At 64.6% G+C, this 57165-nt stretch carries 51 protein-coding genes, 1 tRNA gene and 1 pseudogene (2 of these 53 only partly in view); 22 read left to right on the top strand and 31 right to left on the bottom strand.

All coding sequences use genetic code 11. The features are described 5' to 3' along the window. The 3 genes in view from pqqC to pqqE are tightly spaced (each overlapping or abutting the next) and all read left to right on the top strand, a layout consistent with a single transcriptional unit that may run on beyond the window. Positions 1-649, top strand: the 3' portion of a protein-coding gene (pqqC, locus tag PI87_RS07590; RefSeq protein WP_039597095.1) for a pyrroloquinoline-quinone synthase PqqC. 62 nt of this gene lie to the left of the window's left edge; only the last 649 of its 711 coding nucleotides appear in the window; the start codon falls outside the window, past its left edge; its stop codon occupies positions 647-649. Continuing rightward, positions 630-902: a pyrroloquinoline quinone biosynthesis peptide chaperone PqqD gene (gene pqqD, locus PI87_RS07585; protein WP_039597130.1), complete on the top strand. Its 273-nt coding sequence runs from the start codon at positions 630-632 to the stop codon at positions 900-902. The genes pqqC and pqqD overlap by 20 nt, the downstream gene beginning before the upstream one ends. After that, positions 874-2058: a pyrroloquinoline quinone biosynthesis protein PqqE gene (gene pqqE / locus PI87_RS07580; protein WP_039597094.1), complete on the top strand. Its 1185-nt coding sequence runs from the start codon at positions 874-876 to the stop codon at positions 2056-2058. The genes pqqD and pqqE overlap by 29 nt, the downstream gene beginning before the upstream one ends. Before the next feature lie 66 nt (positions 2059-2124). Here pqqE and PI87_RS07575 read toward each other — a convergent pair whose 3' ends face one another. The 6 genes from PI87_RS07575 to exaC all read right to left on the bottom strand — a co-directional run bounded on the left by PI87_RS07575 (position 2125) and on the right by exaC (position 10536). Continuing rightward, positions 2125-2457, bottom strand: coding sequence for a c-type cytochrome (locus PI87_RS07575; RefSeq protein ID WP_039597129.1), 333 nt, complete (start codon positions 2455-2457; stop codon positions 2125-2127). 80 nt (positions 2458-2537) lie between these two features. Then, positions 2538-4292: a PQQ-dependent methanol/ethanol family dehydrogenase gene (locus PI87_RS07570; RefSeq protein WP_039597093.1), complete on the bottom strand. Its 1755-nt coding sequence runs from the start codon at positions 4290-4292 to the stop codon at positions 2538-2540. A gap of 226 nt (positions 4293-4518) precedes the next feature. Continuing rightward, a complete protein-coding gene (locus tag PI87_RS07565; protein ID WP_039597092.1) occupies positions 4519-5106 on the bottom strand; it encodes a cytochrome b in 588 nt (195 codons plus the stop codon). Further along, entirely contained in the window at positions 5093-6151 is a 1059-nt protein-coding gene (locus PI87_RS07560; protein WP_039597091.1) for a beta-propeller fold lactonase family protein, read from the bottom strand. Before PI87_RS07560 ends, PI87_RS07565 begins: the two co-directional genes overlap by 14 nt. Positions 6152-6173: 22 nt before the next feature. Further along, complete coding sequence (locus PI87_RS07555; RefSeq protein ID WP_039597090.1) at positions 6174-8768, bottom strand: TonB-dependent receptor domain-containing protein; 2595 nt, start codon at positions 8766-8768, stop codon at positions 6174-6176. A 247-nt stretch (positions 8769-9015) separates the two neighbouring features. Next, positions 9016-10536: an acetaldehyde dehydrogenase ExaC gene (exaC, locus tag PI87_RS07550; protein WP_039597089.1), complete on the bottom strand. Its 1521-nt coding sequence runs from the start codon at positions 10534-10536 to the stop codon at positions 9016-9018. 286 nt (positions 10537-10822) lie between these two features. On the opposite strand from exaC, the gene PI87_RS07545 reads away from it, so the two are divergent. The 5 genes and pseudogenes from PI87_RS07545 to PI87_RS07525 all read left to right on the top strand — a co-directional run bounded on the left by PI87_RS07545 (position 10823) and on the right by PI87_RS07525 (position 16089). Further along, a complete protein-coding gene (locus PI87_RS07545; RefSeq protein ID WP_039597128.1) occupies positions 10823-11599 on the top strand; it encodes a quinoprotein dehydrogenase-associated SoxYZ-like carrier in 777 nt (258 codons plus the stop codon). Further along, complete coding sequence (locus PI87_RS07540; protein WP_039597088.1) at positions 11596-12543, top strand: quinoprotein relay system zinc metallohydrolase 1; 948 nt, start codon at positions 11596-11598, stop codon at positions 12541-12543. Before PI87_RS07545 ends, PI87_RS07540 begins: the two co-directional genes overlap by 4 nt. 40 nt (positions 12544-12583) lie before the next feature. After that, entirely contained in the window at positions 12584-13513 is a 930-nt protein-coding gene (locus PI87_RS07535) for an MBL fold metallo-hydrolase (RefSeq protein WP_039597127.1), read from the top strand. A 278-nt stretch (positions 13514-13791) separates the two neighbouring features. Beyond that, on the top strand, positions 13792-14922 hold the full coding sequence (locus PI87_RS07530; protein ID WP_039597087.1) for a porin: 1131 nt from the start codon (positions 13792-13794) through the stop codon (positions 14920-14922). A gap of 248 nt (positions 14923-15170) precedes the next feature. Then, positions 15171-16089: pseudogene (locus tag PI87_RS07525) on the top strand (acyltransferase). A gap of 107 nt (positions 16090-16196) precedes the next feature. Here PI87_RS07525 and PI87_RS07520 read toward each other — a convergent pair. The 7 genes from PI87_RS07520 to PI87_RS07490 all read right to left on the bottom strand — a co-directional run bounded on the left by PI87_RS07520 (position 16197) and on the right by PI87_RS07490 (position 24452). Further along, complete coding sequence (locus PI87_RS07520; protein ID WP_039597086.1) at positions 16197-17561, bottom strand: MFS transporter; 1365 nt, start codon at positions 17559-17561, stop codon at positions 16197-16199. 373 nt (positions 17562-17934) lie between these two features. Further along, positions 17935-18024: transfer RNA gene (locus tag PI87_RS07515), tRNA-Ser, on the bottom strand. Positions 18025-18104: 80 nt separating this feature from the next. Continuing rightward, positions 18105-19421, bottom strand: coding sequence for a serine--tRNA ligase (gene serS / locus PI87_RS07510; protein ID WP_039597085.1), 1317 nt, complete (start codon positions 19419-19421; stop codon positions 18105-18107). 89 nt (positions 19422-19510) lie between these two features. Beyond that, a complete protein-coding gene (locus PI87_RS07505; protein WP_039597084.1) occupies positions 19511-20818 on the bottom strand; it encodes a replication-associated recombination protein A in 1308 nt (435 codons plus the stop codon). Between the two features lie 94 nt (positions 20819-20912). Then, complete coding sequence (locus PI87_RS07500; protein ID WP_039597083.1) at positions 20913-21329, bottom strand: hypothetical protein; 417 nt, start codon at positions 21327-21329, stop codon at positions 20913-20915. 40 nt (positions 21330-21369) lie between these two features. Further along, positions 21370-22017 (bottom strand): outer membrane lipoprotein chaperone LolA, encoded by a 648-nt coding sequence (gene lolA / locus PI87_RS07495; RefSeq protein ID WP_039597082.1) that lies wholly within the window; start codon positions 22015-22017, stop codon positions 21370-21372. 89 nt (positions 22018-22106) lie between these two features. Next, a complete protein-coding gene (locus PI87_RS07490; RefSeq protein WP_039597081.1) occupies positions 22107-24452 on the bottom strand; it encodes a DNA translocase FtsK in 2346 nt (781 codons plus the stop codon). 209 nt (positions 24453-24661) lie between these two features. Here PI87_RS07490 and trxB point away from each other — a divergent pair, with 209 nt between their 5' ends. From trxB to PI87_RS07475, 3 genes are all read left to right on the top strand, one after another. Next, entirely contained in the window at positions 24662-25618 is a 957-nt protein-coding gene (gene trxB, locus PI87_RS07485) for a thioredoxin-disulfide reductase (protein ID WP_039597080.1), read from the top strand. Between the two features lie 128 nt (positions 25619-25746). After that, positions 25747-26412 (top strand): Smr/MutS family protein, encoded by a 666-nt coding sequence (locus PI87_RS07480; RefSeq protein ID WP_039597079.1) that lies wholly within the window; start codon positions 25747-25749, stop codon positions 26410-26412. Positions 26413-26447: 35 nt separating this feature from the next. Next, on the top strand, positions 26448-27071 hold the full coding sequence (locus tag PI87_RS07475; protein ID WP_039597078.1) for a trimeric intracellular cation channel family protein: 624 nt from the start codon (positions 26448-26450) through the stop codon (positions 27069-27071). Positions 27072-27112: 41 nt separating this feature from the next. On the opposite strand, the gene glnK is transcribed toward PI87_RS07475, so the two are convergent. Genes glnK through PI87_RS07460 form a run of 3 tightly spaced genes read right to left on the bottom strand, consistent with a single transcriptional unit; the run spans position 27113 to position 29749 of the window. Continuing rightward, a complete protein-coding gene (glnK, locus tag PI87_RS07470; protein ID WP_039597077.1) occupies positions 27113-27451 on the bottom strand; it encodes a P-II family nitrogen regulator in 339 nt (112 codons plus the stop codon). A gap of 14 nt (positions 27452-27465) precedes the next feature. Further along, positions 27466-28092 (bottom strand): class I SAM-dependent methyltransferase, encoded by a 627-nt coding sequence (locus PI87_RS07465; RefSeq protein WP_039597076.1) that lies wholly within the window; start codon positions 28090-28092, stop codon positions 27466-27468. A 19-nt stretch (positions 28093-28111) separates the two neighbouring features. Continuing rightward, the gene (locus PI87_RS07460) at positions 28112-29749 is read right to left on the bottom strand and encodes an NAD+ synthase (RefSeq protein WP_039597075.1); all 1638 of its coding nucleotides are present in this window, start codon (positions 29747-29749) and stop codon (positions 28112-28114) included. A 55-nt stretch (positions 29750-29804) separates the two neighbouring features. Here PI87_RS07460 and PI87_RS07455 point away from each other — a divergent pair, with 55 nt between their 5' ends. After that, positions 29805-31019: a GNAT family N-acetyltransferase gene (locus tag PI87_RS07455; RefSeq protein ID WP_039597074.1), complete on the top strand. Its 1215-nt coding sequence runs from the start codon at positions 29805-29807 to the stop codon at positions 31017-31019. A gap of 70 nt (positions 31020-31089) precedes the next feature. Here the strand turns inward: PI87_RS07455 and PI87_RS28450 are convergent, their stop codons facing one another. Next, on the bottom strand, positions 31090-31287 hold the full coding sequence (locus PI87_RS28450) for a hypothetical protein (protein ID WP_084209909.1): 198 nt from the start codon (positions 31285-31287) through the stop codon (positions 31090-31092). Between the two features lie 303 nt (positions 31288-31590). After that, a complete protein-coding gene (gene ppa / locus PI87_RS07450) occupies positions 31591-32118 on the bottom strand; it encodes an inorganic diphosphatase (protein WP_021195606.1) in 528 nt (175 codons plus the stop codon). Between the two features lie 146 nt (positions 32119-32264). Between ppa and PI87_RS07445 the strand changes: the two genes are divergently transcribed. The 5 genes from PI87_RS07445 to PI87_RS07425 all read left to right on the top strand — a co-directional run bounded on the left by PI87_RS07445 (position 32265) and on the right by PI87_RS07425 (position 36938). Next, positions 32265-33701 carry an aldehyde dehydrogenase family protein gene (locus tag PI87_RS07445; protein ID WP_039597073.1) on the top strand — a complete coding sequence of 479 codons (1437 nt, stop codon included), beginning with the start codon at positions 32265-32267 and terminating at the stop codon, positions 33699-33701. A 37-nt stretch (positions 33702-33738) separates the two neighbouring features. Beyond that, positions 33739-34497, top strand: a complete 759-nt coding sequence (locus PI87_RS07440; RefSeq protein WP_039597072.1) for an SDR family oxidoreductase — start codon at positions 33739-33741, stop codon at positions 34495-34497. Between the two features lie 134 nt (positions 34498-34631). Continuing rightward, positions 34632-35954, top strand: coding sequence for an MFS transporter (locus PI87_RS07435; protein ID WP_039597071.1), 1323 nt, complete (start codon positions 34632-34634; stop codon positions 35952-35954). Positions 35955-36130: 176 nt separating this feature from the next. Further along, positions 36131-36397 (top strand): PepSY domain-containing protein, encoded by a 267-nt coding sequence (locus tag PI87_RS07430; RefSeq protein WP_039597070.1) that lies wholly within the window; start codon positions 36131-36133, stop codon positions 36395-36397. Positions 36398-36401: 4 nt separating this feature from the next. Next, the gene (locus PI87_RS07425) at positions 36402-36938 is read left to right on the top strand and encodes a cytochrome b/b6 domain-containing protein (RefSeq protein WP_232313954.1); all 537 of its coding nucleotides are present in this window, start codon (positions 36402-36404) and stop codon (positions 36936-36938) included. A 20-nt stretch (positions 36939-36958) separates the two neighbouring features. Here PI87_RS07425 and PI87_RS07420 read toward each other — a convergent pair whose 3' ends face one another. Genes PI87_RS07420 through hemC form a run of 3 tightly spaced genes read right to left on the bottom strand, consistent with a single transcriptional unit; the run spans position 36959 to position 41295 of the window. Beyond that, positions 36959-38152 carry a heme biosynthesis protein HemY gene (locus tag PI87_RS07420; RefSeq protein WP_039597069.1) on the bottom strand — a complete coding sequence of 398 codons (1194 nt, stop codon included), beginning with the start codon at positions 38150-38152 and terminating at the stop codon, positions 36959-36961. Between the two features lie 2 nt (positions 38153-38154). Continuing rightward, the gene (hemDX, locus tag PI87_RS07415; protein ID WP_039597068.1) at positions 38155-40263 is read right to left on the bottom strand and encodes a fused uroporphyrinogen-III synthase HemD/membrane protein HemX; all 2109 of its coding nucleotides are present in this window, start codon (positions 40261-40263) and stop codon (positions 38155-38157) included. Positions 40264-40278: 15 nt separating this feature from the next. Next, positions 40279-41295: a hydroxymethylbilane synthase gene (hemC, locus tag PI87_RS07410; protein WP_039597067.1), complete on the bottom strand. Its 1017-nt coding sequence runs from the start codon at positions 41293-41295 to the stop codon at positions 40279-40281. 108 nt (positions 41296-41403) lie between these two features. Here hemC and ppc point away from each other — a divergent pair, with 108 nt between their 5' ends. Beyond that, positions 41404-44412: a phosphoenolpyruvate carboxylase gene (gene ppc / locus PI87_RS07405; protein ID WP_039597066.1), complete on the top strand. Its 3009-nt coding sequence runs from the start codon at positions 41404-41406 to the stop codon at positions 44410-44412. Here ppc and PI87_RS07400 read toward each other — a convergent pair whose 3' ends face one another. Beyond that, complete coding sequence (locus tag PI87_RS07400; RefSeq protein ID WP_039597065.1) at positions 44413-45840, bottom strand: MFS transporter; 1428 nt, start codon at positions 45838-45840, stop codon at positions 44413-44415. A gap of 125 nt (positions 45841-45965) precedes the next feature. On the opposite strand from PI87_RS07400, the gene PI87_RS07395 reads away from it, so the two are divergent. Beyond that, positions 45966-46850, top strand: coding sequence for a LysR family transcriptional regulator (locus PI87_RS07395; RefSeq protein WP_039597064.1), 885 nt, complete (start codon positions 45966-45968; stop codon positions 46848-46850). Between the two features lie 44 nt (positions 46851-46894). Here the strand turns inward: PI87_RS07395 and PI87_RS07390 are convergent, their stop codons facing one another. Continuing rightward, positions 46895-47500 (bottom strand): ferritin-like domain-containing protein, encoded by a 606-nt coding sequence (locus tag PI87_RS07390; protein WP_039597063.1) that lies wholly within the window; start codon positions 47498-47500, stop codon positions 46895-46897. A 201-nt stretch (positions 47501-47701) separates the two neighbouring features. On the opposite strand from PI87_RS07390, the gene PI87_RS07385 reads away from it, so the two are divergent. From PI87_RS07385 to argH, 3 genes are all read left to right on the top strand, one after another. Further along, entirely contained in the window at positions 47702-48349 is a 648-nt protein-coding gene (locus PI87_RS07385) for an RNA polymerase sigma factor (protein WP_039597062.1), read from the top strand. Then, positions 48349-49068, top strand: coding sequence for an anti-sigma factor (locus PI87_RS07380; protein WP_039597060.1), 720 nt, complete (start codon positions 48349-48351; stop codon positions 49066-49068). The genes PI87_RS07385 and PI87_RS07380 overlap by 1 nt, the downstream gene beginning before the upstream one ends. A 95-nt stretch (positions 49069-49163) precedes the next feature. Then, positions 49164-50579 (top strand): argininosuccinate lyase, encoded by a 1416-nt coding sequence (gene argH / locus PI87_RS07375; protein WP_039597059.1) that lies wholly within the window; start codon positions 49164-49166, stop codon positions 50577-50579. Positions 50580-50649: 70 nt separating this feature from the next. On the opposite strand, the gene PI87_RS07370 is transcribed toward argH, so the two are convergent. The 8 genes from PI87_RS07370 to fdh3B form a co-directional block, all read right to left on the bottom strand. Next, entirely contained in the window at positions 50650-52941 is a 2292-nt protein-coding gene (locus PI87_RS07370) for an arginine/lysine/ornithine decarboxylase (protein WP_039597058.1), read from the bottom strand. A 73-nt stretch (positions 52942-53014) separates the two neighbouring features. Further along, positions 53015-53581, bottom strand: a complete 567-nt coding sequence (gene dcd, locus PI87_RS07365) for a dCTP deaminase (protein ID WP_012762552.1) — start codon at positions 53579-53581, stop codon at positions 53015-53017. Between the two features lie 189 nt (positions 53582-53770). Beyond that, positions 53771-54646 (bottom strand): formate dehydrogenase accessory sulfurtransferase FdhD, encoded by an 876-nt coding sequence (locus PI87_RS07360; RefSeq protein ID WP_039597057.1) that lies wholly within the window; start codon positions 54644-54646, stop codon positions 53771-53773. Positions 54647-54741: 95 nt separating this feature from the next. After that, entirely contained in the window at positions 54742-55284 is a 543-nt protein-coding gene (locus tag PI87_RS07355; protein ID WP_039597056.1) for a superoxide dismutase family protein, read from the bottom strand. A gap of 79 nt (positions 55285-55363) precedes the next feature. Then, a complete protein-coding gene (locus tag PI87_RS07350; RefSeq protein WP_039597055.1) occupies positions 55364-55696 on the bottom strand; it encodes a hypothetical protein in 333 nt (110 codons plus the stop codon). Between the two features lie 24 nt (positions 55697-55720). After that, positions 55721-56881 carry a formate dehydrogenase subunit gamma gene (locus tag PI87_RS07345; protein ID WP_039597054.1) on the bottom strand — a complete coding sequence of 387 codons (1161 nt, stop codon included), beginning with the start codon at positions 56879-56881 and terminating at the stop codon, positions 55721-55723. Between the two features lie 31 nt (positions 56882-56912). Then, the gene (locus PI87_RS07340; protein WP_039597053.1) at positions 56913-57149 is read right to left on the bottom strand and encodes a hypothetical protein; all 237 of its coding nucleotides are present in this window, start codon (positions 57147-57149) and stop codon (positions 56913-56915) included. Positions 57150-57151: 2 nt separating this feature from the next. Further along, positions 57152-57165 carry the final stretch of a formate dehydrogenase FDH3 subunit beta gene (fdh3B, locus tag PI87_RS07335; protein WP_039597052.1) on the bottom strand. 658 nt of this gene lie beyond the right edge of the window, so 14 of the gene's 672 nt are visible here — the last part of the coding sequence; the start codon falls outside the window, past its right edge; the stop codon is at positions 57152-57154.

Here is a 57165-nt window from a genome sequence, read left to right as displayed (position 1 = left end):
TGGCTATCACATCCATCACCCATTCAACCTGCGCATGCGCGCGGGGGAATGCACGCCGGAAGAGATTCGCACCTGGGTGGCCAACCGCTTCTATTACCAGGTCAACATCCCGCTCAAGGATGCGGCCATCCTGTCCAATTGCCCGGACCGGGAAACACGCCGCGAGTGGATCGTGCGCATCCATGACCACGATGGCAACGCAGCGCAGCCGGGCGGCATTGAAAGCTGGGTGCGCCTGGGCGAAGCCGTGGGCCTGACGCGCGATGCGCTGTGGTCGCACCAGCACTTGCTGCCGGGCGTGCGCTTTGCCGTGGATGCGTACGTGAACTTTGCGCGCCGCGCACCGTGGCAGGAGGCGGTGTGCTCCTCGCTCACAGAGATGTTTGCGCCGGACATCCACAAGGAGCGGCTGGCCGGCTGGCCCGAGCACTACCCGTGGGTGCAGCCGGACGGGCTGGCGTATTTCCGCTCGCGCATTCCGCTGGCCTCGCGCGATGTCGAGCACGGACTGCGCGTGACGCTCGCGTATTTCCGCACGCCGGAGCAGCAGCAGCGTGCACTGGACATCCTGCAGTTCAAGCTCGACATCCTCTGGTCGATGCTCGATGCCATTCAACAGGCCCATGCCCATGACTGCGTTCCTGCCTGATCCCGGCCGCCCGACACTGCATCGGACCTTCCGCCTGCAGTGGGAAGACGTGCAGCAGAGCTGGGTGCTGCTCTACCCCGAGGGGATGGTCACGCTCAACGACAGCGCCGCCGCAATCCTGCAGCGCTGCGATGGCGCCCATACCCTCGATATGCTGATCGACGACCTGCAGACGGCGTTTGACGTGCAGGGCATCGCTCCGGAGGTCCACGCCTTTGTCAAACATGCATTCGAACGCGGCTGGCTTGTCTGAGGCGCCGCCACCTCTTGTTCCTGGGCCACCGCTCTGGCTGCTGGCGGAGCTGACCTATCGTTGCCCGCTGCATTGCCCGTTCTGCTCCAACCCGGTCGATTACACACAGCACGACCGTGAACTCAGCACCGAGCAGTGGTGCGATGTCTTCACACAGGCACGGGCGCTGGGTGCGGTGCAGCTTGGCCTGTCGGGCGGCGAACCACTGCTGCGCAAGGATCTCGAAACGCTGGTCGCGCACGCGCACGGGCTTGGGTTCTACGTGAACCTGGTGACATCGGGCGTCGGTTTGACCGATGAGCGGCTCGGCGCGTTGCGCGCTGCGGGGCTCGACCATATCCAGTTGTCGTTTCAGGATTCCACACGCGAGCTCAACGACTTTCTGTCAAGCACGCGCACGTTCGACCTGAAACGCCGCGTGGCCGACCTCATCAAGGCGCATGGCTACCCGATGGTGATGAACTGCGTGATGCATCGGCACAACCTGCCGCACGTGGGCGCCATCATCGACATGGCGCTGGAGATCGGTGCCGAATACCTGGAGCTTGCCAACACGCAGTACTACGGCTGGGCCTGGGAGAACCGCCTGGCATTGATGCCGACGCTGGAGCAGCTACGCGACGCTGAAGCCGTGGTGAATGCCTACCGCGCGCGCATCGGCAGCCGATGCCAGTTGCTTTACGTCGTGCCCGACTATTTCGAGCAACGCCCGAAGAAGTGCATGAACGGCTGGGGGACCACCTTCCTGGGCGTGGCGCCCGATGGCGTGGCACTACCCTGCCATTCGGCGCGCATGCTGCCGGGGCTGACGCTGCCCAACGTCCTCCATCAACCACTGCGAGACATCTGGCGCACCAGCGAAGCCTTCCAGCGCTTTCGCGGCACGCATTGGATGCCGGAGCCTTGCCAGTCGTGCGAGTCCCGCGAGGAGGATGCCGGTGGCTGCCGCTGTCAAGCCTATCTGCTGACCGGCGACGCCGCGCGCACAGACCCCGCATGCGGCCTCTCACCCGATCACGGCACACTGCAGACCGTTGTACTGCAGGGCCGCATGGCCGCGATGAACGGGTTCGGGCGGATGCGCGACACCCGCACCGGCGAGGTCCCCATCGTGTTCCGCACCGATGCCAATTCGCGCCGCCTGACACGGCCATAGCACGCTGCCATCAACAAACAGGGCCGGACAATGCCGGCCCTGCTCACCTGCCTGACGCGCGGAACATCAGGCGCCGGTGCTCAATACCCAGTTCACCAGTTGCTTCGCTTCGTCTTCCTTGAGGTTGGGATGCGGGGGCATCGGGATGCGGCCCCAGACACCCTTGCCGCCATCGCGCACCTTCTGCGCCAGGCGTGCGGGCGCTTCTGCGTCGCCCTTGTACTTGGCAGCCACATCGGCAAACGCGGGACCGACGATCTTGTTCTGCACGCTGTGGCATGAGAAGCAACCGTTCTTCTCGGCCAGGGCCTGCATATCGGGCGCGGCGTGGGCGGAGGCCGACGATATTGCTGCCGACACCAGCCCGAACAGCGAGATAACTCCATTGCGCATGATCACTTTCCAATACTCCATGACGCTGCAAATCGGTCGTACGGAGCCGTGCGCCGTTGGGAGCGCACAGCCCGATACGAGGCCGCTCAGTTCTTGTGCAGCTTGAACACCCAGACCGAACCACCCTGCTCCAGGAAGTTCACCCGCTTGGCTACTTCACCGCCCCACAGCGGCACAGCGCCACCCCAGCCCGACACCACGGCCACGAACTGCTCGCCGTTGTCTTCCCAGGTAACGGGCGGCGCCACGATGCCGCTGCCCGTCTGGAATTGCCACAGTTCCTTGCCGGTCTTGGCGTCAGCCGCCTTCAGGTAACCCTCGGGCGTGCCCCAGAACACCAGGCCGCCGGCAGTCGTCATCACACCGCCCCACAACGGCGCGTTGTTCTTGATCTGCCATTCGATCTTGCCCGTCTTCGGGTTGATCGCGCGCAGCGCACCGATGTAGTCCTCATTGAGCGGCTTGATAGTGAAGCCGGCACCCAGGTAGGCCGCGCCCTTCTTGTAGCTGATCGGCTCGTTCCAGATGTCCATGCCCCACTCGTTGGCGGGCACGTAGAACAGACCGGTCTGCGGGCTATACGCCATCGGCATCTGGTTCTTGCCGCCCAGGAAGCCCGGCTCGGCAAACACCGACTTGCCCTTCTTGTCTTCGCCCGTGGCTTCGGCAGGGTCCCCCGGACGATGGTCCGGTGCGTAGTTCGGCCTGCCGGTCTTGAGGTCGATGCTGGTGGCCCAGTTGACCTTCACGAACGGGAACGCGTTGAGCAGTTGGCCCGTCTTGGCGTCGTTCACATAGAAGAAGCCGTTGCGGTCTGCCTTGCCGCCGACGCGCTTGCCGTTCATATCGAAGGTGACGAACTCGTTCACGCCGTCGAAATCCCAGCCGTCATTCGGGGTGTTCTGGTAGTGCCAGATGATCTTCCCGGTGTCCGGGTCGATGGCCAGCGTGGACGACGAATACAGGTTGTCACCCTTGCGGATGTGGCTGTTCCACGGCCCCGGGTTGCCGGTACCGAAGTAGGCCAGACCGGTCTGCGGGTCATACGTGCCGCCCAGCCACGTCGATGCACCGCCGGTCTTCCAGGTCTCGCCGGGCCAGCTCGCGTTGAGCGTGCCGGTCAAGCCGTTCTCGGTCTTGTTGCCATCCTTGTCGTACTTGTAGCCCATGTGGCCTTCGACGGTCGGGCGCGTCCAGACCAGGTTGCCGGTCTTGGCATCGCGCGCTTCCACGCGGCCCACCACGCCGAACTCGCCGCCCGACACGCCGGTCAGCACCATGCCTTTCACGATCAGCGGTGCGGCGGTGCTGGAGTAGCCGGCGGCGTAGTCGTCGATCTTCTCTTTCCAGACGATCTTGCCAGTGTCCTGGTTGAGCGCGATCAGCTGCGCGTCGAGCGTGGAGAAGATGACCAGGTTGTCGTACAGGGCCGCACCGCGGTTGACGACATCGCAACAGGGCATGATGCCTTCAGGCAGGCGCTGCTCGTACTTCCACAGCTTCTTGCCGGTCTTCAGGTCGATCGCGTAGATGCGCGAGTACGACGCGGTCACGAACATCTTGCCGTTGTAGATCAGCGGCTGGGCTTCCTGCCCGCGCTGCTTCTCACCGCCAAACGAGAACGACCATGCCGGCACGAGCTGGCTGACGTTCTTCGTGTTGATCTTGGTGAGCGTCGAGAAGCGCTGCCCCTGCGTGCCCATGCCCCAGGTCAGCACGTCGCCCGACGATTTGGCGTCGTTCTCGATCATGGCATCGGTGACCGGGGGCGTCGCCGCGTGGACGGCAACACTCGCAGCCACCATGGCAGCCGCGAGCGCAATCACTCGTAGTGTCCTCATTGTTATCTCCTCTACCTATCGTTATGGTCCAGTTCCGGCAGTGTGATGTCACACCGGTTGGACCCAGGGCAAATCCCGTGCCATCGGAAAGCGCCGTGAAATCACGGTTTCAGGCGATGCACAGCGTGGTGTTGCGTGCCATACCGGAACACATCGTGTGTTCTGTTGCGAAATGGAACAGCGGGAACAGCGCAGTGCACACAGGTTGAGCGGGCGCCGCGCCGGCCTACATGGCGCGTTCGCGCCGGCCCGGCAGCATGCGCTGCACGCAGCGCTGTGCATCGAACCATTGATGCTTGATCACTCCCGCGACGTGCAGCACAACCAGGCCGAGCAGGAAATAGGCGGTCGTGCTGTGCACCGCGTAGAACATGTGCTGCAACGCGTCGTCGACCCAACCCCAGCGTGGCAGGGGCACACCCCAGAAACGCGTTCCGTACTGGTTGAACGAAGAGCCCAGATAGCCCGACAGCGGCATGACGACCATGCACATGTAGAGCAGACGATGCGTGATGCGCGCCAGCTCCATCTCCCAACAGTCGAGCCCGGGAATCGATGGCGGCGTAGCGCGGCGGATGCGCGTGATCAGGCGCCACGCAATTACCAGTGCCGCCGTGAGCCCGAGCGATTTGTGCAGGTTCACCCACGCTGCCTTGCCCGGTGCCCCCTTCGTCAGGCTGGTCATGTAGTACCCCAGCGAGAACAGGGCACACAGCAGCAACGCACTCACCCAATGCAGTGCGATCTGCAGACGCGTGTAGGTAACGGCAGCGCCCCGCATCAACGCGCCTGCGGGTCGGTTAGCGCGGCGCATCGAGGCTTCCCACCGAGGTTGGATACGTCACCACGCCCCACGGCAGCTTGTAGCCCTGGAGCGTATCGACCACCGCATGCTTCTGCGGGTCGATCACCTGCACGCTGTTCGAGCGGCCACAGGCCAGCAGCAGCTTCTGTGCATCCGGCGTGAAGCTGAAATGCCAGCAACGCTTGCCGACTGGAATGGTGGCCACCGGCGCAAAAGTGCGAGCGTCAAACACCTGCAGTTGATCCGCGCGACTGGCGGCCACCCAGAGGTACCGGCCCTCGCGATCGAACGCCACGCCATAGGGGCCCTGCCCGGTCGGCACCGTCTTGGTCGGCTTGAAGCCGGCATCGAGCAGCAACAGGTTGTTCGAGTTTTCCAGCGTCACGACATAGGTCTTGCCGTCGGGCGCGATCTTGATGCCGCGCGGCCGGTTGCCGAACGGCGACACATCCACCGACTGGATCTGCTTGAGCGTGGACAGGTCGTACACGCCCACCGTGTTGTCGCCCTCATTGGCCACCAGCAGCGTCTTGCCGTCGGGCGAGAACTCGATGGCCTCGGTCTCGCGTGCTGCCTTGATGCGGCCGACGACGGCCCATCGGCTGAGATCGATGATGGCCACCTCGGCTGGAGCATCATCCTTATCACTTTCCTGAGCCCCCTTCTTCGGCGGCCCGCCTGCCGACGAGGGTTCGTAAGTCACAAACGCCCGATGGCCATCCGGCGAGATCCGCATGAACTCGACATTCCTGCCGACTGCAATGCGCCTCACCTCCTTGCGAGTGCCAGTGTCGACCACTGACACGTCTGCGCTGCCCTGGTTGGCCATCAGCAGCCAGCGGCCGTCGGGAGTGACGGCCAGACCGCGCGGGTCCTTGCCGACCGCAATCTCAGCAATGGGCTGGAGCGCGCGCGCATCGAGCACGGTCACGCCACCACCCTGGTTGGTGACATAGGCGAGAGAATCGGGCACCTCGGCAGCCGCCTGGAGGGTGGACACCAAGCCCACGCAGATCAACGTGGCAATCCGGAGGTAGTAGGTCAATGTGTTCATGGTCGTCTCTTCTGCGGTGGGCTCAGTCCATGTCGGGGCTGGAGGCCTTGCCTCCAAACGAATACGTCAGGCCTATCCAGATCGCGCGCGGCGGTGCAGGCGTCATGAACTGCTGCGTCGCCAGGGTGTAGATGCTCCTGGTGCCCGACAGACCGTATGTGGAGTAGCGCCTGTTGAACAGGTTGCTGATGTAGGCCGAAATCTCCAGATGCTTCGTTGGCTTGTAATGCACATTGAGATTGACAACGCCGTATCCGCCCACCACGCCATTCGGGTCGGCATTGCTCTCGTTGCCGTGGGCAATTTGCTTGCTGACCAGGATCACGTTCCCGCCCACCGACAGGTTCGGACTGAATGCGTACGACGCGCCTAGCTTGAGCGTTTTGGCAGGAATGCCGGGGATCTTGTTGCCGCTGACCACGTTCTGCCCACTGGCCGTGGTGAATGCCGACTTGTAGATCGCATCGACATAGCCAAAGTTGGCCGACAGCGACAACTTGTCGATCTTCGTACTCGCGCCCAGTTCGATGCCGCGCCGCTCGGTCTTGCCAACGTTGGCGAAGTAGCCGTACGCGTTGGACGTGGCAATGAACTGAATGTCATTGCTGAGCCGCGAGTCGTAGACCGATGCACTCCAGTAGGTGGACTTGCCCAGCTTTCCACGCCCGCCAAACTCGATGGTCTTGGCAACCACGGCTTTCAGGTCAGGGTCGCCATTGAATCCGGTGGGCAGTGCGCAGGGGCTGTTGGGGTCGGCGCACGACAGTTCGATCGACGTCGGAGCGCGCATGGATTCGCTATAGCTCCCGAAAATGCCTTGGTGGTTTCCCAGGTCGTAGTTGAACCCGAGCGCGGGGTTGAAGCGCTGGTAGTGGTGCGAACCGGCAAGGCTGTTGGTTTCCGGGCCTGCCACGGCCCCTGCAGGAATACCGTTCGGGCTGGATGCGGCACCCGATCCGGAGTTTGCGTACCGATAGGCACCCAGGTAATCGGGGTTGTAGTACGACGTGCCCGATACGTTGTCCGTCCAGGTGTAGCCGCCGTCTTCGTTCAGGTACTGGCGATTGGTGCCACCCTGGTTGAGCGCGGTGTAGTTGAAGCTTCCCGATGCCGTCACACTCAGCTTTTCAGTCACGCTGAACGTATCGGTAAAGTACGCGCTGAAGTTGTTGACGTTGGACGACAGGTTGACCGCCCCGATGACGTTGCTGCCGGTAAACGACACGGGGTTCGATGCCGACGGCGCCAATCCGTTGGCGGTGAATCCATATTCCTGATTGGGGATCACCACCGTCTGGTAGTTGATCAGCCGGGCCAGATAGGTGGTCTGGTCATACGTGATACGGGAATGGTCAAACGCTCCGCCGATCGTGAACGTGTTCTTGTGCCCCGCCAGTTGGTCAAAGTTCGACCACTGCAGAGATGAGCCCACTGTGTCTTCATGCGTGACGGAATCAACAACGCTGGTGTTGATGGCATTGGTCCAGCGGCCGTAGCCCAGCGCCAGCGCGTTGGCACCGGTCACGGCGTTCGCCGCCGTGCCATTCGGTGCCTTGTTCGCGCACTTATAGGCGGCAATGCCACTGGTGGTTGCCAGCGAGCCGTCATCGTTGAAACAACCGTCGTCCAGTTGCGCATTGCTGTTGACGTTGTGCAGGTTGGCCTTGCGGTAATAGACACTACCGGCAAGCTGATTGCTGTCGTTCACCCAATGGCTGCCCTTCAGGTTCAGAAGCGCCATTCGATTCGAGATGGTGTCGGGCCACGTATAGGCGGCGCTGCGGTTGGCCATCATGTCCATCGGCAGCGACTGCGTGCCGCTCAGCGACGTATCTGCGAGTGCCGCGGACAGTTCCAGCTGAGTGGCGCCGTCGTTGCCGTGCCACCGCGCCTTTCCATAGAGCTGCTTCACCTCGGAGCCGGAGTGGTCACGAAAACCATCCTGCTTGTCGAAGTTGCCGGCAACGAAGTAGTCGATGCTGTGCGCCTTGTCGACACCGCCTGTCTCGAAGCTCACGGCCTTGCGGCCGAACGAGCCGCCCAGCGTCTCGATCGACGTGCCGGGGTTGTCCTTGCCGTTCTTGGTGTTGACGACGAGCGCCCCGCCCAGCGTATTGAGTCCGAACATCGGGTTGGAGCCCGGCAGGATGTTGACGCTGGACATCGCGTTCATGGGAATGAGATCCCAGTTCACGATCGAACCGAACGGCTCGTTCATCCGCACGCCGTCAAAGTAGACCGACACCCCGATGGGCACGCCCAGCAGCGAAGACACCTGGAACCCGCGGTAGTTGATGTCGTTCTGGTACGGATTGCCAGACCCGTTGCTGACGCTGACCTGGCCGAGGCTGTCGTTCAGCAGGTCGGCCAGGTTCGAGCTGCGTTGTTCGCGGGCATCCTTTGCGCTGACGCGTTGCGCGTTGGCAGGAAACTGCGATAGCGGAATGCCGATGCTGTCGATCGGTGTCGATCCGACCACCTCGGCGGCGGGCAGCGCCACTGCGATGATCTGGTCCTCGGCAAACGTCGGAGCGTGAAGCCCTGCAGCAACGAGCGCCAACACCCCACCGCTCAGACGAGGTACGGCCTTGCACGGACGGCTGATATTCGAATGCACCGCAGTGTCTCCCAGATGTCTCTCTCTCGCCGCCCGCGGGTATGCAGAGGCGTGGCGATGCTTATTCCTGCTCAGGAATCAGCGGCAATGGGGTAGACACCTGCGCGCATTGCGGCAGTGCGTGTGGTTGGCGCATGGCCATGTCTCCTCTTCTCTTTTTTGTTTGCCTGCGAAGTCATTGCCGCGCAGGTCAGCGGCTGGCGCGCGGGTGTCGATGACCGCGCGCCAGCTGCGTCCAGCTACACCATCAGAAGAAGCCGAGCGGCTTGGTGTCGTAGCTCACCAGCAGGTTCTTGGTCTGCTGGTAGTGGTCGAGCATCATCTTGTGGGTCTCGCGGCCCACGCCCGACTTCTTGTAGCCACCGAAGGCCGCGTGCGCCGGATACAGGTGGTAGCAGTTCGTCCACACACGCCCAGCCTTGATGGCACGGCCCACGCGGTAGGCGCGGTTGATATCACGCGTCCACAGGCCGGCGCCCAGGCCGAACTCGGTGTCGTTGGCGATCTGCACGGCCTGCGCTTCGTCCTTGAAGGTCGTCACGGCAATCACCGGGCCGAAGATCTCTTCCTGGAACACGCGCATGCTGTTGTTGCCCTTGAGCAGCGTCGGCTTGATGTAATAGCCCTTGGAGAGATTGCCGGGCAGCACTTCCACATCGCCGCCCACCAGGCATTCGGCGCCCTCTTCCTGCGCGATTTCCAGGTAGCTGCGGATCTTGTAGAACTGCTGCTCCGAGGCTTGCGCGCCGACCATCGTGTCGGTGTCCAGCGGGTCACCGCGCTTGATGGCGGCCACCTTGGTCATCACCGCATCCATGAAGCGGCTGTAGATGGATTCCTGCACCAGCGCGCGCGACGGGCACGTGCACACTTCGCCCTGGTTGAAGAAGCCCAGCACCAGGCCTTCGGCGGCCTTCTCGATAAAGCTCGGCTCGGCCTGCATGATGTCTTCAAAGTAGATGTTGGGCGACTTGCCTCCCAGCTCCACCGTCGACGGGATGATGTTGTCGGCCGCGCACTTCATGATGTGCGAGCCCACCGGCGTCGAGCCTGTGAACGCAATCTTGGCGATGCGCTTGCTGGTGGCGAGTGCCTCGCCCGCTTCCTTGCCGTAGCCGTGCACGACGTTCAGCACACCGGCCGGCAGCAGGTCGCCAATCAGCTCCAGCAGCACGCAGATGCCCAGCGGCGTCTGCTCGGCGGGCTTGAGCACGACGCAGTTGCCGGCAGCGAGCGCGGGCGCCAGCTTCCAGGCGGCCATCAGCAGCGGGAAGTTCCACGGGATGATCTGTCCGACCACGCCCAGCGGCTCGTGGATGTGATACGCCACCGTGAACTCGTTGATCTCCGCTGCCGAGCCTTCCTGCGCGCGGATGCAACCGGCAAAGTAGCGGAAGTGGTCGGCCGCTAGCGGGATGTCCGCGTTCAGCGTTTCGCGCACGGGCTTGCCGTTGTCCCACGTCTCGGTCACGGCCAGCAGTTCAAGGTTCTGCTCAATGCGGTCGGCAATCTTGAGCAGAATCAGCGAGCGGTCCTGCACCGAGGTGCGGCCCCAGGCATCGGCAGCTGCATGCGCGGCGTCGAGCGCGCGCTCGATGTCTTCAGCCGTCGAGCGCGGGAATTCGGCAATCACTTCGCCCGTGACCGGGGTGGTGTTGGTGAAGTACTGGCCCTTGACCGGCGATACGAATTCGCCGCCAATGAAGTTGCCGTAGCGCGACTTGAACGAAACGATGGCGCCGGGAGTGCCGGGGTGAGCGTAACGCATGGGTTGTCTCCTGATGTTTGCGTGATGACGTCAGCGTCGTGGTCTTGCGCTGTGTCTGCCCGTCATCTGCAAAACCCGGGCCATCCCCTGCGATGGATGTTTCATCCCCTCTGAATCGACTGTTCACCCGAGCCTGCTCGCGGAACTGCTCCAGAATGGAACACCGGGTGTTGCAAAGCTCAACGCCTCATTGCAGGAACACCCGATGCTGTCGCATGCGGACACACTGTGCGCATGGCATGACTTTCGCAACGCCAGCCGTTCATCCGAACCCACAAGGCACCCGATGAGAACGGCCCCACTTCATGCCGCCGCTGCCGCGCTGACCGTTGCGTGCCTGTCCTGGCCAGCACGGGCAGACACGAACACCGACCCCGCAAACTCACCGCTTTGGCCGACGATTCATCAGGAGGTGTTCGGGGCGGCGCACGCCGCCTTTGACAGCAGCATCAAGATCACCGGGCCAGCGTTTGCGGAAGATCCCATGCAGGTGCCGATTGCGTTCGATGCGTCGGCGCTGGGCAAGGTCGAGCGCATCATCGTCGTGGTGGACCGCAACCCGATCCGCAAGGTGCTGGAGTTCGAGCCGATGCGCGCGCGCCCGGCGCTGTCGTTCCGGTTCAAGCTGCAGGAGGCATCGCCGGTGCGCGTGGCGGCGCGCACGCAGGACGGCATCTGGCACGTCGGCACCATGCAGGTGGACGCCACCGGCGGCGGATGCACGCTGCCCGGCGCCACGCGCAAGGACGCCACCTGGAGCACCACGCTGAACCAGGTCGAGTCGCGCGTATTTCCCGGCTTCAATGGCGCGGGCAGCCGCATCCGCCTGCGCGTGATGCATCCGATGGACACGGGCCTGGTGGCGGGCATCCCCGCCTTCCACATCGAACGGCTCGACCTGCTCGACGCCAAACGCCAACCCATGCTGCGGCTGGCGCTGTACGAGCCGGTGGCCGAGAACCCGATCCTCTCCTTCGACCTGGACGGCCCCGTCGATCACGGCATCAGCGTGGCGGGCGTCGACAACAACGGCAACCGCATCCGCGCACAGGTGACACGATGAGCCGACGGAACCGACGGTTTGGCCTCCTGCTGTGCCTGACGATGTTGACCGCCATCGCACAGGCACAGGGGCTCGACTATCACCTCGTGCCGCGCGCCGTCGCACCCGACGTCTGGGTGCTGGAAGGCGCCAATGCGGATTTCTCGGCGCGCAACGGCTGCAACATCATCAACACCGGTTTCATCGATACCGGCAATGGCGTGCTCGTCATCAACACCGGGCCCTCGGCGCTGTACGGTGAGCAGCAACGCCAGGCCATCCGCAAGGTCACGTCGGCACCGGTGCGCTGGGTGTTCAACCTGAACCTGCACCCCGACTACTTCTTCGGCAACCAGGCCTATGCCGATGTTGGCGCGCAGGCACTGCCGGGCACCATTGCCGGTGCGCAGCGCGAAGGTGCGGCCTATGCCGACAACCTCTACCGCATCTGCGGCGACTGGATGCGGAACACGGTATCGACGCCGCCCAGCCAGCCGTTGACGCCCGGAAAACACACCCTGGGGCACCATCGCATCGACCTCATCCGGCTTGATGGGCATACCGACGACGATCTCGTGCTGGTGGATCGAACCAGCGGCGTGGTCTTCGCGGGCGGCATCGTCTTTCGAGATCGGATTCCCACCACGCCGCACGCCAACATCGCGCATTGGCTGACGAGTCTCGACCAGCTTGAGCACATCGTGGCCGAGAGCCAGGCGCGTGTGCTGATCCCCAGCCACGGCCCGGCGCGCGGCAAGGCGGACGCCATCGCCCAGACACGCCAGTACCTGCTCTGGCTCGATGCGCGCATGCGCCGCGCGGCAGAAGCAGGACGCGACCTGGCCGAAGTGCTTGCGATGCCGGTCGACGCGCCTTATGCGCAGTGGGGCGGCATGCCTGCGGAGTACGTGCGCAACGTGACCCGCTTCTATCCACGCTATGAGAACGCCGCGCTGGCGCCCTGACATGGCGCCAGACCTCGCCCGGCGACACTGGATGCGCATGATGCTCGCGACCGCACTCAACCCGGCCCTGACCGCATCCGCTGCGCCCGCGCATGTCACGCTCTTGCGCCTGCAGGATGGCCTGTACGCCGCGCGCGCCGACAACGCTGAGGCCTCGCGCGCCAACGCCGGGGAAGTCGTGCCGACGCTGGTGCACGTCACCGGCAACGGCGTGCTGGTGGTCGACCCAGGCCCGCATGCGCGATGGGGCGATCGGCTGATCGCCGCCATCCGGCACATCACCGCAGAGCCCATCCGCTGGGTGGTCAACACGCACGCCCACCCTGAACACGTGCTGGCCAACGCGGTCTTCGCGCAACTGCAGCCGCACCCTGCCTTCCTGGCGTCGGCTGCCACGGCCAGTCTGATGCGGCAGCGCTGCGAGACCTGCCTGGCCCGGCTGACCGCCATGCTGGGCGAGCCCATCATGCACGAGACGCAGATCGTGATTCCCGAACCCGCATTGCGCGATGGCGATTGGCTGCACACCGGCAAAACCGCATGGCAAGTCCACGTGTACGCCGCAGCGCATAGCGCGTCGGACACGGTGTTGTACGCGCCGCAGCGGCGCGTGCTGTGCGTGGGCGGGCTGGCCTATCGGCAGCGCGTTCCGGACTTGCAGGAAGGCTCGCTGGTTGGATGGCGGCAAGCACTGCGTGCGCTTGCCCAGCTACCGGCCAGCATCGTCGTCGGCACGGCCGTCGGCACGCCCGCGCAGACACTGCATCCGACGCTGTCCTATCTCGACGCGCTCGACAGCGCGATCACCCAAGGCATCGAAGCCGGCGGAGATGCCGCCCGCGCGCTCGACTACGTTCCGGGCGACGCCTATCGCGACTGGCGCAACTTCCACCCTCGCCATGCGCTGAACGTCGGGCGCGCCTGGCGCGAACTGGAAGACCGTTGGATGCAGAACGCGCCGCCCGCTTGACAGCATCACCCCTGCTCCATTGCTGAGCAGACGCCGGACAGGTGTTGCACCGACTGTCCCGTCACGCCACACCGCCCACTCGGGCTTGAGTGCCCGCAAACGTTATTCAACGGCTTGCAACGCCTTGCAATGCACCGCGAACAGCCATCAGCGCCGTGGTACGCATATTGCAAAGTCCCGGCCGGCGTTGAGCGCACCCCCGCGCATTCAGCGCCGACATCAAATGCGTCTGAGCCAGATCCACAGGACGCATCACACAACGACAATACGGAGACAACATGCAGAACACACGCCTTCGACCCTGCGCCCTGGCGGCTCTTGCGGTCACCCTCGGTTGCGCCGCGAGCGGAGCCCTCGCGCAATCGTCCGTCACGATCTACGGCACCGTCGATGCCGGGGTCCAGTATCAGAACAAGAGCGCAGCCGGCGGCAGCATCACGGAGCTGCACTCGGGTGGCATCAGCCCCAGCATCTGGGGCCTCAAGGGTGTGGAAGACCTGGGCAGCGGCCTGAAGGCCAACTTCAACCTCGAAGGCCATTTCAGCAGCGACACGGGCACGATCACGACCGGCCCCGGCTTCAGCTCAGAACTTTTCCGCCGCCAGGCGAATGTCGGCCTCAGCGGCAACTGGGGCGCAATCACGCTGGGCCGTCAATACAGCCCCGCCCTCATCGGCACGATCGGCACCGAGGCGCGCGGCTTCAAGGAGCAGTTCTCGAACCTGTACGGCTGGGCGTATAACCAGCTCCCCGCCCCTGGCAACGCAATGGGCGCCGGCACGAACCCCGGCAACGACGTGGGCGTGTTCATCGGCAACGCGGTGCAGTACGCCAACAACTTCGGCCCGGTTTGGGTGGGCGTTGCGTACTCGCTGGGCGAGTCGGCAGGCAGCTTCAAGCGCGGCAATGAACTCTCGTTGGGAGCCACCTACACGGGCCCGGTGACGGTTGGCCTCGGCTATCAGTCGACGTCCGACAGCGGCTCGGGTGAGACCCTCAGCCGGCTGTGGAGCGCAGGCGTGGCGGTGCCGTTCGGCGCCCTCACAGGCAAGCTGAACTACATCGGCGTCACCAACAACGCGCCATCCGGGGCACGCGTTTCCGACGTCAAATCGATCGGCGTGGGGCTCGACTACAAATGGAGTGCCGCCAATACCGCCACGCTAGCCGGCTACTACAGCAAGTACGAAAGCAGCACGCACGACAGTTCCACCAAGTCGGTCGTGTTGAGCAACGACTACGCGTTCTCCAAACGCACCACGCTGTATGCGCAGCTCGTGTACGTGGATGCGGGCGCCGTTGGCACGGCGGATCCGCTGGAAAGCCTGAAGACCTCGATCGTTGCCGGCGGCACGGCACCAGGCGCGAAGACGATGCTGGTGGGTGTGGGCTTGAAGCATTCGTTCTGAGCAATGCAGAGCCAGGAACGACCCCTGGCTCCATCCTCTTTCCGCTGAGAAAGACGCCTCACCATGCTGCTTGCAGTCCATGGCGAGGCACAAGACAACCATTGTCCGAACGCAGCATCCCTCCCCGCGGACACGAGTCCTGACGCAGCGCATGGTCTGCGCGCACGATACGCGCTACGCTCACGCATCCTCAACGTCACGATTCACGTCTGCCATGGCCACCCGGCAGGCTTTCATTGGAGGTCCCGTTGATACGCGTCCTGCCTGCCGTCGTCCTGGGCACGCTCAGCCTGATCCTGCTGGCGCTGAACACGCTGTTCTGGAGCGTGCCGCTGTTCACGCTGTCCGCACTCAAGCTGCTGGTGCCAGCCACCGCGGTGCGCCGCCGGATCGACCCCATGCTCAATTGGGTCGCCACGCGCTGGATCAGTTGCAACGACGTCTGGATCGGCCTGCTGCAACGCAAGCCGTGGACGGTAGTAGGCGCCGGCGACCTGCGCTACGCGGGCTGGTACCTGGTCAACTGCAACCATCGGTCGTGGGTCGACATCTTCGTGCTGCAGCGGGTGCTGAACCGGCGCATCCCGCTGCTGAAGTTCTTCCTCAAGCAACAGCTGATCTACGTGCCGGTAATCGGCCTGGCCTGGTGGGCGCTGGATTTCCCGTTCATGCGGCGGCATTCCAAGGCGGCTCTACGCAAACACCCCGAGCTGCGCAACCAGGACCGCGAAACCACCCGCCGCGCCTGCGCCAAGTTCGCCCACGTGCCGACCAGCGTCATGAACTTCGCGGAAGGCACGCGCTACACCCCCGCCAAGCACCAGGCGCAAGCCTCGCCCTATCGTCACCTGCTCAAGCCCAAAGCCGGCGCACTGGCGCTGACGCTCAATGCCATGGGCGGGCGGTTCCAGTCGCTGCTCGACATCAGCATCGCGTATCCAGACGGCACACCCAGCTTCTGGCTACTGGCCAGCGGCCAGCGGCCAGGCCGGCCGGGTGATGGTGCATATCCGCGAGTTACCGATCCCGCCGGATTTCTGCACCAGCGACTACAGCACCGATTCCGCCTTCCGCAGCGACTTTCACCGCTGGCTCGCCCAACTCTGGGATGAGAAGGACCGACAGATCGAAAGCATGCTCACGCAGGCGGCAAATCGGGCGGGGTGATGTCCGCATCGGTGCTGTCACGCTGGGCGACCAAAGCGGCAATTCGTCTGTCCTGACTTGGCAGAAACGGAGGGATTGCCAGCTGGGCAAAGGTGGCCGGAGGCGAATCAGTGGCCGATGGCCTCGGCCGAGCTCAGGCGGCCTGCCGATACCTTGGGATGCGTCGCTTGCTTGATGCTCAGCGCAACGCACGAGACCAGGCCCGCGACTGCCACGATGGCGAAGATGCCGCTGAAGCCGACTTGCAGACGGGTCAGTTCCGCAACCAGGAACGAGCCCGCGATGCCACCAAAGCGGCCGATGCCCAGCATCCATGCAACGCCCGTACCCCGCCCCTTCGTGGGATAGAAGGCAGCGGCCAACGCGGGCATCGACGACTGGGCGGTATTCATCAACACGCCCGCGAGAAATACGACCACCACCAGCAACCCCACATTGCCGACCGCTTGCCCAATGCCATAGACAGAAATGGCGGTCAGGGCATAGCAGATGGCGATCACGCGATTGGCGTTGAACTTGTCCATCAACACACCGCAAACCACAGCGCCAATACCACCCAGCGGGAACAGCGCAGAGATGAGCGTTGCCGATTTTGGCGTCAGGCCAGCCTCTTTCAGCAGGATGGGCATCCAGTTGATGGACGCATAGAAGATGACCAGACCCATGAAATAGGCGATCCACAACATGACGGAGCCGACCAGATATTCACGCGAGAGCACCAGGCGAATGCCTTCCTGACCAGAGGCTCCCGCAGGCTCGGTCGCAACAAACTCTGTGGCCTCGATCGGCGACCCGGTGATGCGTGCAAGCGTGCGCCGGATCTTCTCGGGCGACTGCTTCTTCGCAACCATGTAGCGGACAGACTCAGGCAGCAGAACAAAGAGCAGCACAAGCAGAACCAGCGGCGCAACGCCACCAAGGTGGAGCACACTGCGCCAGCCGAAGGTCGGGATCATCCACGCAGCCAGAAAGCCTCCGAATGCTGCCCCCAGCGGAAAGCCGCAGAACATCAGGTTCACGATGGCCGCGCGACGCTTGTCCGGGCAGAACTCACTCATCAGCGTGACGGTGTTGGGCATGGCCGCCCCAAGCCCGAGGCCCGTGACAAACCGAAGCGCAGTCAGTTCCGTGAGCGTCCCTGCGTAGCCCGACGCAAGGCATGCCGCGCCAAAGATGCCCACCGAGATAAGCAACATCACCCGGCGGCCCAGGCGGTCGGAGAGCGGGCCTGCGAGCAGCGCGCCTGCGGCAAGGCCAAACAGCGCGGCGCTCAACACCGGAGCGAGCGCCGGGCGGCTGATCCCCCATTCACCGATCAACGACGGGGCGATGAATCCAATCGCCGCCGTGTCGAAGCCATCGAGCAGCACGATGACAAAGCAGACGGCAAAGATGAACCATTGAAACGGAGAAAACGGGTGGTCGTTGATGACCGCTTGCACGTCTAGGGCGGCGCTTGGGGTCGCTTCCACTGTTGGGGCCACGATGTCTCTCTCCACATAACAAGAAGGAATTCAGCGTGTTCACGCGCCCGGTAAAAAAAGTTCTAATTGCGAACTCGAGTTCTTTACGTGAACCGCCGTTGTGACCGCCATCGTAGTGGCTAGACCTCAGGTTTCAGATTCGGGATAACCCGCAAAAGAGGCAGAGCGGCAACGAATACAGACAGTCCTGTTCTTAAGCCATGCCTTTCGTGTTCTTGCAGGCGTGGCCCCGTAGGTGACAGCGTCAAGGGTTGGGACGTGGAGGCCGCAGAGCGTATCCAGCAAGCGGCGGAGAGAGGAGCGACGCAGTACGAAAACAAAAAGCCCCTTGGTCGTAAAACCAAGGGGCTTTTGCTACTGCTGGCGGAGAGGGTGGGATTCGAACCCACGGTACCGTCGCCGGTACGCCTGATTTCGAGTCAGGTACATTCGACCACTCTGCCACCTCTCCGGTAACTGGGTCGCTGAATCGCGAAACCGCGACTATAACAGACTTTCGCCTTCCGTATCAATAGGGCGATACGCAACCCGTCAAACCACCGGTTTCAGCACTTCCTGGCCGCCCAGGTACGGGCGCAGCGCCGTTGGCACCGTGACCGAGCCATCCGCGTTCTGATAGTTCTCCAACACAGCCACCAGCGTACGGCCCACGGCGAGGCCCGAGCCGTTGAGCGTGTGCACCAGTTCCGGCTTGCCCTGCGCGTTGCGGAACCGCGCCTGCATGCGGCGCGCCTGGAAGTCGCCCATGTTCGAGCACGAGCTGATCTCGCGGTACGTGTTCTGCGCCGGGATCCACACCTCGATGTCGTACGTCTTGGTGCTGCCGAAGCCCATGTCACCCGTGCACAGCACGACGGTGCGGAACGGCAGTTCCAGCTTGCGCAGGATGTTCTCTGCACAGTTGGTCATGGCATCCAGCGCAGCGGCCGACGTGTCGGGCTGCACGATCTGCACCATCTCGACCTTGTCGAACTGGTGCTGGCGAATCATGCCGCGTGTGTCCTTGCCGTACGAGCCGGCTTCGGAACGGAAGCATGGCGAATGCGCGGCAAACATCATCGGCAGCGCGTCTCCTGCGACGATCTCATCGCGCACGAGGTTCGTGAGCGGCACCTCGGCGGTCGGGATCAGATAGAAGTTCTCAACGTGCTCACCAGCCTCGCCTTCGGCGCCGTGCCCCATCTTGCGGGGCACGCGGAACAGGTCTTCCTCGAACTTCGGCAACTGGCCCGTACCGCGCATCGACGCGGCGTTGACGATGTACGGCACGTACGCCTCGGTATAGCCGTGCTCCAGCGTGTGCGTATCGAGCATGAACTGCGCGAGTGCACGATGCAGACGCGCCACCTGCCCCTTGAGGACAGTGAATCGCGCACCTGACAGCTTGGCGCCGGCGTCAAAATCCAGCCCCAGTGCGCTGCCCAGATCCACGTGATCCTTGACCGGGAAATCGAACGCGCGCGGCGTGCCTTCGCGGCGCACTTCCACATTCTGCGTTTCGTCGCGGCCGGTCGGCACGCTTTCGTGCGGCACATTCGGGATCGACAGCATCAGATCCTGCAGCTTGGTCTGCACCACATCCAGCTGTGCGGCCGATGCCTTCAGATCATCACCGATGCCCGACACCTCGGCCATCACTGCCGATGCGTCTTCGCCCTTGCCCTTGAGCATACCGATCTGCTTGGACAGGCTGTTGCGGCGGGCCTGCAGCTCTTCAGTGCGGGTCTGGATGGCCTTGCGTTCGGCTTCGAGCGCGGCAAAACCGGCCACGTCGAGCACGTAGCCGCGGTCTTTGAGGCGCGCGGCGACGGCGTCGATGTCTTTGCGCAGCAGTTGGATATCAAGCATGGTGGGGAAAAGAAACCGAGGATTGCAAACGATCCGGAGGATCGAAAAGGCCGATTTTATCGCACCGGCCTGCTGTGCCTATTTCCGGCTTACTTGTTGCGGGAGGATTTGCCTTGGGCTTCGTGCCACTGCGCATCCAGCTCACGCAGGTGCCGCAGCTTGTCGCCGATCTTGCCTTCCAGGCCGCGCGGCGTCGGCACGTACCAGTTCTGCGCGGGTAGATCATCGGGGAAGTAGGTCTCGCCAGCGGCGTAGGCCTCAGGCTCGTCGTGGGCGTAACGATAGGCGTGGCCGTAACCGAGCTCTTTCATGAGCTTCGTCGGCGCGTTGCGCAGATGCACGGGCACGGTGCGCGACTTGTCCTGGCTGACGAAGGCACGCGCCGCGTTATAGGCGTTGTAGCCCGCGTTGGACTTGGGCGCGATGGCCAAGTAGATCAGCGCCTGGCCCAGCGCCAACTCCCCTTCCGGCGAGCCCAGCCGCTCATACGTCTCAGCAGCATCCAGCGCGATGCGCGCGGCGCGCGGGTCAGCTAGGCCGACGTCTTCCCACGCCATGCGCACGATGCGGCGCGCGAGGTAGCGTGGGTCAGCGCCGCCGTCGAGCATGCGGCAGAACCAATACAGCACCCCATCCGGATCAGAGCCGCGCATGGACTTATGCAGCGCGCTGATCTGGTCGTAGAAAGCGTCGCCGCCCTTGTCGAAGCGGCGCAGGTTTTCCGACAACGCGGAGGCCAACAGCGCCTCGTCGACCGTGGGCGCAGCGTCGCCCTCGGCTTGCGAGCGTGCGGCGCGGGTGACGATCTCGATGTTGTTGAGCAGCTTGCGGCCATCGCCATCGGCAGAGGCGACGATGGCGTCGAGCGCGGTGGACGTCCACTCCAGACCGCCCAGCTCTTGCCGTGCACGTTCGGCCAACTGCTTCAGCTCGTCGTCCGACAGGCTCTTGAGCACGTACACCGCAGCACGCGAAAGCAAAGCGCCGTTCACCTCGAACGACGGATTCTCGGTGGTCGCGCCAATGAACGTGAACAGACCGCTTTCCACATGCGGCAGGAAAGCATCCTGCTGGCTCTTGTTGAAGCGATGCACCTCATCGACGAATACCAGCGTGCGGCGGCCGTTGGCGCGAAACTGCTCGGCGCGCTCAACCGCTTCGCGGATGTCCTTCACGCCCGACAGCACAGCGGACAGCGCAATGAACTCCGCGTCGAAGGCATGGGCCATCAACCGGGCCAGCGTGGTCTTGCCCACACCGGGCGGGCCCCACAGGATCATCGAATGCGGCTCGCCCGAGGCAAACGCCACACGCAGCGGCTTGCCAGCGCCCAGCAGATGCTGCTGACCGATCACCTCGTCGACGGAATGCGGGCGGAGGCGCTCAGCCAGCGGCATATGGGCCGGCGCGTCCGGGAAGAGAGAAGCTGAAGCGTTCATGCGGGGATTGTCGCAGAAACGGCGCTCGGCCCTGGTGCCAGCCCCGCTACGCTCAGTTTGATGCGCGCTGCACCAACCCCATGAACTCCTTGGCGGGCAGCGGGCCGTGGCACGACTGCGCACCGTCCGCGCTGCGCAGCAGCAGCCATACGCTCTCGCTACCCGGCGGCTGGATCACGAACGGCTGACGGGCCGATGCCTGCGGCATGCGCGGATCGGCAGGCGCCTGAACCGGCACGATCTGACCGGCGTGGCCCTTGACCAGGGCGGAACACTCGGCAGTCGGCAACTCGGTCGCGCGCAGGAAATCCTTGTTGACCAGTGCTTCGGCCAACACGGTGTCGGGCGCGGTCAGGAACGAATCAACATCGAAACGAGACACGCCCGTCGAGGCGCATCCCGCAAACACTGCCGCCGTCGCTGCAACGATGGCCGCACGTTGCAGCGATGTAGTGAACGGCAAAGGCATGGTCGGTCTCCTTGTCGAAAAAGAAACCGGCCTGCACGCGTTACTGCTTGATAACGTCTGCCCCCTTGGGTGGCACGAAGCGGAACGCGTTGGCCGGCAGTTGCGGATTCTTCTGAATATTCGAGAACGTCAGCAGCGTGGTGTTCCCAAAGGCATCGCGCAACTCCATACCCTGCAGCTCGCCGCTGCGAAAGCCGATGGCGATGCGCTCGAACTGGGTGTCCTTTGCTTTGGGTGTGAGTTCAACCCAATCGATGCCGTCCTTGGTGCCACCTTCCTTGAGCGTAAAGTTCTTGGCAAGGTCGTTGCTGCCGAACAGGATGGCGGCCGGGCTGGAGCCGAGCGATGCGTCGAGCTTGCGCTCCGTTACCTGGGCAAGATCCTTGTCGTAGATGAACAGCGTCTGGCCATCTGCCGACAGTTGCTGCTCATACGGCTTCACATAGCGCCAGACGAAGCGGCCCGGACGCGAGAAGGTGAAATCCCCGCTCGATGTCCCTGCCACGCGCAATGGGTTGCCATTGCTGCCGCCCTTGACCAAGCGCTGCACGAACTCACCACGCGCGGTGGTGACGTTGCTCACAAAGGCGTTGAGCTGCTCGACGGCACCCGCATAGGCACCGGCCGACCACGCCGCCAGCGACACCAGCCCAGCGGCCATCAGGTGACGTGCTTTCAACACAAACATAGGAATCCCGGTTTTCAGTTGATCTTCTTGTTAGTGGCCGGCCGCGCCGGAACATTCCGTCAACGCGGTAACGCGATGTAACCGCAACGTCATTCCTCTTCGACGACGTTGCCGTTGCGGTTGGGCGCCAGAATTTCGCGGTTGCCGTTGCCGGACATGGCGGACACGAGCCCTGCCTTTTCCATGTCTTCGAGCAGGCGCGCGGCGCGGTTGTAGCCGATGCGCAGGTGGCGCTGTACCAGCGAGATCGACGCGCGGCGGTTCTTGAGCACCACGTCGACGGCCTGGTCGTACAGCGGATCGGCCTCGCCACCGCCAGCGCCGACAAGGCCCGCGCCGCCGCCAAAGCCATCCCCACCGCCTTCGCCGTCCACCACGCCGCCTTCGAGAATGCCCTCGATGTAGTTCGGCTCGCCCTGCGCCTTGAGGTTGTCCACCACGCGGTGGACTTCATCGTCCGACACGAACGCGCCGTGCACGCGCACCGGCAAACCGGTACCGGGCGCGAGGTACAGCATGTCACCCATGCCCAGCAGCGCCTCGGCGCCCTGCTGATCGAGAATCGTGCGCGAGTCGATCTTGCTGCTGACCTGGAAGGCAATCCGCGTCGGCACGTTCGCCTTGATCAGGCCGGTGATCACGTCCACGGACGGACGCTGCGTCGCCAGCACCAGGTGGATGCCGGCTGCACGCGCCTTCTGCGCAATCCGCGCGATCAGCTCTTCGACCTTCTTGCCAACCACCATCATCAGATCGGCCAGCTCGTCGATCACGATGACGATCATCGGCAGCTTGTCGAGCGGTTCCGGCGCGTCGGGCGTCAGGCTGAACGGGTTGGGAATCTTCTCTTCGCGCGCCGCGGCTTCATCGATTTTCTTGTTGAAGCCGGCCAGGTTGCGCACGCCCATCTTGCTCATGAGCTTGTAGCGGCGCTCCATTTCGCCCACGGCCCAGTTCAGGGCGTGGCCGGCCTGGCGCATGTCGGTCACCACCGGGCACAGCAGGTGCGGAATGCCCTCGTAGATGCTCAGTTCGAGCATCTTCGGGTCGATCAGGATCAGGCGCACCGCATCGGCCTTGGCCTTGTACAGCAGCGACAGGATCATCGCGTTGATACCGACCGACTTACCCGAGCCCGTGGTACCGGCCACCATGCAGTGCGGCATCTTGGCCAGATCGGCCACCACCGGCTTGCCGGCGATGTCCTTGCCCAGCGCCATCGTGAGCTGCGAAGCGCTCTCGTTGTAGACCTGCGAGCCGAGAATCTCCGACAGGCGCACCGCCTGACGCTTCGGATTCGGCAACTCCAGGCCCATGAAATTCTTGCCCGGAATCGTCTCTACCACGCGGATCGACACCAGTGACAGCGAGCGCGCCAAGTCCTTGGCCAGGTTGACGATCTGGCTGCCTTTCACACCCGTGGCCGGCTCGATCTCATAGCGCGTAATGACCGGACCCGGGTAGGCCGCCACCACCTGCACTTCCACGCCAAAGTCCTTGAGCTTCTTCTCGATCAGGCGGGAGGTGAATTCCAGCGTCTCCGCACTCACGGTTTCCACGACGGGCGGGATCGGGTCGAGCAGCGCCAGCGGCGGCAGGTCGGAATCTTCGATGTCGACAAACAGCGGCTGCTGCTTCTCGCGCTCCACGCGCTCGCTCTTGACCACGGCGGTCGGGCGCACGATCTGCACCGGCGGCGATTCTTCAATGCGCACGCGGCGGGTTTCGACCACCTCTTCGCGCTCGACCTTGGCCGCCTCGCCAATGGCGCGGTCCTGCTTGCTCTCGCGGCGCGTCTTGAAGCCGACGAACAGCATCTCCACGCCCGCGCCGATCTGCTCGGCCAGATTCAGCCACGAGAAATGGAAGAACAGCGACAGCCCCACCGTGAACATCAGCAACAGCACCAGCGTGCCGCCGGTAAAGCCCAGCGCGTGCTGCATCGCCCCGCCAATCAGGTCGCCCAGCACGCCGCCTGGTGCGCGCGGCAGCCTCATGTGCAGCGTGTACATGCGAATGGCTTCCAGACCCATGCTGGAGGCCAGGATGAGCGCAAAACCGATCCAGGTGACGCTGGCGTCCACACGCGGCATGGCGGCGCGCGGGAGGCGCTCGTCCGACATCAGCTCACGCCAGCCACGCCAGACGCGGCGCACCAGCAGCAAGGCCCACCAGTAGGCCGAGGCGCCAAAAACGAACAGCAACAGGTCTGCCAGCCACGCGCCCACGCGCCCACCCAGGTTGCGAATCTCGTCGACCTGGCTGGCGTGGGTGAAACCGGGGTCGGCCCGGTTGTATGACAGCAGGATGATCAGAAAGGCGATGGTCACCGCCAGCAACAGAAACCAGCGGACCTCGCCCAGCAGCCGCCCAATGCGAGAGGGCAGCGCGGCGGGATCGGTACGGGTCGTCGGAGTGGTGGAAGCTCGGGCCATGCGGGAGACGGGTGCGCCGCACGGCGAAAGGCCGCACGGCTTGGAACAGCACAAATACGATGCCAAGGATTGTAACGCGGCCCTATCACCGCCATTGGAATTTACAACCGGGCGGATGAGGGGGTGCCACTTTATAATGTCGCCCACTACCTCCATCTACCCTCCTCGGCGGCGCCTACCCTGCGCGCTGCGCATCTATCGGACGCATCATGGCAAAACACGCAAAAGTGCTGATTCTTGGCTCCGGCCCCGCCGGCTACACGGCCGCCATCTACGCAGCCCGGGCCAACCTGAACCCAGTGCTGGTCACCGGCCTGGCCCAGGGCGGCCAGCTCATGACCACCACCGACGTGGAAAACTGGCCCGCCGACCGCGAACACCTGCAAGGCCCCGAGCTCATGCAGCGCTTCCTGGAGCACGCCGAGCGCTTCAACACTGAGATCGTGTTCGACCACATCCACACGGCGCACCTGAACGAAAAGCCGATCCGCCTGATTGGCGATTCGGGCGAATACACCGCCGACGCACTGATCATCTCCACCGGCGCCTCGGCCCAATACCTGGGTCTGCCGTCCGAAGAAAAGTTCGCCGGTCGCGGTGTGTCCGCCTGCGCCACCTGCGACGGTTTCTTCTACAAGGGCCAGGAAGTGGCCGTGGTGGGCGGCGGCAACACCGCCGTGGAAGAAGCGCTGTACCTGGCCAATATCGCCAGCAAGGTCACGCTCATCCACCGCCGCGACAAGTTCCGCGCCGAGCCGATCCTGATCGACCGCCTGCATGAGCAGGAGAAGAAAGGCAAGATCGAGATCAAGACCAACATGGTGCTCGACGAGATCCTGGGCGACGATTCCGGCGTGACGGGCGCCCGCCTGAAGGGCGTGAACGACAACGAAGGCAAGACCGAAGAGGTGAAGGTGGCAGGCGTGTTCATTGCCATCGGCCACAAGCCGAACACCGATCTCTTCAAGGGTCAGCTGGAAATGAACGACACCGGCTACATCCGCACGCAGAGCGGCCTGGCCGGCAACGCCACCGCCACCAACATCCAGGGCGTGTTTGCGGCCGGCGACGTGCAAGACCACATCTACCGCCAAGCGATCACCAGCGCCGGCACGGGCTGCATGGCCGCGCTAGACGCCCAGCGCTACCTGGAAGGCCAGGAGTAAATCTCCGGCCCCGGTTTCCGGGTTCAAGCGAAACGGCCGATGGGTAACCATCGGCCGTTTTGTCATGGGCGGCGCATTCGTATAATCGACACACGCTCCATCCTGATTCGCTTGCCCCACCTGCTGCCATGAAACGCGCCCATCCCCCAGCCACCAAGATCAGCCTGACCGACCTGGGCAAGCTGCGCGACCAGCTCAAGCACGAGACCGAGGCGCGCGAGGCCGAACGCCAGCGCGCCGAAGCCGCCGCCCGCAAGGCCGTGGAAGAGGCCAACGTGTTCCGCGCCAACGTCGGCGAGGTGAATGCGCTGCGCCAGAACAAGCGCGTCGAGCATCCGCGCAATCCGCCCGCGCCTGACCCCGTGCACTCGCGCGCCGAGGACAAGCGCGTACTGGACGCTTCGCTGTCGGACGAATTCGACGTCGACAACCTGCTCGAGACCGACGACACCCTCTCCTACCGCCGCCCCGGCATCGGTGAAGACGTGCTCAAAAAGCTGCGCCGCGGTGAATGGGCCACGCAAGATCAGATCGATCTGCACGGCCTGCGCCGCGAAGAGGCACGCGAGGCACTGGCCGCCTTCCTGCGCCGCGCCGTGCAACGCGGCATCCGCTGCGTGCGCGTGATCCACGGCAAAGGCCTGGGCTCGCCGGACAAGACACCCGTGCTCAAGGGCAAGGTGCGCTCGTGGCTGGTGCAGAAGGAAGAAGTGATCGCCTTCGTCGAGCCGCGCAATACAGCGGGTGGCGCAGGTGCTGTACTGGTACTGCTGCGCCAGCCGCACAGCTCCTGACATCGCTCGACTCGAACAACAACAAGAACAACCCCATGCACGTCGGTCGCCTGCAGTTGGTCATGCACTGGATGGAGATCCTCGCGGTCTTCTCGTTTGCCATCTCGGGCCTGGCCGAGGCGAAACGGCGCCGGCTCGATGCCGTGGGCGCGTTCATCGTCGCGTTCCTCACCGCGTTTGGCGGCGGTACGCTGCGCGATCTGTTGCTCGATCGGCGGCCGTTCTACTGGATCGAGCACGAGCAATACCTGCTCGCGCTGTTCATCATGAGTCTGTTTGCCAATTGGGTGATCCGGCTGGTGAGCCAACTGGTATCCGACCGCGTCCTGATCGTGGCGGACGCCATCGGCATGGGACTCTTTGGCGTGTTGGGCACGCAACTGGCGCTCGATGCCGGTATGCCCGTCTTCGTGTCGGTGATGATGGGCGTGATCACAGCGGCGTTCGGCGGCCTGCTGCGCGACGTGGTCTGCAATGAAGTGCCCATGCTGCTGCGAGACAACCACCCGTACGCGACCTGCGCGTTTCTCGGGTGCTTCCTCTACGTCGGGCTGACGCACACGGACCTGCTGCCGAGCGTGTCCGTGGTGATCGCCACGCTGGCGATCGTGATCGGGCGGCTCGTGACGCTGCGCTGGAACATCACCCTGCCGCGCTGATCAATGCTGACCGGCGCTGGCACGCCGGTCAGAAGCATCGCTTAGACAGCGGCTTCGTCCTTCTCACCGGTGCGAATGCGGATCACCTGCTCCACCGGCATCACGAAGATCTTGCCGTCGCCGATCTTGCCAGTCTTGGCGGCCTTCACGATGGTGTCGATCACGTGCTCGACCTGGTTGTCTGCCACCACCACCTCGATCTTGATCTTCGGCAGGAAGTCGACCACGTATTCAGCGCCGCGATACAGCTCGGTGTGACCTTTCTGCCGGCCGAAACCCTTGACCTCGGTGACGGTCAAGCCAGTCACCCCCACGTCGGCGAGCGACTCGCGCACTTCGTCCAGTTTGAAGGGCTTGATGATGGCGGTGATCTGTTTCATGGGTGTCTCGCTAACTAGTTGGTGAGGTATTCAAGCGTCCAATAATACTGGAGCCGGTTAATGCGCACATCCTGGGCGATACCGGCCACGGTCTCGAGCAGGGTCCGGTCGTCCGGAAAATTCTTCAGCACGTCATGCTCTGTGCCATCACGCAAGGGACGGCGCTGCCACGTGTTGCCATGTTCATCGTTGTAGGCAACCGGCGTGCTTGAGCCGAACACATACTGGTTATCAAACCACAACACGCGCACGCCGGGTCCAAGCACACGATGCAGCCCCTCGACATGCTGGCGCAGGCGCTGCAGCGGCACATGCGACCACCAGCAGCCTGCTGTCATCACGTCGAACGTGCCAGGCACGAACGGCAGCGCATCGTTGTCGGCGCGCACGAACGCCGCGCCGGCGATGCCCTTGCCGCGTGCGATGCGCAGCACGGTGTCGTTGTAATCCGTGCCGACGATGCTGCGCGCATCCGTCATCGCCTCGGTCCAGAAACCGGTGCCGCAAGCCAGGTCCAGCACCCGTGCGCCGCGTGTCATGTCACGCACACGCGCCTTCAACCACGCCAAATCGCCCTGCCGCTCGGGCTTCGTATAGATGCGCTCGTATTCGGGGGCACGTTTGGCGTAGTAGTCGAGCATGGCGATGGACGTTCTCGGCTTATTCCTTGAACCGCGACGTGATCGGGTAGCGCCAATCGCGTCCGAACGCACGCTGCGTCACGCGAATGCCGACCGGGGCCTGGCGTCGCTTGTACTCGTTGATCTTGATGAGACGCACGATCTTCTGCACATCGGCCTCAGCAAACCCGGCAGCGATGATGTCAGGCACGGGCTGGTTCTGCTCCATGTAGCGCTGCACGATGGCATCAAGCGCATCGTATTCGGGCAGGCTGTCCTGGTCGGTCTGGTTCTCGCGCAATTCAGCCGACGGCGCGCGCGTGAGAATCCGCTCCGGAATCACCTCCGACAGCGTATTGCGGTAGCGGCACAGCCGGTAGACCAGCGTCTTGAAGATGTCCTTGATGACGGCAAAGCCGCCGGCCATGTCGCCGTACAGCGTGCAGTAGCCGACCGCCATTTCGCTCTTGTTGCCGGTGGTCAGCACGATGCGGCCGCTCTTGTTGGACAACGCCATCAGCAGCGTGCCGCGAATGCGCGCCTGGATGTTCTCTTCCGTCGCGTCTTCCGGCAGACCGCGGAACTCTTCCGCCAGCGCCCCCCTGAACGCGTCGAACATCGGGCTGATGGCGATTTCGTCGTACTGCACGCCCAGGCGGGCGGCCATGTCGCGCGCATCCACCCACGAGATATCGGCCGTATAGCGCGAGGGCATCATCACCGCGCGCACGCGATCGGCGCCCAGGGCATCGACAGCAATTGCCAGCACCAGCGCAGAATCCACGCCGCCCGACAGGCCGATGATCGCGCCCGGGAAGCCGTTCTTGCCCAGGTAGTCACGCACGCCCAGCTTGAGCGCCTCGTACACCTGCGCCTCCAGCGAGGCCTCAGGCACGATCGTGCCGGGCAGCGCGCGGCCGCCGTCGAACTGCACGTAGCCGACGCCCTCGACGAACTGGCCCATCTGCACGACGACCTTGCCCTCGGCATCGAGCACGAACGAGCCGCCGTCGAACACGAGTTCATCCTGCCCGCCGACCAGGTTCACGTACACATGCGGCAGGCCCGACTCCTTCACCCGCGCGCCGATGATGCGCTCGCGCAGGTCCTCCTTGTCCAGGTGGTACGGCGAGGCATTAGGGATCAGCACCACCTGTGCGCCGGCCGCACGGGCGTAGGCCGTAGCCTGGGCATACCAGGCGTCTTCACAGATGATGATGCCGAAGCGCGTGCCGTCCACCTCAAACACGAAAGGCTCGGTGCCGGGCTGGAAATAGCGCTTCTCGTCAAAGACCTCGTTGTTGGGCAGGTCGAGCTTGTTGTAGCGGCCAACCACGCGGCCGTCCACGGCCACGGTGGCGCTGTTGGTGGGCTTGGGCAGCACGCCGGGCGCCGGGGCTTCCAACGAGATCTGCGGATGCCCGATCAACACATGCAGGCCCGAGAACGCCGCCAGCTCCGCGATGAGCGCATCGAGCGCACGGGCACTGGCATCGATAAACGCCGGGCGCAGCAGCAGATCTTCAGGCGGATAACCAGTGAGCGACAGCTCCGGCGTGAGGAGAATGCGCGCACCAGCCTGGTGCGCTTCACGCGCAGCGGCGACGATGCGGGCGGCATTGCCGGCGAAATCGCCGACGGTGCAGTTGATCTGGGCGAGAGCGACAGTGACGGTCATGGGGGCAATATGGGATGCAAGCGCAGCACCCCGAGCTGGAATTAGAATCGGCGGCATGACTTCCCGCCCCCTCGTTCCCGAGCCCGAAACCCGCGCTGGATCGCAGCATTATCGCATGCGGCTTGTGACCGATCTGCGCGACATCGGCCGCGATGCATGGGACGCCCTGCTCTCCCAGCAGCCCGAGGCGACACCGTTCCTGCGCTACGACTTTTTGCACGCCCTGCACGAAAGCGGCAGCGCCTCGCCCGACACGGGCTGGTCGCCGCAATACCTCACGCTGTGGGAAGACGGTGCGCATGGAGAAACACTGGCTGCCGCCGTGCCACTGTACGTGAAAGGCCACTCCTACGGCGAATACGTCTTCGACTGGGCCTGGGCAAATGCGTATGCGCAGCACGGGCTGGAGTACTACCCGAAGTGGCTGTCTGCCATCCCCTTTACGCCGGTGCAGGGTGCACGGCTGCTGGCACGTGATGCCGCCGCACGGGCGACGCTGCTCAACACGCTGCTGGCGACGGCGCAGCAAAGCGAGTTGTCTTCGCTGCACGTGCTGTTCCCTACCGCGGAGGAAGCCGAGCTGATGCGCGCCACCGGCATGTTGCTGCGGCAAGGGGTGCAGTTTCACTGGTGCAATGCGGGCTTCCGCAGCTTCGACGATTTTCTTGCCGCACTGGAGCAGAAGAAGCGCAAGAACATCCGCGCAGAGCGCCGCCGCGTGCACGACGCTGGTATCACGTTCCGCCATGTGCCGGGCGCAGCAGCCACTGATGCCGACTGGCGCTTCTTCCACCGCTGCTACCGCACCACCTACCGTGAGCACCACTCCTCGCCGTACCTGAACCTGGAGTTCTTCCGCCAGATCGGCCAGACGATGCCGGAAAACCTGCTACTGGTGATTGCCTCGCGCGACGGCAACGACATCGCCAGCGCGCTGCTGGTGGTCGACGCGCGACCGGAGGCATCCGTCATGTACGGCCGCTACTGGGGCGCGATCGAGCATCACCCCTGCCTGCACTTTGAGACGGCGTACTACCAGCCGCTGGCGTATTGCATCGAACACGGCATCCGCACCTTCGAGGGCGGCGCTCAGGGGGAGCACAAGATGGCGCGCGGCTTTGAACCCGTGGCGACACTGTCAGCGCACTGGCTTGCGCATCCGGCCTTTGCTGATGCCGTGGGCCGGTTCCTCGACCGCGAGACGGCCGGCATGGAAGCGTATCTGGACGAACTGACGGACCGCTCGCCGTTCAGGCAGCGTCCGGTGTAAACAACCGAGGGAAAAACCGCGAAGGCGGGAGAGACCGCGTCCGCAACGGCAGCGGACGCGTAGAGACGACTTATCGCGCAGCGAGCTTCTGCGTGGAGACAGGACACTGCGTCGGGCAGGTCCCCGTCGTCGGCAGGGCACCAACTGGCGCGACACCACGTTCGCTGGCATGCGCGGCATCAGCCGGGCCAGCCAGCAACGCCCACACGGTAAAGGCAGTCATGGCCACGAGGGAAAGCACGGGAACGGCAACGGTCTTGTTCAACATCGCAGTACCAAGGGGTGGAGTCAAACTTGACCGGGAGTCTAGAGGCGCCGTTTCCGACGGGCAAATGAGCGTTACTTAAATCTCTGTACAGCGGAATTGCGTCGTCCCGTTTATGCGCCGCATGCAATAACACGTCGAAAAATGCATGATGCACGATTCGCTCGCCGCAAATGGCGGTACCATGCGGGTTGGCGGGTGATGCGACATTGCAGGCATTTTGCCCACGCAAATAAAAAATCCCGGCCATCCTTACGGATGCCGGGATTTTGTCCGACCAGAGGTACGGCGAATTACTAAGGTGTCTTACTTCTTGTAATTGGCCACGCCGTCGACGATTTCCTTGTGGGCTTCTTCAATGCCGCCCCAGCCTTCGACCTTGACCCACTTGCCGGCTTCCAGCGCCTTGTACTGCTCGAAGAAGTGCTTGATCTGGTCCAGCAGGTTCTGGCCGATGTCCGACAGGTCGGTCATGTGAGCCGTGGCGGGGCTCAGCTTGTTGACCGGCACGGCGACCAGCTTGGCGTCCACGCCCGACTCGTCCGTCATCTTGAGCATGCCCAGGACACGGCAGCGCACCACGCAACCGTGGATCAGCGGGAACGGCGTGACGACCAGCACGTCCACCGGGTCACCGTCACCCGACAGCGTCTGCGGGATGAAGCCGTAGTTGGCCGGATAGCGCATGCCGGTACCGACAAAGCGGTCCACGTGCAGCATGCCGGTTTCCTTGTCGGCTTCGTACTTGACCGGGTCGCTCTGCGCCGGAATCTCGATGATGACGTTGAAGTCGTTGGGGATGTCTTTGCCCGGCGAGACGTTGTTGAAGCTCATGGAAATGCTCCGGAATGCGCGAAAACGACGCGTATGGTTGAAAAGAAGCTTGAAAACTGTCGGCGGGCATTATAGCCCCTGACACCCGGCAACCCTGGCGCACCCGTGCGAAAATCGCGCGTTGCCGATCTTTGCAGGAACCCCCTATGCACGCCCAGCACTTCATCGCCAACCGCTTGATGTCGCCCGATTCAGGCATGCGCATCAAGGTGTTCGATCCTTCAGACGGCCAGCCTTTTGCCGAGATCGCGCGCGGCAACGCCACCGACATCAGCGTGGCCGTCCATGCCGCACGGCGTGCCTTTGAGGGCGTCTGGGGTCAGTTGAGCCCCGCCGAGCGTGGCCGGCTGCTCATGCGCGTGGCCCTGCGCCTGGCCGATCACGAAGAAGAACTCGCCCGCCTGGAAGCTCGCGATACCGGCAAGCCAATGCGCCAGGCACGCGCCGACGCCCGCGCCATCGCCCGCTACTTCGAGTTCTATGCCGGGGCAGCCGACAAGCTGCACGGCCAGACTATCCCCTATCCGGCCGATACCACCGTGCTGACCGTGCGCGAGCCGCATGGTGTAACGGCGCACATCATCCCGTGGAATTACCCGATGCAGATCTTCGGGCGCAGCGTGGGTGCCGCATTGGCCGCGGGCAACGCCTGCGTGGTCAAGCCGGCCGAAGATGCGTGCCTGTCGATCCTGCGCGTGGCTGAGTTGGCTGCCGAGGCCGGACTGCCCGATGGCGCACTCAACGTGGTGACCGGCTACGGTCATGAGGCGGGCGCGGCACTGGCGGCACATCCGGGTATCAACCACGTGTCGTTCACCGGGTCGCCGGAAACGGGCAAGGTGATCGTGCGCGCCGCTGCCGAAAACCACGTGCCCGTCACGCTGGAACTGGGCGGCAAGTCTCCGCAGATCCTGTTTGCTGATGCGGACCTGGAAGCGGCGATCCCGGCCGTGGTGAACGGCATCATCCAGAACGCCGGGCAGACATGCTCGGCCGGCAGCCGTGTGCTGATCGAGCGCGGCATCTACGAGACGGTGCTGGATCGGCTCGCCAGCGTATTCGAATCGATCAAGGTTGGCCCCGCATCGCTGGACCTGGATTGCGGCCCGCTGATCAACCCGAAGCAGCAGCAGCGCGTGTGGGATTTCGTCTCGGACGCGCAGCACGCCAACATTCCGGTGATGGCGCAGGGGCAGGTGGTACCGGAAGCGCCCGAGACCGGCTACTACCAGGCACCGATGCTGTTGCGCGACGTACCGCACACGCACCGCCTGGCGCAGGAAGAAGTGTTCGGCCCGCTGCTGGCCGCCCTGCCCTTCGACAGCGAGGCCGAAGCGCTGACGCTCGCCAACGGCACGCCGTACGGACTGGTGGCCGGCGTGTGGACACGCGACGGCGGGCGACAGCTTCGCCTGGCACGCAAGCTCAAGGCCGGCCAGGTCTTCATCAACGACTACGGCGCGGGCGGCGGCGTAGAGCTGCCCTTTGGCGGCACGGGCCAATCGGGCCACGGCCGCGAGAAAGGCTTCGAGGCGCTGTACGGCTTCACTACCTTGAAGACCATCGCCATCCGCCACGGTTGAGCTGACACAGACAACACCAACACAACGAGGAGACACCATGCGGCTTGCCGGCAAGATCGCCATCGTCACAGGCGCGGGTTCGGGCTTTGGCGAGGGCATCGCCAACACCTTTGCGCGCGAGGGTGCGCGCGTCATCGTCAACGACTTGAACACCGAGGCGGGCGAACGCGTGGCCGATGCCATCCGCGTGGCCGGCGGCGACGCGCATTTCGTGCACGCCGATGTGTCCGATGGCGGCTCGGTCGCGAGCCTGCTTGGTGCAACGCTTTCGCGCTATGGCGATCTGCATATCGTCGTCAATAACGCCGGCACCACGCACAAGAACAAGCCGCTGCTGCAGATCACCGAGGACGAGTTCGACCGCGTGATGGCCGTCAACGTAAAGAGCATCTACTGGACGGCGCGCCACATGGTGCCGCATTTCCGCGAGCGGGGCGGCGGTGTGTTCGTCAACGTGGCGTCCACCGCGGGCATCCGGCCGCGGCCGGGGCTGGTTTGGTACAACGCCAGCAAGGGCGCTGTCATCACGGCCAGCAAGGCGATGGCGGCGGAGCTGGGTCCGGACAAGATCCGCGTGAACTGTGTCAACCCGGTGATGGGCGCCACGGGCCTGATCGAGCAGTTCATGGGCATGCCCGACACCCCAGAGAATCGCGCTCGCTTCCTGGCGACGATCCCGATGGGGCGGCTCTCCACGCCGCAGGATGTGGCCAACGCGTGCCTGTATCTGGCGTCGGATGAGGCTGAGTTCATCACCGGCGCGTGCCTGGAGGTGGATGGCGGGCGTTGCGTGTAGTTGTCACTGCGAACCCTGCCGGCGGGCATCTTGGCGCGCCCGCTCGACAGGCGCAGAATGCGGTGGCGGTTTTCCGGGCCGAGGTAGGTAACGAGGAGCACTCGGCCTGAACTCACAACAACACAGGAGACCCGATGGCCCTCACCACTCCACCGCTGGGTAGCGCGAGCACCCTGCAGCAATCCGCAAGTGATTTCGAAGAAGCCACCTACCGCAAGGTGAGTTGGCGCCTGATCCCATTCCTGCTGCTGTGTTACGTGGTCGCGTATCTGGACCGCGTCAACGTTGGCTTTGCCAAGCTGCAGATGCTCAGCGACCTCAAGTTCAGCGAGACCATCTACGGGCTGGGCGCAGGCATCTTCTTCATCGGCTACTTCCTCTTCGAGGTGCCGAGCAACGTGATCCTGCATCGCGTAGGCGCGCGCATGTGGATCGCGCGGATCATGATCTCGTGGGGCATCATCTCGGCGGCCATGATGTTCGTGACCACGCCAGCCATGTTCTACGTGATGCGCTTCCTGCTGGGGCTGGCCGAGGCCGGCTTCTTCCCTGGGATCATCCTGTACCTCACCTACTGGTATCCGGCGCAGCGACGCGGGCGCACCACCACGTTCTTCATGACGGCGGTGGCGCTCTCGGGCGTGATCGGCGGCCCCCTGTCGGGCTGGGCCATGACGACGTTCGCAGGCACCTATGGCCTGGCAGGTTGGCAGTGGATGTTCCTGATCGAAGGCATCCCGTCCGTCATCGTCGGCATCATCGTGCTGTTTTATCTGGATGACCGCATCAGCCACGCCAAGTGGCTGACGGAGGACGAGAAGGCGCTGCTCACGCGCAACATCGCTGCGGAAGACGCCGAGAAACAAGATCCGCCCATTCGCGCAGTGCTCGCCAGCCCGCGCGTATGGCTGATGAGCCTGATCTACTTCACCTTCGTGATGGGTCTGTACGGCGTGAGCTTCTGGCTGCCGACGCTCATCAAGCAGACCGGCGTGGCCGATCCGTTCTCGGTGGGCCTGCTGACGGCGATTCCGTACGGCGCGGCCGTCATTGCGATGATCCTGGTCGCCCGCAGCGCAGACCGCACCCGCGAGCGCCGCTGGCATATCGCCATTCCGGCCGTGGCGGGAGCGATTGGGCTGGTGCTGTCGGCCGTCTGGCACACCAACACTACGCTGGCGATGGCCGCGCTCACGCTCGGCACCATGGGCATCCTGACCACGCTGCCGCTGTTCTGGAGCCTGCCGACGGCTTTCCTGGCCGGCACCGCCGCCGCTGCGGGCATTGCGCTCATCAACTCGCTGGGCAACCTGGCGGGCTTCATCAGCCCCTACGCTGTAGGTTGGCTCAAAGACGCCACCAAGAGCACCGACTCCGGCATGTATATGCTGGCCGCGTCAATGGTGCTGGGGGCGATCCTCACACTGTCGGTGCCGGCGTCGAAGGTCAACAAGTAGTCCTGAAGTCGGCCGCTCTGACGCCACCGCTGCGCGCGGTGGCGTCGCCGTCTGCTCTGCCCTTCCTTTCCATCGCATTACGGCTGGCCGCTTTCGCCGGAATCTCCGTATTGCGAATCATTCCCGTTTACTCTAGCCTGCCGTCTCCCTGAACCGCCATGCCGTAGGAGACCCGCATGCTGAAGATCACCCTGGCCGCCCTGGCCATCGCTTGCTCCACCAGCGCCTTTGCCGGCGCCAAGTGCGCCAAGCATCCGAAGAACGAGTGGATGCCCGAGGCCGAAGCCCAGGCCAAGATCAAGGCCGAGGGCTACACCATCAAGAAATTCAAGGTGGACGGCAACTGCTATGAGATCTACGGCACCGACAAGGACGGCAAGAAGATCGAGATCTACTACGACACCAAGACGCTGGAGATCGTGAAGTCCGAGATCGAGAAGTAAGCGCGTGGCACCGGAGTTGCCATCGTCCGCCCGCGTGTGGGATCGGTTGGTCCGCGTCACGCATTGGAGCGTGGCGGCGCTGGTGCTGTGGGACCTGTTCGAAGATTCCGGCGGCCCCCTGCACCGCAATCTCGGTTACGTGGCCGTCGCGTTGGTCGCCGTGCGGCTGGCGTGGGGCTTCGTAGGCAGCGAACCTGCACGCTTTGCAACGTGGTGGCCGCGCCTGTCGACCTTGCACCGCTATGCGGCGTCGCTGCGAGCGGGCAAGCCGATGAAGTTTGCAAGCCACAACCCCATTGGCGCGCTGGGCATGCTGGCGATGTGGGGGCTGATCCTCGCGCTCGGCCTGACAGGCTGGTTGTCGCGGCTCGACGCCTTCTGGGGTGAAGACTGGCCACTGGATCTACACGCTTGGCTGGCGTACGCACTGGCCACGTTGGTGGCCGTGCATGTGAGCGCAGCCATCCTCATGAGCGTGCTGCACAAGGACAACCTCATCCTTGCAATGCTCACCGGAAAAAAGAAGCGGCGCCATGATTGACGCCGCTCTTCTTACACCGCTTATTTGACCGCCAGCAGTGCACTTTGCCGGTAGTGGCGCTGTGCCTCTTCCGGCCGCTCGGTCTGCTCGTACATCTGCGCGAGCGCCAGATGCGCGTGCGCGCGCAGGTTGCCATGGTGATCGGTATCGGCATACTTCAACGCCGATTCCAGGCTCGACTGCGCCTTGCCCCAGAGCTGCTCCTTGAAGCACAGCATACCCAGCGTGTAGAACAGGTCCGCATCCACCGGATGCTGTGTGAGCCATTTCTCGGCCTGCTGGATCAGCGGCAGCGCCTTGCCGGGCACCGCGCAATCCGCATAGCGACGGATGAGGCGGCCATCCCAGTGCGCCCTCAACCCTTCTTCGACGATGCGCTTGGCATCTTCCGTGCGACCCAGTTGCGCGAAATACAGCGCGGCCTGCGAGGCAATGCGCGGCGAGCGGCGCTCTTCCGTCGTCAACTCACGCCAGAAGGTGTTGAGCGCATCGGCATCGTGGCGGCGTTCGGTCAGCAACGTCTCGCACGCCATCTGCTTGAGGCGCGCGGCCAACACGGCGTGGATGGCGTTGCGCTTCTCCAGTGCGCGCGTCAGGCGCAGCACCTCGCTCCAGTTCTTCAGATGCTGGTGCGCGCGCAGGGCGATCCGCTGCGCCTGGATCTGCCGTGCGCCCTGCGATTGCAGTTGCGCGATCTTCTCCAGCGCGCCATCCGCATCGCGCGCATCGACCAGCAGTTCCGCCATCGATACCAGCTTGGCCTGCTCGCGGTCGGGCGACTTCACCTCGGCCATCCACGCATCGCGGCGCTCGGTTTCCTGCATGCGGTGTGCAGCACGTGCGCCGATCAGCGCGGCGGTTTCGCGCTGCGCATCCCAGGCTTGGGCTTCACGCGCCTGGCGCTCGGCATGGCCAAAGCGGCCGGCAAACAGGCTTTCCATTGCTTCGCGCAGCGCGGCTGACGCCTTCAGGATGCGGTTGCGCTCGCGATACGCCGCTGCGCGTGCCGGCATGCCCGCCACATGGTGGAACAACCGCATCACCAGGTGCAGCACCACGAACGTCACCAGCAACGCGGCCAGCACGAAATTGAGGGACATTTCCACCCGATACGGCGGGTAGAACAGCACGACATTGCTCAGATTAAGTTCAGTAAACAGCGCCAGCCCGACGGCGGCGGCAAACAGCAGCGCAACCCAGAATACCCAGCGCATGCTCACTCCTTGCCCTGACCGCGCGCGGCGGCAAGGCTGTCGGCCAGCGTCGGTACCTCCAGCGTGCCGACCATCGTGCGCACTTGCGCCAGCAGGTTCTGCACGGCGCTCACACGCGGCGATTGCGTGTCGAAGTAGCGCGAGAGCAGCGTGTCTGCGCGACCCAGATCAGCGCGGAACACGGCATCGTTGCGCGAGAGCAGCGCCAAGCGCGCGTTCATCAGGCGCAGCTTGAGGTTTTCGCGCAGGAACCAAGCCTGGTCTGACGACAGCAGCAGTGCCTCGGTCTGGTCCACACGGCGCACCTGTACGATCTGGCCCAGTTCATTGCGCACGTCGCCCCACAGGCGGCCCCACCAGGCGCGCACGCCGGCCGACCATCCGGTGCCGGCCTGCGTCGATGCCGCCGGTGCCGAAGCCGGCGCTGCGGCCTTAGCATTCTTCGCCGAACGCGCCTTCGGTGCCTGCGCTGCCTGCTCCGCATCCAGCGGCTGGGCCGACGACACCAGCGGCAACATATCGATCCCGTTGATCGCGTCGTCCAGGCGGATGGCCGCGCCGCTCAGGTCGATCGAGGGCATGGCCTTGAGCTTGGCGATGTCGCGTGCCACCGCACGGCGCAGACCGTTGAACTGCGGCTTGTTGAGCGATGCCAGGCGGGCGTCGATCGTCTGCAACGCAGCCAGCGCACCGCCCACGTTGCCGGTGAGCTGAAGCTGCTCGGCGGCGACTTCGAGCGAGCGTTCGATCTCGGAGCGTTGCCAATCGTCGCGATTGCGCAGCAGATCCTGGCTGGCCTGCTCCAGCGCGCCCTGGCGGTCACGGGTTTCCGTTGTGCGAGCGTCCAGCGCGCCGAACTTCTGCTGCAGTTGGTCAACCGCCTCGCGGTCGGCCTGCGAGCGCACGTGCATGTCCTGCGCCAGCGCCTCATTCTGCTGCCCGCGCTGGCGGATCTCACGCGCCAGGCGTTCGTTGCGTACCTGCAGTGCCGCCACCGCAACCACGACAACGGCCAGCACGGTCCAGATCAGCCAACCGCCGCGTCGTGGGGCATGGTTGACGGTCATGGTGGGTGCGAACGGCGCAGGTGCCGGACTCGGCTGAGCAGTCGCGGGCTTCGCTGGGGGAGCCGATGAGGAAGCGGACGAGGGAACGGGAGTCTGCGTCACAGTGGAAGAAGAAGGAGAAGTATTCGATTCAGCCGGCGCCGCTGCGGGTGCCGGCGTATGTGCAGGCGCGGCGGCCGGTGCAGCCACGGGGCCAGCCCAGGCCAGCACCCCCGCCAGCAGGCGATCGTCGCCCGCGCCGGTGAGCTTCACATCGCGAAAGCCAAGCGACTCGGCTTGCTCAACGATGCGTGCGTGCGGCGCAAAGCAGGGTGCGCCGTGCAGCGTGTTGACCTCAGCTGGCGTCAGGTTGGCGCGCGCCAGATCGTCGAGATTGCGGACGGCCTCGGAGCTGGTGAGCGTCCAGGCATGGCGGCCCGCCAGCACGGCACGCAGCGCAACCCAGGCGGCCATATCAGGCACGGGCACACTGCGGCGGTAGGCCTCGACCGTGCGCACCGAGACCCCGGCTTCGCGCAGTTGATCAGCCAGCCATTCACGGCCGCCATTGCCGCGCACGATCAGCACTTCACGGCCGCTCAGTGACGGCACATCCAGCCGTGCGTACAGCGCTTCGGAATCCTGGCGCGCGTCGTCGGCGTGGGTGTCGGGTCGGATCACGCGATGCGCGGGCGGCGCAACGCCGTGCGTCGCCAACGCCTGCGCGCTCGCGGGGCCAACCACGGCCACCGGCACTTCCTGCGGCCAGCGAAACCCTTCGGGCATGGCGGCAAACGCCTGCTGCACGGCATTCGGGCTGACAAACACCACGAGCGCATAACGCGATGGATCACCCAGCGCAGCGCGCAGGTCATCGAGATTCGGCGTCGGTGCGATGTCGAGCAGCGGAAACTGGTGCGTACGCAAGCCGTGGCGCTCAAGCGCGGTCACCAGCATGGGCGCCTGCGCGCGCGGGCGCGTGACCACCACCACAGGTGGTTCGGCGGACGGCGTGCTGGATGCGGGAGACGAAGGTGACAAGCGCGGTTGCAAGCGATCGTCCATGGCGAGCCGTGGGAGTTAGGTAGCGGGCGGGGCGTCAGCGCCCAGCATGGCAAGAATCTCACGCGCGCCGCCGTTCAGCATCTGCTGGGCGACCTGCACGCCAAGCGCATCAGCCTCGGCCAGCGTGGACGGCGTGGCTTCACCATCTGCGGCAAGCTTGCGGGTGCCGTCCTGCGAGGCAACAAAGGCGCGCAACCGCAGCGCGCCGGCATCCGACCACTGTGCAAACGACGCCAGCGGCACCTGGCACGAACCACCCAGGATGCGGGACACGGCACGCTCGGCGGTCACGGCCAGCGCGGCGCGCGTGTCATGCAGCGGCGCGAGCGCGGCCTGCACATCAGCGCGATCAGAGCGAATCTCAATACCCAGCGCACCCTGCCCTGCGGCCGGCAGCGACTCTTCCGGCGCGATGGTCGAGCGGATGCGCTCGGCCAGCCCCAGGCGCTTGAGCCCGGCGGCAGCAAGGATGATGGCGGCGTAGTCTCCGCGGTCGAGCTTGCCCAGACGCGTGTCCAAATTGCCACGCAACGGCTGGATCACCAGATGCGGAAAGCGCGCACGCAGAGAGGCCTCGCGGCGCAGGCTGGACGTACCCACCACGGCGCCGGCCGGCAGCGAGGCCAGATCGGCGTAGTCGTTGGAGACAAACGCGTCGCGCGGGTCTTCACGTTCGAGAATGGCCGCCAGCGCGAAGCCTTCCGGCAGTTCCATCGGCACATCCTTGAGCGAATGGACGGCCAGATCGGCGCGTCCCTCGGCCAGCGCGACTTCCAGTTCCTTCACGAACAAACCTTTGCCCCCCACCTTGGCGAGGGAGCGATCGAGAATCTGGTCGCCGCGCGTGGTCATTCCAAGGATGGACACGTCGCACGCGGGATAGTATTTTTGCAATGCAGCACGCACGTGTTCGGCCTGCCAGAGGGCAAGCCGACTTTCGCGCGAGGCGATGACCAGCTTGGTCGGCGCCTGGGCTGCAGGAGTCGTTGCAAGCTGGGATTCGACGGAGGTCGGACGGGTAGCGGAAGACATGCGGCAATGGTAGCACGCAGCTTTTTCGCCACAGGCCGCCTATCACGTTGAAGTGATGCAGAAAAGAGGGCCGTTCAGGCACCTTACCGATCCAACCTAGGAGACACCATGACGCAGCCCGCCGCGCGCCGCGCTTCCTCGCGCGCGACCCCCGCCCGCAAGGCATCCGCCGCCCCCGCCAAGCCCGCCAAAGCCATCAAGACCATCAAAACGGCCAAACCCGCCACCAAACCGGCGGCCAAGGCAAATGGCGCTGACGAGGCCAACGGCGCATCACTCGGACCCACCTCGCGCCGCTCGTCGGGCAGCGCCGCTGCTAAAGACCAGCCGCTGAAAGAGGACATCCGCTTCCTGGGGCGCTTGCTGGGTGACGTGCTGCGCGAGCAGGAAGGCGGCGCCGCCTTTGAAACGGTCGAGACCATCCGCCAGACCGCCGTGCGCTTCCGCCGCGATGGCGACCGCCAGGCCGAACAGGAACTCGACCGGCTGCTCAAGGCGCTCTCGCGCGAGCAGACCAACTCGGTGGTGCGCGCGTTCAGCTACTTCTCGCATCTGGCCAACATTGCTGAAGACCAGCATCACAACCGCCGCCGCCGCGTACACGCGCTGGCGGACTCGCCGCCGCAGCCCGGCGGCATGATGCGCGCCCTGCTGTCGGTGGCAGATGAAGGGGTCTCCGGCGAAGCACTGCGCCAGTTCTTCGACGCCGCGTTGATCGTACCGGTGCTCACCGCCCACCCGACCGAGGTGCAGCGCAAGAGCATTCTCGATGCGCAGCGTGAAATCGCCCGCCTGCTGGCCGAACGCGACATGCCGCTCACCGCGCGTGAGCGCGAGCGCAACACCACGCTGCTGCGCGCGCACGTGACCAAACTGTGGCAAACGCGCATGCTGCGCACCACGCGCCTGATGGTGGCCGACGAGATCGAGAACGCGCTGTCGTACTACCAGACCACCTTCCTGCGCGAGATCCCCGCGATGTACCGCGAGCTGGAAGAGGACATCGCCAGCGTCTTCCCGCGCCGCGGCGCACGCGGCGAACCGACACCGCTGCCGGCGTTCTTCCAGATGGGCTCCTGGATCGGCGGCGACCGCGACGGCAACCCCTTCGTCACCGCAACAACGCTGCGCGACGCCGCACAGAAGCAAGCGAGTGTGATCCTGGCTTGGTACCTGGACGAGATCCACGTGCTGGGTGCGGAGCTGTCGATGTCCACCTCTCAGGTGGATGTGAGTACTGAACTGCTGGCTCTGGCGGAACGGTCGCCGGACCACTCCGAACATCGCGTGGATGAGCCGTACCGCCGCGCGCTGATTGGCGTGTATGCGCGCCTGGCCGCCACCTGCCGCGAGCTGACCGGTGAAGATGCCGGCCGCCATGCCGTCGGCCCTGCCCCGGCCTACGCCAACGCGGAAGAACTGCGCGCCGACATCCAGATCGTCATCGATTCGCTCGCAGCACACCACGGCGAAGCACTGGCCGATGTACGCCTGACCTCGCTGGCACGCGCGATTGATGTATTCGGCTTCCACCTGTCGTCGATCGATCTGCGGCAGGTTTCGGACGTGCACGAAGCGACCGTCGCTGAGCTGCTGAAGGTGGCCGGTGTGGAAGGCGCGTACGCGGCGCTGTCGGAAACCGACAAGCGCACGCTGCTGCTGCGCGAGCTGCAACAACCGCGCCTGCTGACGCTGCCGTTCCATGCGTATTCCGAGCAGACCACGACGGAAATCGACATCTTCCGCGCCGCGCGCGAGGTGCGTGCCCGCTACGGCAACCGCATTGTGCGCAACTACATCATCTCGCACACCGAAACGCTGTCCGACCTGCTGGAAGTGATGCTGCTACAGCGGGAAGCCGGCATGTTCCGCACCTGCACGGATGGCAGTGGCAACGCCAGGCTGGACGTGATGGTGATCCCGCTGTTTGAGACCATCGAAGACTTGCGCAACGCCTCGGAAATCATGGGTGACCTGCTCGCCCTGCCCGGCTTCGATGCCGTGCTGGCCGCACAGGGCAACGAGCAGGAAGTCATGCTCGGCTATTCGGATTCGAACAAGGACGGCGGCTTCCTCACCTCCAACTGGGAGCTGTACAAGGCCGAGCTGGCGCTGGTGGAACTGTTCGAGCGCAAGGGCGTGCGCCTGCGCCTGTTCCACGGCCGCGGCGGCACGGTGGGACGTGGCGGTGGCCCGACCTATCAGGCCATCCTGTCGCAGCCGCCGGGCACGGTGAACGGGCAAATCCGCCTGACCGAGCAGGGCGAAATCATCTCCAGCAAGTTCGCCAACCCCGAGATCGGCCGGCGCAACCTGGAGACCATTGTTGCGGCCACGCTGGAGGCGACGCTGCTGCCCACGCGCAACCGCCCGAAGGGTCTGGAAGAGTTCGAGGCCGCCATGCAGGCGCTGTCGGACAACGCCTTTGCCGCGTACCGCAACCTCGTCTACGAAACCCCGGGCTTCAAGGACTACTTCTTCGCCACCACGCCGATCACCGAGATTGCCGACCTGAACCTCGGTTCGCGCCCGGCCTCGCGCAAGCTGATGGACAAGAAGCACCGCCGCATCGAAGACCTGCGCGCGATTCCGTGGGGCTTCTCGTGGGGCCAGTGCCGGCTGCTGCTGCCGGGCTGGTTCGGCTTTGGCAGCGCTGTGCAGCGCTGGCTGGACGACGCCGGCAACGCGAAGGCCCGCGCCGCTCGCCTGGCCACGCTCAAGCGCATGCACAAGCAGTGGCCGTTCTTTGCGAACCTGCTGTCGAACATGGACATGGTGCTGTCCAAGGCGGACCTGAACGTCGCGTCGCGCTACGCGCAGTTGTGCGACGACCGCAAGCTGCGCAAGGTGGTGTTCTCGCGCATCTCGGCGGAATTCACGTTGACCGAGCAGATCCTGTCGGCCATCACGGGGCAATCGGAGCGGCTGGCCGACAACCCGCTGCTGGCGCGCTCGATCAAGAACCGCTTCCCGTATCTCGACCCGCTGAATCACTTGCAGGTCGAGCTGCTCAAGCGCTTCCGCTCGGGCAAGGCCGGTAGTGACGATACGCGCGTACGGCGCGGCATCCATCTGTCGATCAACGGGATTGCGGCGGGGCTTCGCAATAGCGGTTAATCAGGCAGCCAGCGCGGTGGCGGCCGGGCGACGACTGATCCACGCCATCGCCATCGCGCCGGCGTAGGACAGCGTCATCAGGCCGAACACCGCCGGCGAGGCGCGCACCAGATCGGGCATCACCGTGACGACCGCGCCCGCTGCCGCCACGCCCAGCAGGCTGCCGGTCTGCCGCGCGGCGTTAAGCAAGCCCGATGCCGTGCCGGCCAATTCGCCCGGCGCCGCAGAGAGGATGGTGGACGTCATGGGCGCAATCGCCAGGGCAGTACCGCCGCCGTACGCCATCATCGCTGCGCTGGCCACCCACAGCGGCGCATGCCCAGTAAGTGCGGCCGACGTTGCCAGCAACCCCACGGCACCGATCACGAGACCGCTCAGCATCATCGTCGGCGTAGAGAAGCGCGCCATCAGCTTGCCCGCGAAGATGTTACCGGCCGACAGGCTCACCGCCATCGGCAGCATGACCAACCCAGTCTGACGCGCACTCAGGTGCTCGACGTTCTGCAGATGCAGGCTCAGCACGAACAGCGCACCGTAGTAGCCGAAGTTCAGCAGGAACCCCACGCCGTTGACCGCACCCAGCGTACGATGCGCCAGCCAGGCCAGCGGCACCAGTGGTGCACGTGCCCGGCGTTCGGCCATCACGAACAGCACGCCGGCCACCAGCATCAACAGCGCAGCACCCCACACCCACGGCGACAGCGCACCGCGCACCGGCCACTCAATGGCCGCAAAGCACAGCGCTGCCAGCATCACCGCGCTGGTCACCTGCCCCGCCCAGTCAAATGGCCGTGCGCGCGCAGGCTGCACGTGGCGCACGATCACCCACGTGCCCAGCACGCCCACCACGCCCAGCGGCACGTTGATAAGGAAGGCGCTGCGCCAGCCATACGTATCGACCAGCACGCCGCCAAGCGCCGGGCCCACGGCGGCGGCTGTCGCCACGATGGCGCCCCACAGGCCGATGGCCCACGCACGCTCGCGCGGATCTTCAAACGTAGAGCGGATGAGCGACAGCGAACTCGGCAAGAACATCGCCGCGCCCACGCCTTGCAGGATGCGCGCGGCAATCAGCGCCGCCACCGACGGCGCCAGCCCACAGCCAGCCGAGGCCACGATGAACACGGCCATCCCGGCCATGAAGACGGTGCGCGCGCCAATGCGGTCGCTCAGCAGGCCACCGGTGAGGATGAAGGCGGCAAAGGCCAGCGTGTAGGCATCGACGATCCAGGCCAGCTCCGCGACGCTGCTGTGCAGGCTGTCACGCATGGCGATGAGCGCCACGTTCACCACGGTGGTATCGAGCACCGCCATGAACACACCCGACGTGAGGATGCCCAGCGTGGCGTTGCGGCGCCACCGGCTGAGATCAGGTTGTAAGTCCGGCTGAGGAGCGGCACAGACAGCGTTGGCATTGCAGGAAGACATGGCAGAACCGTTTGGCGATTTCATGCAGCCAAGTGTAGGCTGGGGTTCGCATGCAAAAAAGCAGTGTTTTTGCATCGCAACACTGCAAAAATGCATCACCCATCGACGCACATCCGGAGCCAAACGTGAACTGGGATAACGCGCGCTTCTTCCTGGCCGTGGCACGCACCGGCACGCTGCGTGGCGCGGCACAGCGGCTGGGCGTAGATCAGGCCACGGTCGGCCGCCGCATCGCCGGGCTGGAAGAGGATCTGTCCGCCAAGCTGTTCCTGCGGACGTCGACAGCGCTGGTGCTCACGCCCGCGGGTGAAGCGCTGATCGGCCCCGCCGAAGCAATGGAGCAGGCGGCGCACACCATCGAGCGCCGTGTCGCCGGCACCGACGAGCAACTCGCCGGCACCATCCGCCTGGCCACCACCGACACGATGGCCGCCACCTTCGTGCTGCCGGCCATCGCGCAGTTGCGGCAACGGCACCCGGGCATCGACGTCATCTGCATGGCCTCCAAGAGCATCGCCAACCTGACCAAGCGCGAAGCGGACGTGGCTGTGCGCACGCTGCGGCCAAACTCGCCGGATCTCATTGCGCGACGCATCGGGCAGCTGGAAACCGGCGTCTACGCCAGCCATAGCTATGTGGCTGCGCGCGGTGCGCCGGAGGAAGGCAGCGCCTTCGCAGGGCACGATCTGGTGCTCTACCCACGCAACGAGGTGCCCTGGATGTGGGATGACCTGTGCGGCGAGCCCATCACGCGTGGGCGCGTCGTCCTGCAGAGCAATTCGGCGATGGCGTTGCTCGAGGCAGTGGCCGCAGGCATCGGCATCACCGAGCTGATCTGCCGCCGCGCCGAGGCCTATCCGCAACTGGTGCGCGTACTGCCCAACCGGCGCAGCATGCAGGACGTCTGGCTCGTCACACACACCGACCTGCACAAGACCGCACGCGTACGGGCATTGCTCGACTGCATCATCGAAGCCTTCGACGCACACAAAAAAACCGCCACGCCGTAACAAGCAGTCGGCGTGGCGGTCCAGCAAATTCCTGCTGGTGACGTTCAGGCGATAAATGCAACTGGCACCGGGTCTTCGCCCAGCACCGAGAGCAGCACCGCCCAATGCATGGCTTCGTCTCCGAGGATGCTGCCGGCAGCCTTGATCAGATCCTTCGTGTAGAAATTGGGCATCACACCCAGGTAGGCCGAAGTAGCACCCTTCTCCAGCCCGGCGGCAAAACGCAGCACATCGGCCTGGTTCTTCAACTGGCTGACCGGAAAGTTGTATTCCGCCACCTTCTTTTCCATGACCGGTGTGCCGCCCAGCTTGGACACCGTACCGGCCAGCACCCCCGCATGCGCCTTGTGATGGCCCTGGAACTTCACGGCCGTGGCCAGCACCGGCTTCTGCAGCAGGCCACTTTCCGCCCCCACCTGATACGCGGCGATGGCCTGGTACTCCAGCCCGAGCGCCACGTTCAGGATGTTGATGTCGTCTTTCACGCTGCCCGATTGGGTCTGTGCCCAGGCCGGCATCGACTGCCCCAGCGACATCGCCGCCAGCGAGCCCAGCGCCATCAGCCCTGGCGCGCGCAGCAGCACGCGGCGGCGCACGTCGATGCGCGGGCTGTCACCATCGAACAGATCCATCTCTTTGGTCGTATCCATCGTCGGTCTCCTTGCATGTGGGGAAGAAGCACGACCCGCGTACTGCCCAAGTGCGGATCGCCGGCGTTTGTCCAGCGCCTGACCGCTTATACGAAGCGCACACCAAACTGGATGCAAACCGCAGCGCCGCCCACGTGAATTCCCACGGCGGCCGAGGTTTCTTCCTACACTTTGGGCAGGCCCCTCCACAAAACCGCCTCCGTGCTCACCTTCCAGCGCACCGCCGCAGACCATGCAGGGCAAGACGCCGATCCGCCGCAGACGGCCGCAGCAGGCCGCCCGCCAAGCACCGATGCGGAAGAGTTGGCCGCGCTCCTGCAACGCATCGGCCTGGGCGAGCGCGACGCCCTGCGCGCGCTCTACACGCGCTGCGCGCCGAAACTGTTTGGCCTCGCGCTGCGTATCTTGGTCAGGAAAGATTGGGCCGAGGACGTCTTGCAAGAAAGCTTCGTCAACATCTGGCGCCACGCTGGCGATTACCGCCCGCATCTGGCCGCCCCCATGACGTGGATGACCACCATCGTGCGCAACCGCGCACTCGATTGCCTGCGCCGGCAACATGCGGAACGCGCGCAGGAATCCGTGCCGCTGGACGAGATGCACGCCGAGGTGCTGGCCGACCACGCCCCCGGCCCGGCCGACCTTGCGCTCGCCGGCCAGCAGGCCCGCGCGCTGGCCGAATGCCTTAAGCGCCTGGACCCCAAGCAGCGGGAAGTCGTATCGCTCGCCTATCTGCGCGACCTGTCGCACAGCGAGTTGGCGCAAGCGCTTTCACTGCCGCTGGGCACCGTCAAATCCTGGATGCGGCGCGGCCTGGACCGCCTGCGCGAATGCCTGGGAGCGCCGTGATGGACCCGCGCCGCCATCCCGATCTCGTCGACAAGCTGGCCGCTGAATACGCCGTCGGCACATTGCGCGCGGGCGCACGCCGCCGCTTCGAGCAATGGATCCGCCACCATGACGACATCCGCGCAACCGCTGAGCGTTGGGAGCGCTACCTCGCCGACCTGCCAGCGCTTCAGCCCGCCACGGCGCCGCTGCCAGAAATCCTCTGCCGGGTGGAAGTGCAGCTCGGTTGGCGCGAACCGGCACCGCCGCAGAAAACGTTCTGGCAAAAGCTGTGGCAAGGCACGGGCTTCTGGCGCGGCGCTACGGCAGTCGCAGCGGTGATTGCGGCGGTGGCGGTCGGGTTGAACCTCCGACTGTCGCAGCAGTTGCGCGAGGCGCCCATCGCCAACGCGGTGGCCGTGCTGCAGGACGCGCAGGCGCAGGCCGCTGTGCTCGTCACCTGGGATGCGCGCACCGGCACGCTGTCGCTCAAGCGGCTGGACGCGACGCCACTCACCACCGAGCAAACGCTGCAACTCTGGGCGCTGCCCCCGGGTGGGCATCCGCAGTCACTTGGGTTGATCGGACACCAGCGCGCCGTGCGGCTGACCGTGGCGCAACCGCTCAGGCAAGTGCCCGCGCTGGCCATCAGCGTGGAGCCGCGCGGTGGCTCGCCCAACCCGGATGGGCCGACCGGGCCAGTGGTCTTCAAGGGCGCGCTGATCGACAGCACCTTGTAGCCACGGGCCGAAGGCCCCGGCGGACGATATAATTGCGGTTTCCTGAATTTGCGGCTGGCACCCTTCGCCGGCCGCCCTCCTCCAGCTGTCCGCACATGACCTCCCAACTCGCCAAGAAGGCCGAAGCGTGGTCCGCCCGCTTTAACGAGCCAGTGTCCGATCTCGTCAAGCGCTATACCGCGTCGGTGTTCTTCGACAAGCGCCTCGCGCTGTTCGACATCCAGGGCTCGCTCGCGCACGCGGCCATGCTCGCCAAGCAGGGCATCATCGCCGAAGCCGACCGCGCCGCCATCGAAAAAGGCATGGCGCAGATCCGCCAGGAGATCGAAGCCGGCACGTTCGAGTGGAAGCTGGACCTGGAAGACGTGCACCTGAACATCGAAGCGCGCCTGACCGCCATGGCGGGCGACGCCGGCAAGCGTCTGCACACCGGCCGCTCGCGCAACGATCAGGTTGCCACCGACATCCGCCTGTGGCTGCGCAGCGAGATCGACAACATCGTCGGTCTGCTCAAGGCCCTGCGCGGCGCGCTGCTGGACCTGGCCGAGCAGCACACCAACACCATCGTCCCGGGCTTCACGCACCTGCAGGTCGCGCAACCGGTCGTGTTCGGCCACCACCTGCTGGCCTATGTCGAGATGTTCACGCGCGACACCGAGCGCATGCTCGACGCCCGCAAGCGCGTCAACCGCCTGCCGCTGGGCGCTGCCGCGCTGGCCGGCACGAGCTACCCGATCGACCGCGAATTCGTCGCGCAGCAACTCGGCTTTGACGGCGTGTGCCGCAACTCGCTGGATGCCGTATCCGACCGCGACTTCGCCATCGAATTCTGCGCCGCCGCCGCACTCGTCATGACGCACATCTCGCGCTTCTCTGAAGAGCTGGTGCTGTGGATGAGCCCGCGCGTGGGCTTTATCGATATTGCGGACCGCTTCTGCACCGGCAGCTCGATCATGCCGCAGAAGAAGAACCCCGACGTGCCCGAACTGGCGCGCGGCAAGACCGGCCGCGTCAACGGCCACCTGATCAGCCTGCTCACGCTGATGAAGGGCCAGCCGCTGGCCTACAACAAAGACAACCAGGAAGACAAGGAACCGCTGTTCGACACCGTGGATACCGTGGTCGACACGCTGCGCATCTTTGCCGACATGGCGACGGGCATCACCGTCAAGGCCGACGCAATGCGGGCCGCCGCACTGCAGGGCTACGCCACCGCCACCGACCTGGCCGACTACCTGGTCAAGCGCGGCCTGCCCTTCCGTGATGCACACGAAGCCGTGGCCCATGCGGTGCGCGCCTGCGACGACCTGCGCTGCGATCTGGCCGACCTGTCGGTTGCGCAACTGCGCGACATCTGCGGCCTGGGCGACAAGTCCGACCTGATCAGCGACGACGTGCACGCCGTGCTGACACTGGAAGGCTCGGTCGCTTCGCGCAACCACATTGGCGGGACGGCGCCGGAGCAGGTGAAGCAAGCCATCGCGTTTGCACGCGCTGCATTGGCTGAATAACTCGCCGCACGCTTCAAACAAAAACGCCGCGCTGTAATCAGCGCGGCGTTTTGCTTTGTGCGGCTAGAACTTATCGCACGCAGTCGACGAAATACCCCACCTTGCCGTCGATTTCCTCTTCCACCAGCCCGTGGATGTCCGTCTCGAAGCCCGGGAACAGCTTGTTGAACTCACGCGCGAACTGCAGGTACTGCACGATCGTCTTGTTGAAGCGCTCGCCCGGAATCAGCAGCGGAATGCCCGGCGGATACGGCGTCAGCAGGATGGCGGTGATGCGGCCTTCCAGGTCGTCGATGGCCACGCGCTCGGTCTCGCGGTGCGCCATCTTGGCCCAGGCGTCCGACGGCTTCATCGCCACTTCCATGTTCGACAGGTACATCTCGGTCGTCACGCGGGCCACGTCGTTGGCCTGGTAGACGCTGTGGATGCTGTCGCACAGCTCGCGCAGGCCGATGCGCTCGTACTGCGGGAACTGGCGCACGAACTCCGGCAACACGCGCCACAGCGGCTGGTTGTTGTCGTAGTCGTCCTTGAACTGCTGCAGCTCGGTCACCAGCGAGTTCCAGCGGCCCTTGGTGATGCCGATGGTGAACATGATGAAGAACGAATACAGCCCGGTCTTCTCGACGATGATGCCGTGCTCGGCCAGGTAGCGCGTGACGATGGCCGCCGGGATGCCCGAGTCGCTGAACTTGCCGTCCACGTCCAGGCCCGGGGTGATGATGGTGGCCTTGATCGGGTCGAGCAGGTTGAAGTCTTCGGCCAGGTTGCCGAAACCATGCCAGCGCTCGTTGGCCTTGAGCATCCACGCTTCGCGCTCTTCGATGCCTTCGTCCGACAGGTCGTTCGGGCCCCAGACCTTGAACCACCAGTCGTCGCCGCGGCCGCTGTTTCCACCATTCGCGCCGTTCGTGCGCACGTATTCCTGCTCCACCTTGCGCATCGCGCGGCGGAAATCCAGCGCCTCGGCAATGCTCTCTTCCACCAGTGCGGTGCCGCCCGGCGCTTCCATCATCGCCGCGGCCACGTCGCACGAGGCAATGATCGAGTACTGCGGGCTCGTCGACGTGTGCATCAGATACGCCTCGTTGAAGCGATACGTATCGAGCTTGCGCGTCTCGGAATCCTGCACGAGGATCTGCGAGGCCTGCGACAGACCGGCCAGCAGCTTGTGCGTGCTCTGCGTGGCGAACACCAGCGCATCCTTGCTGCGCGCGCGGCCGTGGCCGATGGCGTGCATGTCCTCGTAGAACGGGTGGAACGACGCGTGCGGCAGCCACGCCTCGTCAAAGTGCAGCGTGTCGATTTCGGTCGACAGCATGTTCTTGATCATCTCGGCGTTGTACAGCACGCCGTCGTACGTACCCTGCGTGATGGTCAGGATGCGCGGCTTCTTGTTCTTGGCCTGGCTGGCGAACGGGTGATCGGCGATCTTCTTGGCGATTGTTTCCGGCTCGAACTCGCTCTTCGGGATCGGGCCGATGATGCCGAAGTGGTTGCGCGTCGGCATCAGGAACACGGGAATCGCGCCCGTCATCATGATCGCGTGCAGGATCGACTTGTGGCAGTTGCGGTCCACCACCACGATGTCGCCGGGCGCCACGTTGGCGTGCCACACCATCTTGTTCGACGTCGACGTGCCGTTGGTCACGAAGAACATGTGGTCCGAACCGAAGATGCGCGCGGCGTTGCGCTCCGACGCGGCCACCGGGCCCGTGTGGTCAAGCAGCTGGCCGAGTTCTTCCACCGCGTTGCAGACGTCGGCGCGCAACATGTTCTCGCCAAAGAACTGGTGGAACACCTGACCCACCGGGCTCTTCAGAAACGCCACACCGCCCGAGTGCCCCGGGCAGTGCCACGAATACGAGCTGTCTTGCGCGTAGTCGATCAGCGCCTTGAAGAACGGCGGCGGCAGCGAGTCCAGATAGTTGCGCGCTTCACGGATGATGTGTCGGGCCACGAACTCGGGCGTGTCCTCGAACATGTGGATGAAGCCGTGCAGCTCGCGCAGCACGTCGTTCGGCAGGTGGCGCGAGGTGCGCGTCTCGCCGTACAGGAAGATGGGGATGTCGGCGTTGCGGCGGCGCACTTCGGCCACGAAGCTGCGCAGGTTCTCGACCGCTTCCGGTTCCGGCTTGTCGTTGTCCGGGTTGATGAACTCGTCGTCGTCAATCGAGACGATGAAGGTGGACGCGCGGCTGGATTGCTGCGCGAACGAGGTCAGGTCACCATAGCTGGTGAGGCCCGTGACCTCCATCCCTTCCTGCTCGATGGCCTGAGCCAGTGCGCGAATGCCCGACCCGGAGATGTTCTCGGAGCGGAAGTCCTCGTCGATGATGATGACGGGAAAGCGGAATTTCATCGTGGTTCCTTATGGATGAAGCTAAAGGCACCGCTCCGGATACGCCTAAACGCGCGGAAACGGACTACAAAAACTAGGTCTTGGGTAGCGTGACGCCGTGTTGGCCTTGGTACTTGCCGCCACGGTCCTTGTACGAGGTTTCGCACTCCTCGTCGCTTTCAAAGAACAGCACCTGCGCGCAGCCTTCGCCAGCGTAGATCTTGGCGGGCAGCGGCGTGGTGTTGGAGAACTCCAGCGTCACGTAGCCCTCCCACTCGGGCTCGAACGGCGTGACGTTGACGATGATCCCGCAGCGCGCGTACGTGCTCTTGCCCAGACACACGGTCAGCACCGTGCGCGGGATGCGGAAGTACTCCATCGTGCGGGCCAGCGCGAACGAGTTCGGCGGGATGATGCACACATCGCCCTTGAAATCGACAAACGACTTCTCGTCGAAGTTCTTCGGATCGACGATGGTGCTGTTGATGTTGGTGAAGATCTTGAATTCGTCGGCGCAGCGGATGTCGTAGCCGTAGCTCGACGTGCCGTAGGAGACGATGCGGCGCCCTTCGGACTCGCGCACCTGACCGGGCTCGAACGGCTCGATCATGCCGTGCTGCTCGGCCATACGGCGGATCCACTTGTCGGATTTGATGCTCATGGGATGCCTTGGATGAACAAATGGGGGCAGGCTTCGCGGTGCGAAAACTGTCCCCATTTGGTCACTTCGGCGGCCGGGCCCGCGCGTCGGTCCGCGCGTCGGTCCAATTTGGAACGCGGATTGTACTCCCAAACCTGTGACGGAAAACCCCGCGGCAGGCGGAGGCTTGCCTGGGCCTTATCGGCCGGATCAGCGGTTTGCCCCCACTGCCTGCGGCAGCTCGCCGCGCGGCCCGACCACGCTGGCCATCTCCGGCTCGGCGATAAACCGGTCACGGCCGGTGTAGAGCAGAAAGTGCCGGCCAGTGCACCTTGCGAACAGGCTCAGGTTGACCTGCTGCGCCATCTGGTAGCCCATCTGCGTGACGCCCGAGCGCGACAGCAGGAACGGAATGCCCATCTGCGCGCCCTTGATGACCATCTCGGAGGTCAGGCGCCCGGTGGTGTAGAAGATCTTGTCGCCGCCCTCCATGCCGTCGAGCCACATGCGGCCGGCAATGGCGTCCACAGCGTTGTGGCGGCCCACGTCTTCAATGAAGATCAGCAACTCGCCGCGCGCATCGAACAGTGCACAGCCGTGCACGGAGCCCGCCTGCTTGTAGATCGATTGCTGGAGCCGAATGGTGTCGATCACGCGGTAGAGCGTGGTTTGTGACATGCGCGCGTCGGGCGGCAGGTGGATGGCGTCGATCTCGTCCATCAATGAGCCAAACACCGTGCCCTGTCCGCAACCGGTGGTGACGGTGCGGCGTGCGGTCTTCTCGTCCAGGTCGGCAATGCCAGCGCGGGTGGTGACAGCGGCGGATTCGGTTTCCCAGTCGACTTGGACGGCGGCGATCTCCTCGACGCTGCTGACCAGGCGCTGGTTGCGCAGGTAGCCGAGCACAAGCGCTTCGGGCGCACCGCCCAGCGTCATCAACGTGACGAGTTCACGCTTGTCCAGGTAGACCGTCAGCGGGCGTTCGCCGGGAATGTAGACCTCGCGCGCGCGGCCTAGCTCGTCGAGCACTTCAACCTCGTCGAGCAGAGGGACGGAAGCGTTGGTCAGTTCAGGGCGCTGCGGCATCAATCTCTTCGTTCAAATAAAAATGCGCACGACAGGCGTGCGCATTTGCATGCGGCTGGCGCCCATCCGAAGACAGGCGCCGAGTGCGGACCGGCTTAGTTGGCCACGATCACGCCGCAGGCGATGCGCCCGCCGGAATTGCCGGTGGGCTGGGTTACGTAGTCATCCTTGCCGGAATGCACGACCAGCGCATGGCCGACCAGGCTGGTCGGGCCGGGCGACAGCGTCACGCCGGAAAGAACGATCGAGCCGACGGCCTTGCCGTTGGCATCGGATTGCAGCATTGGGATGTCACCTGCATGGTGCGCGCCGCTACGCGGGTCGCCATGCTGCTGGCCGGTCGGGTTGAAGTGGCCGCCTGCGCTCATGCCATCGGCCGAGGAGCAGTCGCCCTTCTCGTGCACGTGGAAACCGAACATGCCGTTGGCCGGCAGACCGGAAATATCCACGGCCATGGCAACGCGATTGTCGCCTTGCTGCGCCAGCTTCACGCTGCCCTGCACAGTGCTGCCGCTCTTGGGCGCCAGCACGGCCGAAGCGCCCATGGCCGAGTCAGCCGCCTTGGCCGTCGACGCAGTATTCGATGCACAACCGGCCATCAGGCCGATCACGGCGAGTCCAATCGCGAGTTGCTTCATGTGTCACCTCCAGTCAGGGTTCACTCGGGGAGCGGACGATTGTACTGCCGGATGATGAACTCGCAACATGGACACCGCGTCAACCTTTGGCAACGGGGGCCGATGCCGCAGGCGCGGTAGCGGCCGGCGCCGGTGGCACAAAAGGCCCCGGATCCGCGCACGGCGTGCCCGGCTGCGTATGCGCGCCCTTGCCGCCGGCCTGATAAGCCGACACGACCCGATCCTGCGCCTTGCACGTCTGGAATGCGGTCACCTTGTCACCCCAGGCTGCCTTGGCTTTCGCCAGATCGGCCTGGGCCTTCTGTTCTTCGGTCGGCGCTGGCAGCTTGGCCGCAGCCGGCCCGCTCGCGAGGCACAGCATGGCGGCAGCCAGCGTCAAACCCAGCGTGCGCGTCATCGTGAAAGCATGCATGGTTGTTTCCTTGAATCGATGCCGTCAGCTTTTGGCGGGCTGCTCGCTCGGCGCTGGTGGCGCGGGCGGCTGCGAGCGCTGCGCCGGAATCTTGCCGGCCTTGATGTCGTCGTACCAGAGTTCGTGGTGCTCCTTGGCCCAGGCCTCGTCGACGTAGCCGTCGCGCATGGCACGGTAGGCGCCCTCCATCCCGATCGTGCCCATATAGATGTGGCCCAGCGACATGCAGATCATGCCCACCGCCGCGATGGCGTGGATGACCTCGGCCAGTTGCATGGTGCTGCGGTAATAGTCGACGCCCGGAACGATGCGGTCGAGCACCCAGCCCGAAGCTGACAGAACCAGCCCAAGCACCACAAGGCCGCCCCAGAACCAGAGCTTTTCGCCCGCATTGAAGCGATGCGACGGCACCTCGGCACCGTGCTCGCCGGCAAACATGCCGCCCAGGCTCAACATCCACTGCAGGTCACTGCGGTGCGGCAGGTTATCCCGCACCCACATCACGAACGCCACGATGATGCTGACGGTGAAGAGCGGCCCGACCAGGTTGTGCAAGTTCTTCAGCACATACGTCAGCCAGCCGAACAACTGGTGACCCATGATCGGCAGCAGGAAATGCTTACCCCACAGCATGGCGATGCCCGACACACCCAGGGTGACGAACGAGATGGCCATGGTCCAGTGGACATAGCGCTCGGTAGGGGTGAAGCGTTCGATCTTGCGGCCGGTAGGCGTTGCCTTCAGGCGAATCTGCCCCTTCCACGCAAAGAAACCCAAAATGATCAGCGGCACCAACACCACCAGCCAGCCGCCCCACACGGTGATGACGCCGTTGCGGAACAACCGCCACTTTTGCCCCGTGCGCTGAATCAGCACGCCGGCTTCCAGGCCGGGAATGCTGGCGTAGTGCGCCTGGTCGGAATTCACCTCGCGCCAGACGGGGGCGTTGTTGCCGGGCTGAGTGGTGCGCCGCGTGGTCTGGTCCTGAGCCTCCTTGGCGAGGTCGCGCTTCTGCAGGTCGAACACGTTCTCCGAAACGATGTTGGAGAATGGCTGCACCGGCTGCACAGCAGGGTTCACAGGTGCATTGGCGGCCGGCGCACTGGCCGGCTGCTGCGCGCTGGCGAGCGTCGCCACGCCGCCAAGCAGCGCCGCCATCACAAGGTGTTTCCAGGAAGTGCCCATGGACGAACCTCCGCTCGTACGTGTCATGGCGTCACGGCGTCTTGTTGTACTCGTTTTGGTACTGGCCGCGCGCGCGGATCTGGTTCTCCCAGCTCGTGCGGTCGCCGGGCGTCCAGTTCTTGGCCATGAACGGATCGCCTTCCGCGCCCTTGTAGGCGGGTGCATCGTCCTTGCGGTGCGAGGCGAAGGCGGTCTGCGCGCGCTCTCCGCAGCCGGTTACCAGCGTGGCCAGGCCGACGAGCGCCGTCGTGATCAGCATCGCTTTCATGGCTAGTACGCTCCGG

Origin of the sequence: Ralstonia sp. A12, assembly GCF_000801955.1 — a bacterium.
Lineage (GTDB): Bacteria > Pseudomonadota > Gammaproteobacteria > Burkholderiales > Burkholderiaceae > Ralstonia.
Note: the sequence above shows the minus strand (reverse complement) of the source record. Positions and strands in the feature narration are given on the sequence as shown.

What these genes read in the sequence shown, in the direction of transcription:
- PI87_RS07570 (WP_039597093.1), bottom strand. Translation starts at nt 4,292, where the DNA reads ATGAGGACACTACGAGTGATTGCGCTCGCGGCTGCCATGGTGGCTGCG.
- PI87_RS07400 (WP_039597065.1), bottom strand. Translation starts at nt 45,840, where the DNA reads ATGTCTTCCTGCAATGCCAACGCTGTCTGTGCCGCTCCTCAGCCGGAC.
- PI87_RS07360 (WP_039597057.1), bottom strand. Translation starts at nt 54,646, where the DNA reads ATGCCGCAGCGCCCTGAACTGACCAACGCTTCCGTCCCTCTGCTCGAC.
- PI87_RS07420 (WP_039597069.1), bottom strand. Translation starts at nt 38,152, where the DNA reads ATGCGCTGGGTATTCTGGGTTGCGCTGCTGTTTGCCGCCGCCGTCGGG.
- PI87_RS07460 (WP_039597075.1), bottom strand. Translation starts at nt 29,749, where the DNA reads ATGACCGTCACTGTCGCTCTCGCCCAGATCAACTGCACCGTCGGCGAT.
- PI87_RS07445 (WP_039597073.1), top strand. Translation starts at nt 32,265, where the DNA reads ATGCACGCCCAGCACTTCATCGCCAACCGCTTGATGTCGCCCGATTCA.
- PI87_RS07355 (WP_039597056.1), bottom strand. Translation starts at nt 55,284, where the DNA reads ATGAAGCAACTCGCGATTGGACTCGCCGTGATCGGCCTGATGGCCGGT.
- PI87_RS07480 (WP_039597079.1), top strand. Translation starts at nt 25,747, where the DNA reads ATGAAACGCGCCCATCCCCCAGCCACCAAGATCAGCCTGACCGACCTG.
- PI87_RS07505 (WP_039597084.1), bottom strand. Translation starts at nt 20,818, where the DNA reads ATGCCGCTGGCTGAGCGCCTCCGCCCGCATTCCGTCGACGAGGTGATC.
- serS (WP_039597085.1), bottom strand. Translation starts at nt 19,421, where the DNA reads ATGCTTGATATCCAACTGCTGCGCAAAGACATCGACGCCGTCGCCGCG.
- PI87_RS07340 (WP_039597053.1), bottom strand. Translation starts at nt 57,149, where the DNA reads ATGAAAGCGATGCTGATCACGACGGCGCTCGTCGGCCTGGCCACGCTG.
- trxB (WP_039597080.1), top strand. Translation starts at nt 24,662, where the DNA reads ATGGCAAAACACGCAAAAGTGCTGATTCTTGGCTCCGGCCCCGCCGGC.
- PI87_RS07345 (WP_039597054.1), bottom strand. Translation starts at nt 56,881, where the DNA reads ATGGGCACTTCCTGGAAACACCTTGTGATGGCGGCGCTGCTTGGCGGC.
- PI87_RS07500 (WP_039597083.1), bottom strand. Translation starts at nt 21,329, where the DNA reads ATGCCTTTGCCGTTCACTACATCGCTGCAACGTGCGGCCATCGTTGCA.
- PI87_RS07370 (WP_039597058.1), bottom strand. Translation starts at nt 52,941, where the DNA reads ATGAAATTCCGCTTTCCCGTCATCATCATCGACGAGGACTTCCGCTCC.
- glnK (WP_039597077.1), bottom strand. Translation starts at nt 27,451, where the DNA reads ATGAAACAGATCACCGCCATCATCAAGCCCTTCAAACTGGACGAAGTG.
- PI87_RS07535 (WP_039597127.1), top strand. Translation starts at nt 12,584, where the DNA reads ATGCTCGCGACCGCACTCAACCCGGCCCTGACCGCATCCGCTGCGCCC.
- lolA (WP_039597082.1), bottom strand. Translation starts at nt 22,017, where the DNA reads ATGTTTGTGTTGAAAGCACGTCACCTGATGGCCGCTGGGCTGGTGTCG.
- ppc (WP_039597066.1), top strand. Translation starts at nt 41,404, where the DNA reads ATGACGCAGCCCGCCGCGCGCCGCGCTTCCTCGCGCGCGACCCCCGCC.
- PI87_RS07350 (WP_039597055.1), bottom strand. Translation starts at nt 55,696, where the DNA reads ATGCATGCTTTCACGATGACGCGCACGCTGGGTTTGACGCTGGCTGCC.
- PI87_RS07545 (WP_039597128.1), top strand. Translation starts at nt 10,823, where the DNA reads ATGAGAACGGCCCCACTTCATGCCGCCGCTGCCGCGCTGACCGTTGCG.
- dcd (WP_012762552.1), bottom strand. Translation starts at nt 53,581, where the DNA reads ATGAGCATCAAATCCGACAAGTGGATCCGCCGTATGGCCGAGCAGCAC.
- PI87_RS07430 (WP_039597070.1), top strand. Translation starts at nt 36,131, where the DNA reads ATGCTGAAGATCACCCTGGCCGCCCTGGCCATCGCTTGCTCCACCAGC.
- hemDX (WP_039597068.1), bottom strand. Translation starts at nt 40,263, where the DNA reads ATGGACGATCGCTTGCAACCGCGCTTGTCACCTTCGTCTCCCGCATCC.
- PI87_RS28450 (WP_084209909.1), bottom strand. Translation starts at nt 31,287, where the DNA reads ATGTTGAACAAGACCGTTGCCGTTCCCGTGCTTTCCCTCGTGGCCATG.
- PI87_RS07490 (WP_039597081.1), bottom strand. Translation starts at nt 24,452, where the DNA reads ATGGCCCGAGCTTCCACCACTCCGACGACCCGTACCGATCCCGCCGCG.
- PI87_RS07540 (WP_039597088.1), top strand. Translation starts at nt 11,596, where the DNA reads ATGAGCCGACGGAACCGACGGTTTGGCCTCCTGCTGTGCCTGACGATG.
- PI87_RS07565 (WP_039597092.1), bottom strand. Translation starts at nt 5,106, where the DNA reads ATGCGCCGCGCTAACCGACCCGCAGGCGCGTTGATGCGGGGCGCTGCC.
- hemC (WP_039597067.1), bottom strand. Translation starts at nt 41,295, where the DNA reads ATGTCTTCCGCTACCCGTCCGACCTCCGTCGAATCCCAGCTTGCAACG.
- exaC (WP_039597089.1), bottom strand. Translation starts at nt 10,536, where the DNA reads ATGCGTTACGCTCACCCCGGCACTCCCGGCGCCATCGTTTCGTTCAAG.
- ppa (WP_021195606.1), bottom strand. Translation starts at nt 32,118, where the DNA reads ATGAGCTTCAACAACGTCTCGCCGGGCAAAGACATCCCCAACGACTTC.
- PI87_RS07435 (WP_039597071.1), top strand. Translation starts at nt 34,632, where the DNA reads ATGGCCCTCACCACTCCACCGCTGGGTAGCGCGAGCACCCTGCAGCAA.
- PI87_RS07390 (WP_039597063.1), bottom strand. Translation starts at nt 47,500, where the DNA reads ATGGATACGACCAAAGAGATGGATCTGTTCGATGGTGACAGCCCGCGC.
- pqqE (WP_039597094.1), top strand. Translation starts at nt 874, where the DNA reads ATGCATTCGAACGCGGCTGGCTTGTCTGAGGCGCCGCCACCTCTTGTT.
- pqqD (WP_039597130.1), top strand. Translation starts at nt 630, where the DNA reads ATGACTGCGTTCCTGCCTGATCCCGGCCGCCCGACACTGCATCGGACC.
- PI87_RS07440 (WP_039597072.1), top strand. Translation starts at nt 33,739, where the DNA reads ATGCGGCTTGCCGGCAAGATCGCCATCGTCACAGGCGCGGGTTCGGGC.
- PI87_RS07560 (WP_039597091.1), bottom strand. Translation starts at nt 6,151, where the DNA reads ATGAACACATTGACCTACTACCTCCGGATTGCCACGTTGATCTGCGTG.
- PI87_RS07475 (WP_039597078.1), top strand. Translation starts at nt 26,448, where the DNA reads ATGCACGTCGGTCGCCTGCAGTTGGTCATGCACTGGATGGAGATCCTC.
- PI87_RS07465 (WP_039597076.1), bottom strand. Translation starts at nt 28,092, where the DNA reads ATGCTCGACTACTACGCCAAACGTGCCCCCGAATACGAGCGCATCTAT.
- PI87_RS07530 (WP_039597087.1), top strand. Translation starts at nt 13,792, where the DNA reads ATGCAGAACACACGCCTTCGACCCTGCGCCCTGGCGGCTCTTGCGGTC.
- argH (WP_039597059.1), top strand. Translation starts at nt 49,164, where the DNA reads ATGACCTCCCAACTCGCCAAGAAGGCCGAAGCGTGGTCCGCCCGCTTT.
- PI87_RS07380 (WP_039597060.1), top strand. Translation starts at nt 48,349, where the DNA reads ATGGACCCGCGCCGCCATCCCGATCTCGTCGACAAGCTGGCCGCTGAA.
- PI87_RS07455 (WP_039597074.1), top strand. Translation starts at nt 29,805, where the DNA reads ATGACTTCCCGCCCCCTCGTTCCCGAGCCCGAAACCCGCGCTGGATCG.